Annotated in this window: 37 protein-coding genes and 4 tRNA genes; 10 read left to right on the forward strand and 31 right to left on the reverse strand. The window is 60.4% G+C overall.

Annotation, left to right across the window (positions count from 1 at the left end):
- Positions 1-9,861 (reverse strand): peroxidase family protein (locus tag AC1Q6Y_RS25535; RefSeq protein WP_492625419.1); only part of this gene is annotated, 9,861 nt, incomplete at its 3' end.
- Positions 9,862-10,531: 670 nt separating this feature from the next.
- Between AC1Q6Y_RS25535 and AC1Q6Y_RS25540 the strand changes: the two genes are divergently transcribed.
- The 5 genes from AC1Q6Y_RS25540 (at position 10,532) to AC1Q6Y_RS25560 (ending at position 17,320) form a co-directional block, all read left to right on the forward strand.
- Entirely contained in the window at positions 10,532-12,268 is a 1,737-nt protein-coding gene (locus tag AC1Q6Y_RS25540) for a type I secretion system permease/ATPase (RefSeq protein ID WP_492625420.1), read from the forward strand.
- 6 nt (positions 12,269-12,274) lie between these two features.
- Positions 12,275-13,615 (forward strand): HlyD family type I secretion periplasmic adaptor subunit, encoded by a 1,341-nt coding sequence (locus tag AC1Q6Y_RS25545; RefSeq protein ID WP_407515678.1) that lies wholly within the window; start codon positions 12,275-12,277, stop codon positions 13,613-13,615.
- Between the two features lies 1 nt (position 13,616).
- A complete protein-coding gene (locus AC1Q6Y_RS25550) occupies positions 13,617-14,945 on the forward strand; it encodes a TolC family outer membrane protein (RefSeq protein WP_407515679.1) in 1,329 nt (442 codons plus the stop codon).
- 201 nt (positions 14,946-15,146) lie between these two features.
- On the forward strand, positions 15,147-16,277 hold the full coding sequence (locus tag AC1Q6Y_RS25555) for a carbon-nitrogen hydrolase family protein (RefSeq protein WP_223532303.1): 1,131 nt from the start codon (positions 15,147-15,149) through the stop codon (positions 16,275-16,277).
- Between the two features lie 2 nt (positions 16,278-16,279).
- Positions 16,280-17,320 (forward strand): AraC family transcriptional regulator, encoded by a 1,041-nt coding sequence (locus tag AC1Q6Y_RS25560; protein WP_489338898.1) that lies wholly within the window; start codon positions 16,280-16,282, stop codon positions 17,318-17,320.
- A 344-nt stretch (positions 17,321-17,664) separates the two neighbouring features.
- Here the strand turns inward: AC1Q6Y_RS25560 and AC1Q6Y_RS25565 are convergent, their stop codons facing one another.
- The 11 genes from AC1Q6Y_RS25565 to AC1Q6Y_RS25615 all read right to left on the reverse strand — a co-directional run bounded on the left by AC1Q6Y_RS25565 (position 17,665) and on the right by AC1Q6Y_RS25615 (position 28,201).
- Positions 17,665-18,522, reverse strand: coding sequence for a DUF2242 domain-containing protein (locus tag AC1Q6Y_RS25565; protein ID WP_492625421.1), 858 nt, complete (start codon positions 18,520-18,522; stop codon positions 17,665-17,667).
- 203 nt (positions 18,523-18,725) lie between these two features.
- The gene (locus tag AC1Q6Y_RS25570; RefSeq protein WP_492625422.1) at positions 18,726-20,597 is read right to left on the reverse strand and encodes a SurA N-terminal domain-containing protein; all 1,872 of its coding nucleotides are present in this window, start codon (positions 20,595-20,597) and stop codon (positions 18,726-18,728) included.
- Positions 20,598-20,832: 235 nt separating this feature from the next.
- Entirely contained in the window at positions 20,833-21,105 is a 273-nt protein-coding gene (locus AC1Q6Y_RS25575) for an HU family DNA-binding protein (RefSeq protein ID WP_002552737.1), read from the reverse strand.
- A 149-nt stretch (positions 21,106-21,254) separates the two neighbouring features.
- Positions 21,255-23,651, reverse strand: coding sequence for an endopeptidase La (gene lon / locus AC1Q6Y_RS25580; RefSeq protein WP_056722330.1), 2,397 nt, complete (start codon positions 23,649-23,651; stop codon positions 21,255-21,257).
- Positions 23,652-23,901: 250 nt separating this feature from the next.
- Positions 23,902-25,185: an ATP-dependent Clp protease ATP-binding subunit ClpX gene (gene clpX, locus AC1Q6Y_RS25585; RefSeq protein WP_008048848.1), complete on the reverse strand. Its 1,284-nt coding sequence runs from the start codon at positions 25,183-25,185 to the stop codon at positions 23,902-23,904.
- A 112-nt stretch (positions 25,186-25,297) separates the two neighbouring features.
- Positions 25,298-25,933 (reverse strand): ATP-dependent Clp endopeptidase proteolytic subunit ClpP, encoded by a 636-nt coding sequence (gene clpP, locus AC1Q6Y_RS25590; protein ID WP_057714093.1) that lies wholly within the window; start codon positions 25,931-25,933, stop codon positions 25,298-25,300.
- A 93-nt stretch (positions 25,934-26,026) separates the two neighbouring features.
- A complete protein-coding gene (tig, locus tag AC1Q6Y_RS25595; RefSeq protein WP_057714092.1) occupies positions 26,027-27,337 on the reverse strand; it encodes a trigger factor in 1,311 nt (436 codons plus the stop codon).
- A gap of 385 nt (positions 27,338-27,722) precedes the next feature.
- A tRNA-His gene (locus tag AC1Q6Y_RS25600) sits at positions 27,723-27,798 on the reverse strand.
- Between the two features lie 77 nt (positions 27,799-27,875).
- A tRNA-Leu gene (locus AC1Q6Y_RS25605) sits at positions 27,876-27,960 on the reverse strand.
- A 56-nt stretch (positions 27,961-28,016) separates the two neighbouring features.
- Positions 28,017-28,092: transfer RNA gene (locus tag AC1Q6Y_RS25610), tRNA-His, on the reverse strand.
- 32 nt (positions 28,093-28,124) lie between these two features.
- Positions 28,125-28,201: transfer RNA gene (locus AC1Q6Y_RS25615), tRNA-Arg, on the reverse strand.
- A 274-nt stretch (positions 28,202-28,475) separates the two neighbouring features.
- Here AC1Q6Y_RS25615 and folD point away from each other — a divergent pair.
- Both folD and pbpG read left to right on the forward strand, forming a co-directional pair.
- Positions 28,476-29,330: a bifunctional methylenetetrahydrofolate dehydrogenase/methenyltetrahydrofolate cyclohydrolase FolD gene (gene folD, locus AC1Q6Y_RS25620; RefSeq protein ID WP_046043051.1), complete on the forward strand. Its 855-nt coding sequence runs from the start codon at positions 28,476-28,478 to the stop codon at positions 29,328-29,330.
- Positions 29,331-29,565: 235 nt separating this feature from the next.
- Positions 29,566-30,504 carry a D-alanyl-D-alanine endopeptidase gene (gene pbpG / locus AC1Q6Y_RS25625; RefSeq protein WP_057714091.1) on the forward strand — a complete coding sequence of 313 codons (939 nt, stop codon included), beginning with the start codon at positions 29,566-29,568 and terminating at the stop codon, positions 30,502-30,504.
- 58 nt (positions 30,505-30,562) lie between these two features.
- Here the strand turns inward: pbpG and AC1Q6Y_RS25630 are convergent, their stop codons facing one another.
- The 3 genes from AC1Q6Y_RS25630 to AC1Q6Y_RS25640 form a co-directional block, all read right to left on the reverse strand.
- The gene (locus AC1Q6Y_RS25630) at positions 30,563-30,778 is read right to left on the reverse strand and encodes a hypothetical protein (protein ID WP_057714090.1); all 216 of its coding nucleotides are present in this window, start codon (positions 30,776-30,778) and stop codon (positions 30,563-30,565) included.
- 17 nt (positions 30,779-30,795) lie between these two features.
- Complete coding sequence (locus AC1Q6Y_RS25635) at positions 30,796-31,002, reverse strand: DUF6021 family protein (protein WP_015094297.1); 207 nt, start codon at positions 31,000-31,002, stop codon at positions 30,796-30,798.
- Between the two features lie 93 nt (positions 31,003-31,095).
- A complete protein-coding gene (locus AC1Q6Y_RS25640; RefSeq protein ID WP_090456705.1) occupies positions 31,096-31,824 on the reverse strand; it encodes a C39 family peptidase in 729 nt (242 codons plus the stop codon).
- Positions 31,825-32,003: 179 nt separating this feature from the next.
- Between AC1Q6Y_RS25640 and AC1Q6Y_RS25645 the strand changes: the two genes are divergently transcribed.
- Positions 32,004-32,171, forward strand: coding sequence for a hypothetical protein (locus tag AC1Q6Y_RS25645; RefSeq protein WP_218496146.1), 168 nt, complete (start codon positions 32,004-32,006; stop codon positions 32,169-32,171).
- A gap of 78 nt (positions 32,172-32,249) precedes the next feature.
- Here the strand turns inward: AC1Q6Y_RS25645 and AC1Q6Y_RS25650 are convergent, their stop codons facing one another.
- On the reverse strand, positions 32,250-32,999 hold the full coding sequence (locus tag AC1Q6Y_RS25650) for a TerC family protein (protein WP_090456707.1): 750 nt from the start codon (positions 32,997-32,999) through the stop codon (positions 32,250-32,252).
- Positions 33,000-33,028: 29 nt separating this feature from the next.
- On the reverse strand, positions 33,029-33,271 hold the full coding sequence (locus AC1Q6Y_RS25655) for a hypothetical protein (protein ID WP_057714086.1): 243 nt from the start codon (positions 33,269-33,271) through the stop codon (positions 33,029-33,031).
- A 135-nt stretch (positions 33,272-33,406) separates the two neighbouring features.
- Between AC1Q6Y_RS25655 and nhaR the strand changes: the two genes are divergently transcribed.
- The gene (gene nhaR, locus AC1Q6Y_RS25660; protein WP_057714085.1) at positions 33,407-34,306 is read left to right on the forward strand and encodes a transcriptional activator NhaR; all 900 of its coding nucleotides are present in this window, start codon (positions 33,407-33,409) and stop codon (positions 34,304-34,306) included.
- Positions 34,307-34,311: 5 nt separating this feature from the next.
- Here the strand turns inward: nhaR and AC1Q6Y_RS25665 are convergent, their stop codons facing one another.
- Positions 34,312-35,466 (reverse strand): MFS transporter, encoded by a 1,155-nt coding sequence (locus AC1Q6Y_RS25665; protein WP_090456711.1) that lies wholly within the window; start codon positions 35,464-35,466, stop codon positions 34,312-34,314.
- A gap of 452 nt (positions 35,467-35,918) precedes the next feature.
- On the opposite strand from AC1Q6Y_RS25665, the gene sstT reads away from it, so the two are divergent.
- The gene (gene sstT, locus AC1Q6Y_RS25670) at positions 35,919-37,151 is read left to right on the forward strand and encodes a serine/threonine transporter SstT (RefSeq protein ID WP_492625423.1); all 1,233 of its coding nucleotides are present in this window, start codon (positions 35,919-35,921) and stop codon (positions 37,149-37,151) included.
- A gap of 164 nt (positions 37,152-37,315) precedes the next feature.
- Here sstT and AC1Q6Y_RS25675 read toward each other — a convergent pair whose 3' ends face one another.
- From AC1Q6Y_RS25675 to AC1Q6Y_RS25735, 13 genes are all read right to left on the reverse strand, one after another.
- The gene (locus AC1Q6Y_RS25675) at positions 37,316-37,825 is read right to left on the reverse strand and encodes a DUF1993 domain-containing protein (RefSeq protein WP_154861387.1); all 510 of its coding nucleotides are present in this window, start codon (positions 37,823-37,825) and stop codon (positions 37,316-37,318) included.
- Positions 37,826-38,029: 204 nt separating this feature from the next.
- Positions 38,030-38,905, reverse strand: a complete 876-nt coding sequence (locus tag AC1Q6Y_RS25680; protein WP_489338903.1) for an SDR family oxidoreductase — start codon at positions 38,903-38,905, stop codon at positions 38,030-38,032.
- A 162-nt stretch (positions 38,906-39,067) separates the two neighbouring features.
- A complete protein-coding gene (locus AC1Q6Y_RS25685) occupies positions 39,068-40,216 on the reverse strand; it encodes an acetyl-CoA C-acetyltransferase (protein WP_492625424.1) in 1,149 nt (382 codons plus the stop codon).
- 167 nt (positions 40,217-40,383) lie between these two features.
- Complete coding sequence (locus AC1Q6Y_RS25690; RefSeq protein WP_492625425.1) at positions 40,384-41,439, reverse strand: acyl-CoA dehydrogenase family protein; 1,056 nt, start codon at positions 41,437-41,439, stop codon at positions 40,384-40,386.
- A 10-nt stretch (positions 41,440-41,449) separates the two neighbouring features.
- A complete protein-coding gene (locus AC1Q6Y_RS25695; RefSeq protein WP_492625432.1) occupies positions 41,450-42,616 on the reverse strand; it encodes an acyl-CoA dehydrogenase family protein in 1,167 nt (388 codons plus the stop codon).
- A gap of 10 nt (positions 42,617-42,626) precedes the next feature.
- The gene (locus tag AC1Q6Y_RS25700; RefSeq protein WP_090456721.1) at positions 42,627-43,382 is read right to left on the reverse strand and encodes an enoyl-CoA hydratase family protein; all 756 of its coding nucleotides are present in this window, start codon (positions 43,380-43,382) and stop codon (positions 42,627-42,629) included.
- A gap of 9 nt (positions 43,383-43,391) precedes the next feature.
- Positions 43,392-44,459: an NAD(P)H-dependent flavin oxidoreductase gene (locus AC1Q6Y_RS25705; protein WP_492625426.1), complete on the reverse strand. Its 1,068-nt coding sequence runs from the start codon at positions 44,457-44,459 to the stop codon at positions 43,392-43,394.
- A gap of 2 nt (positions 44,460-44,461) precedes the next feature.
- Positions 44,462-45,334 carry an enoyl-CoA hydratase gene (locus tag AC1Q6Y_RS25710; protein ID WP_492625427.1) on the reverse strand — a complete coding sequence of 291 codons (873 nt, stop codon included), beginning with the start codon at positions 45,332-45,334 and terminating at the stop codon, positions 44,462-44,464.
- Between the two features lie 23 nt (positions 45,335-45,357).
- Positions 45,358-46,146 (reverse strand): CoA-transferase subunit beta, encoded by a 789-nt coding sequence (locus AC1Q6Y_RS25715; RefSeq protein WP_492625428.1) that lies wholly within the window; start codon positions 46,144-46,146, stop codon positions 45,358-45,360.
- A gap of 12 nt (positions 46,147-46,158) precedes the next feature.
- Positions 46,159-47,040 (reverse strand): CoA transferase subunit A, encoded by an 882-nt coding sequence (locus AC1Q6Y_RS25720; protein ID WP_492625429.1) that lies wholly within the window; start codon positions 47,038-47,040, stop codon positions 46,159-46,161.
- A gap of 11 nt (positions 47,041-47,051) precedes the next feature.
- A complete protein-coding gene (locus AC1Q6Y_RS25725) occupies positions 47,052-47,948 on the reverse strand; it encodes a VOC family protein (RefSeq protein ID WP_492625430.1) in 897 nt (298 codons plus the stop codon).
- Positions 47,949-48,426: 478 nt separating this feature from the next.
- Positions 48,427-49,548, reverse strand: coding sequence for an LLM class flavin-dependent oxidoreductase (locus AC1Q6Y_RS25730; protein ID WP_090456732.1), 1,122 nt, complete (start codon positions 49,546-49,548; stop codon positions 48,427-48,429).
- Between the two features lie 138 nt (positions 49,549-49,686).
- Complete coding sequence (locus AC1Q6Y_RS25735) at positions 49,687-50,871, reverse strand: acyl-CoA dehydrogenase family protein (protein ID WP_492625431.1); 1,185 nt, start codon at positions 50,869-50,871, stop codon at positions 49,687-49,689.
- Positions 50,872-51,368 lie beyond the last annotated feature (497 nt).

The raw sequence follows: 51,368 nt of genomic DNA on the forward strand, positions 1-51,368 counted from the left end.
GAGGACGTCGTTACCCGCACCGCCCGCGATCGTGTTATTGAGCTCGTTGCCGCTGCCCGCAAAGTTGCCACTACCGCCGAAATACAGATTCTCGACGTTGGCACCCAGGGTGTAGCTCGCGAGCGAGGTCCAGACCGAGTCGCTGCCGGCACCAGCGAGCTCGCTCACCACGTCCCCAAGGTCGGTGACTTCGTAGATATCGATACCGACACCGCCGGTCATCGTGTCGGCACCTGCGCCACCAATGAGGACGTCGTTACCCGCACCGCCCACGAGCGTGTTGCCGAGCGCGTTGCCTGTGCCCGCAAAGTTGCCGCTGCCGCCGAAAAACAGATTTTCGACGTCGGCACCCAGGGTATAGCTCGCGAGCGAGGTCCAGACCGAGTCGCTTCCAGCACCGGCGAGCTCAGTCACCACATCCCCAAGGTCGGTGACTTCGAAGATATCGTCACCAACACCGCCGGCCATCGTGTCGGCACCACCACCGCCGATGAGAACGTCATTGCCCGCGTCACCATTGAGGATGTCGTTGCCGCCCAGCCCGTTCAGGATGTCGTTGCCATCACCTCCGCTGGCCACGTCGTCGCCTTGCGTGCCGATAAAAATGTCGACACCGGGGGTACCGACAAACACTACACCGACGGTCACCGGGGCCGTGGCGTCGGACGCAATGCTTTCGGCCACACCGAAGTCATCCACGTAACTGACCACCACACGCACTTGATCGCCGACCTGATTCTGGCCAAGCGTGAGCGTGCTGCCGGTGGCTCCGACGATGTCGACGAAGGTGACCCCATTGGTCTCCTGCCACTGGAAGGTGAACTGCGGATTGCTGAGGCCATCGACGTCGACGATGGTCGACGGGTCGGCGGTCAACACCTGGTTCAGAAACGCAAACCCGAGGATGCCCGGCCCTGCGGTCGGTGCGTTGTTCGCCGACGAGTCGACGATCTCCAGCGTACTGCTGCCATCCTGATACACCGCCCGAACGCGCAGGTTCAGACCGGCGACATCATCCGCCACCAGGTAGGTGGCGCCGGTTACCCGCGATGCCTCGCCGGCGGCGAGAACGGTGATGTCTTCAAAGATGCCCGAACCGGCAATGGTTTCGGCCTGCCAGTAGTAAGACACGGGACCGGTAACCGCGCCGGTCGGATTGGCCGCACTGACGCTGTTCGCGTCGCGTATCGACTGACTGCTGACACGCAGCAGCTGGCCGGCGACAGGCGAATCGACACGCGCACCGGTGGTAGCATCGAGGATCGCCAGACGCCCCACAGGAGCGCTGTTCGAGACGGTGCCAACACCGGAGGCCTGCGCCTGGTCAGCGAACTGCAGGCGCTCGATGCCCGTCAGGCGATCGACGCCATCACGCCCTGCAACCAGGTCGGTCACAATGACAGTGTTGCCGTCGACAGCGACCGTGTACTCCGACGCATTACCTGAGTACAGCGCGGTGTCGAAGTTGTCAGTGCCGGTCAGAATCTCCCGCACGATGACCAGTTGGCCCGGGTTGTAAGTACCGTTCAACATCGCCTGGACCATCGGTTCCATGCTGTCGAACGTGGCGATTTCCGCGCCAGTGCCATCAGCGTTTGCCCGTACGCTGATGCGCACGTTCAGCCACTTGTCACCGTCGATGATGTCGTCACCACCGCGACCTTCAATGAGGTCGCTGCCGCTACCACCGAGGATGATGTTGCCGCCGTCGAAGAATGTCGCTCCAGCTGGCAGCAGACCCGCCAGACCGTTGATCAGGCTGATGTTGGTCAGCACACTGCCAGTTGCACCCGCGGTGGGTAGCGATGTCGCATCTTCGTTATCACCGCGCAGGAAGTCACCATGGGACGAACCCGACAGACCTTCCATGATGTCGAAGCGCACCAGCGCCGAAGCTCCTGAACCCGGCATCGGTGGCACATCGAAGAAGCGGTCGGTGTAATCAACGCTCACACCTTGGGCCAGCCCCTTGAAGGTCGCCCAGTCATAGCCCGAGCCGCCGATATAGCGGTCACCGAAGCCGAGACTGCCGACCATGATGTCGTCACCGCCTTCGCCGTTGAACTTATCGTTCTCGCTACCGCCGATGTAGACATCGTGACCGATTACCGGGTCGTTGCCGAGCGGGTCGAAGTTGTCGCCAGGTGCACCGTCCGAAGTGCCCTTCTCGATCCAGTCGTCGCCTTCGTTACCCATGTCCTGTTCGTTGGCTTTGCTGCCCAGGATAAAGTCGTTGCCCTGGCCACCAATGGCCTCGGAGGCGTCCTCACCGGTAATGATGAAGTCGTTGCCGAACCCACCAATGAGCAGGTTGACGCCGTTGCCACCGTGCAGTACGTCGTTGCCGTCGCCACCCTGGACGTTATCGTCGCCGCCGGTGTCGGTGATGATGTCGTCGCCGGCGCCACCGCGCAACTGGTCGTTGCCGTCACCGCCTTCGATGCGATCGTTGCCGCCATCACCCCAGACCGTGTCATCGCCCTCGCTGGCGATGAGGATGTCTGCGTTTTCGGTGCCACCCAGCACGATGTGCTCGTCACCTGTGTACTTGATGTAGTTGGTGTCCGCCCCCACGGTCAGCGGGTTGTCGCGGAACACCACCTGCGCGCCATTCGGGCCGAGCGGATCGACGGCGAGCAGACCTTCGTTGAACTGCCTGCCCTGGTCCACTTCCAGATAGAACCCCGGATCCGTGAACACCACGCCCGGCAAGTGCGTGGCCGAGGTGTTGGCCATGATCAGCTTGGCGAACGAGTTGCTTTCAAGTTCCGCATTCATCGTCAGGCCAGCGGTACGCTCCAGGTAGTAGAAGCGGTCGCCGTCCTGCAGTTTTTCCATCTGGTTCTCGAACACGAAGTTGAAGGTCGAGCCGAGCATGCCGCCGAACGGAGTTTTCTGTTCGGCAAGGCCGCCAATCCACATATCGATGGCATCGACACCAGTGATCGTCACGTTCCTCAGGTCGTCGGCAGTACCCAGTACCCCATCGCTACCGGCCAGCGTTACGTTGGCAAAGGCACCGGTGCTGTTGAGGAAGTCCAGGCGGTCAGCCGGCGCCCCCACACCACCGAATACCAGCGCCATAGCTGCAGCGCGTTTGCCTTCCAGCGTGGTCGCCGCCGTGATGGTGTCATGCGTGCCATAGGCCGCGATGAAGTTGATCAACGACTCCGGATGTTTGAGGTGCTGCACCAGGTCGACCCAGCTGTTGTAAGGCTTGAGTTGGGTGTCACCGGTTTGGCTGTAGATGTCGCGGCGGAACGCGTTGAGTGAAGGAATCCCCACGTCGCGGCCACGGGCGATGTTGATCGCCGGCAGGTCGAGCGGCAGGCCGAGCAGGTTATTGCGCAGCGCCTCGGTGACGAACTCGTCGATTTCGTTACCGGCTTGCCGGGTCACCCCACGGATGATCGCACTGGTCGCATCCTCTGGCGACACGCCACTGGCGGCGTACGCCAACGGGTTGAGGAACGCCGCGATCAAGCCCAGTTGCTGATCGGGGTTGGCGCTGCTCGGATCGCCTATCACGTTGAAGTCGATATCGAAGCGATCGACAGTCTCGGTCAGCATCGAGTGGCCAAACCGGTACACGGTGTGGGCGAACTCGGCGACGATCGAAGGATCGAGGTCGACGTCATAGACCTGGGTCGGTGCGAAGAACAGGTCGATGTTGGGCTGGATGGTCCGTGCAAACTCCTCGAACACCAGGTGCTGATACTGCATCTCGGTGCCGAACTTGGCAGCCTGGAACAAGCGCTCGCCATTCCACTGCAGCGCATCGAACTCAGCCTGGGTAGTTGGCAACGCGGCCACCGGAGTCAACAGCCACTCGTTGAGGAAGGCCACGTCACCCGAATCGAGTACGGTGTCCTTAGTCTGCGCAACCAGCCGGTTGTGCTCGGAGTGGAAGATCGCATGCACCGCAGTCAGGCCGATGTTTTCGTTGACCCGGCCGTCGCCGGCGATGTAGTGAGCGTCGAGCAGTTCGTTGTCATAGGTCAGGTTGTTGCCGCCAGGGCCAACGGGCTGCGCATTGCCGACAAGGGTGTCGGCATCCGCCTGCAGAACCCCGCCGGTAACGACCGGCACGGCGTTGTGGGCGATGTCGTTGAGGAAGGCATGGCTGGTGCGCACTGCGTTCACGAGGCTTACCGGGCTGGCCGGATTGCCTTCGACAAGCGTAGTGACATCATCGGCGGTGCCGGCAATGCCATCCGCCCCGTTGTTGACCCGAATGACAACCTGCGGGAAGCCGTTCGGCCCCTTGATGAAGTTGCCATAGGCGTCAGTCGCCAGCAGCGGGCCGCTGTCGATATCGGCGTCGGTCAGATTGATACCCAGCACGTCGCGTGCCTGGGCCTTGACCACCTTCCAGGTTGCCATACCACCGATTTCAACGTCGTCAGCGGTGCCAAACGTGCCATCCGCCCCCAGGTCACGGTTAGTGATCAACCGGCCTGTCGCTACGGGGCCGCTGGCGGTAAGTTCATAACCGCGCAGGAACACCTGATGCGACGGGTGCGAGCTATAGGTCTGGTTCTGGTCCACGAACGGCGAGGTGGTGTTGGTGTGCTCATGGATGTCGTCGGCCGTGCCAAGAACGCCATCCGCCCCTGGCTGGTTGGTCGCGCGGGTCAGAACCATGAAGTTCGTCAGGCTACCTGGGACAAAGAGTGGATCATCCGGCTGAAGCGGAATGAAGACGGTGCCCGAACCACCTTTGGTCACCAGGTCCAGACCATGATCGAAGAACTGCCCGAAGAAGGTCATCCAGGCGTTGAACGGCGCGGACAATCCCGCATCCGACGTGGTGTTCTCGAACAGGTACACATCGCGGTCGTCGCCAGTACCGAACTGTCCATCCAGCCCGGGGCTGGCAACAATCTGTACACCTTCCTTGAGCACATCGTCGTTACCCACCGCGCCGAAGTTGAGCACACCGTCCAGGCCCGGGTCGAATGCCGTGGCATAGGCCGCCGGGTTGTTCGCTGTCTGATCGACGATCAGGTTACTGATGGTGCGCGGCTGCGAGTCGATCACAATGCCGTTGTTCTGCGCATACGACGTTCCCCCTTCCGCCGGATTGAAGACCGGATCGCCCACGCGCGGGAAGAGGTTATCGGCGGCGCCAAACTCGGTGTTGTCAATGCCGTTGAGGTTCATCAGGTTGTTGCTTGACCCGTCGACCGTACGCAGGCCCAGCGGCGCGCGGATGTTCGGGAGCAGCGAGAGGATGTCCTGACCGGCCGCATCAGCCTCGGCAATCTTGATCTGGTCAAGAATGAAGTTGAGGTCGGAGCGGACCATGTGCAGGCCCGCGCCACCCGCAGTGGCATCGACTACAGGTACCTGCGCCGTTGGCGTAACCGGTGCACCGGCAACAACGGCAGCCGTCGGCGTGGAGAACAGGATCTCCGTGGTGCCGTGACCGTCCTGATAGATAGCCTTGACCCGCAACGACAACCCGGCGAGATCAGGAGAGACCTTGAATGCGGTACCATTGGCGCTTTGGAACGCCAGGTCGCCAGCCGGCAACAGAATGATGTCCTCAAATATGCCACTGCCTGGATCGGCCTCGAACTGCCAGATGTAGGACACAGAGGAGTTGGTGATCAACCCCTGGGGATTACCCGCCGCGACGTTGTCGTCATCGCTCACCCCGGCCACGCTGACAGTCAGTAAATCGCCCACGGTGATCGCGCCGCCGTTGCCATCCGAGACAGTCGGACTGCCATCCGGTTGGGCATTCTCCCCCGCCACCAGCACTTGCTGGTTATCGGCGAACTGCAGGCGTTCGATATTCAGCAAGGTATCGGTGCCGTCGCGACCCGCTACGCTATCGGCCACTGTCCAGACATCGTCCGACACATCGTCCGTGCCACGGTCGTCGACAGTCACCGCATACTCGGCTTCAAGCCCGGAGAAAATGGCGGTATCGAAGGCCGCCCCGCCCGTCGAGGTGCCGGGCATGATTTCCCGCACGGCCTTGAGCTGACCAGGGTTGATGGTGCCATCCAGCATCAACGGGATCATATCGACCATGCTGTCGAAGCTGGCGATCTCAGGGCCGGTATGGTTGACGTCAGCCGGATCATAAACGGCAATCCTGACGTTGATCCATTTGTCGCCGTCGATCAAGTCATCGCCACCGCGGCCCTCGATCAGGTCGCTGCCATCACCGCCGAGGATGATGTTGCCAGTGGCAAAGCCGGTGGTCGGCAGTCCGGCATCGGCCAGGAACTGGTCCAGTCCGCGGATCAATGCGACATTGGTCAGCGCACTGCCCGTGGTACCGCCGTGGTTGATGATAGTGTCCGCATCGACATCATCACCTCTGAGTACATCGCCAAAACTCGAACCGGACAAGCCTTCGACCTCGGCAAAACGGTCGAGAATCGAGGCTGGCGAGGCACCGACCGGATTGAATATGCCGGCATTCTGGCTTGGTGTATTGCCATGGGGCTGAGCCAGCGCGGCCATGCTCAGGTCAGCGGTCACGCCGACCCTGTCGTTCTTGTAGGTCACCCAGTCGAAGCCGGACATGCCGTCCATCTTGTCCTGGGCATCGCTGCCAACGAAGATGTCATCGCCACCCTCGCCGATCATTTCGTCGAAACCGCCACCACCAGTAAAGATGTCGTTGCCGATCACATCGTCATTGAGCAACGGCGAGGCGTTATCGCCAGGTGCACCGTCCTGGGTGCCCTTCTCGATCCAGTCATCACCTTCGCCACCGGTAGCCGGCAGGTTGGTCTTGGCACCGAGAATGAAGTCGTCACCCTGGCCGCCGAAGGAAATGGAGATGTCTTCAGTGGTGATGATGAAGTCCTGGCCGTCGCCACCCAGGATCAGGTTGCCTCCGGCAAGCATGCTGCCAGCGATGATCACATCGTTACCGTCATTGCCTTCCAGACGGTTGTCGCCGAACGAATCGCTGATGATGTCATCACCCGCGCCGCCCAGTACCGCATCGTTCCCGGCACCGCCTTCAAGGCGGTCGTTGCCGCCGTCGCCGTAAAGGGTGTCATCGCCCTCACCGGAAATGATGATGTCATTGCCGGCAGTGCCGCCCATGACGATATGGTCTTCACCGGTGTACTGCAGATAATTGGTGTCCGGACCCACGGTGTCGGGGTTGTCGCGAATCACCAGCGACACGACTTCCACGCCATTGATCATGATACCGCCGGTCGGATCGGCGCGGCCATCCACGCCAAGGCCGGTGAACTGGGCGGTCTGATCCACCTCAAGGGTGAACGTTGGCGTCAGGAACACGGTGTTCGACAGGTGGGTGACATCGGTGTTGAGCATGATCAGCTTGGCAAAGGAGTTGTTTTCCAACTCGGAGCCGAAGTTCAGGCCCGCGGTACGCGCCAGGTAGTAGAAGCGGTCGCCGTTCTGCAACGCCTCCATCTGGGTTTCAAACACAAAGTTGAACGTCGAGCCGAGCATGCCGCCGAACGGCATTTTCTGTTCGGCGAGGCCACCGACCCAGAAGTCGATGTCGTCGACGCCCGTGACCGTCACACCGGTCAGGTCATCGGCAGTACCCAGTACCCCATCCGCGCCGGCCTGGGTTACGTTGGCGTAGGCACCGGTGCTGTTGAGGAAGTCCAGGCGGTCAGCCGGCGAACCCGCACCGTTGAATACCAGCGCAAAGGCTGCAGCGCGTTTGTCTGCCAGCGTGGTCGCCGCCGTGATCGTGCTATGCGTGCCATAGGCCGCGATGAAGTTGACCAGCGACTCGGGGTGCTTGAGGCTGTCTGCCAGGTCAGCCCAACTGATGTACGGCTTGAGTTGGCTGTCGCCGGTGGATGCGTAAAACTCGCGACGCGCCTCATTCAAGGTGGGGATGCCCGTGTCGCGACCACGTGCCAGGTTCAGGCTCGGCAAATCGAGCGGCAGACCGAGCAGGTTGTTGCGCAACGCTTCGGTGACGAACTCATCGATCTCGTTGCCGACCTGGCGGGTCACACCGCGAATGATCGCCCCTGCCGCCTGGTCCGCAGTCACCCCGCTGCTGGCGAACGCCAGCGGGTTGAGGAAGGCCGCGATCAGACCCAGTTGCGAGTCCGGGTTGGTGGGGTCAGTGAGCAGCGGATTGAACGCGGGGTCGAAGCGATCGACGGTCTCGGTCAACATCGAGTGACCGAAGCGATACACCACGTGGGCGAACTCGGCGAGGATTGCCGGGTTGATCGAGGTGTCATACCCGCTGGGTGCAAGGAATTCGTCGATCTGCGGCTGAATGGTCCGCCCGAACTCTTCGAACACCAGGTGTTGGTACTGCATTTCGGTGCCGAACTTGGCGGCCTGGAACAGGCGTTCGCCGTCCCACACCAACGCCGCAATCTCGGCAGGTGTAGTCGGTATTGCAGCCACGTCGTCCGCCAGCCACTCATTGAGGAAGGCCAGGTCGCCTGCGGCAAGGATGGTGTCCTTCGATTGCTGAACCAGACGGTTGTGCTCGGAGTGGAACACATGGTGCACGGTGGTCAGGCCAATGTTCTCGTTGACCCGGCCGTCGCCGGCAATATAGTGGGCGTCGAGCAGTTCGTTGTCATAGGTCAGGTTGTTGCCGCCAGGGCCAACGGGCTGCGCATTGCCGACAGCGATGTCGGCATCCGCCTGCAGAACCCCGCCGACGATGACCGGCGCGGCATTATGGGCGATGTCGTCGAGGAAACCATGCCCGGTGCTCACGGCATTGGCCAGACTGATGGGAGCTGCCAGGTTGCCTTCGACCAGTTGAGTAACGTCATCAGCGGTCCCGGCGATGCCGTCAGCACCGTTACTGATGCGAATCACCACCTGCGGCATGCCGTTCGGCCCGCGGATGAAATTGCCGTACGCATCGGTTGCCAGCAATGGCACGTTGTGCACATCGGCGTCAGTCAGGTTGATGCCCAGAATGTCACGGGCCTGGGCCTTGACCACTGCCCAGGTCGCCATGCCGCCATTTTCGCCGTCGCCATCATCGGCCGTGCCGAACCGGCCATCCGGGCCGAGGTCGCGGTTGGTAATCAAGCGCCCCGTTGCAACAGGATCGCCCGCCGCGTTGATGACGTACTCGCGCAGGAACACCTGATGCGAAGGGTGCGAGGCGTAGGTCTGGCTTTGGTCGACGAACGGCGAGGTGGTGTTGGTCTGGCCATCATCGGCCGTGCCGACTACTCCGTCCGCGCCGGCGGTATGCACTGCGCGCGACAGCACCATGAAGTTGGTCAGGCTGCCCGGGACGAACAACGGATCGTCCGCCTGCAGCGGAATGAACACGACGTCGGTAGTGCTCTTGGTGACCAGGTCGAGACCGTGATCGAAGAACTGGCCGAAGAAGGTCATCCACGAGTTGAAGCTGGCGGTCAGGCCGACGTCCGGCGACACGTTGGGCATGAAGAACACGTCCTTGTCATCGGCCGTTCCGAACACGCCATCCAGTCCGGGGCTGGTGACTATCTGTACGCCATCCTTGAGTACGTCGTCATTACCCACCGTGCCGAAGTTGAGTACACCGTCCAGGCCCGGGTCGAACGCTGAGGCATAGGCCGCCGGGTTGTTGGCGGTCTGGTCGACGACCAGGTTACTGATAATCCGTGGTTGCGGGTCGATCACCGTCCCTGTTCCGGCGTACTGCGCCGATAGAAAGGAAGGATCGAGCAGGCGTGGGAAGTCAGCGTCCGCGGCGCCAAAATCACTCTGGCCGGTGACCAGGTTGTTGAAGCTGCCATCGACGGTACGCAGGCCGAACGGCACCTGGGTATTGGGAAGCAAATCAATGAGGCTGGTGCCGGCGGCATTCGCCTCGGCGATAAAGATTTGCTTGAGGATGAATTCCAGGTCCGACTTGTTGAAATTGGCCATTTTGGATTGCCCTCGATCTGTCTGGTTAAAGGCGCGGGACGAGAAAATCCTCCCGCGCCAAGTCAAGTGATGGCTTGCGCAGTTTGTTGGTTATGTTTTTTTGCGAGAGCTGGCGTTACCCGGGACCCGGGATTCGCGCCTGGAATTCGCGATATGAATTGCTCGCCGGGCGATCAGGCAGAGCGGATTCGAGCCCTGGGCGGGCCATGGAATCTGGAAGTGAAGGCGAACGTCCTGGACAGCCCCTTCCCTCTGCAAAACAACGAAATGATCGACATGGTTCTGCTCCTCCCGGGAAATCACTGCGCCCTGCGTTGCCAAAACGATGACAGGCTTCAGGCGGGCGGGCCCCCCGATAACTAAGACTAAAGTTCCATAGCAAAACTTTGTCAATATTACGTCGTTAAAACAGACGACTGGTGGCAGGCATCACAACTATCTGTTTTTTAAGGACATATAGAACGTTGTGTGCTGGTATAGAGCGAAATGTTATTTCGGAGTGATTCAGCGCCACCTACGCTGCTGCATAAGGGAGCAACGCAGCGATTTCGGAAGACTCGCCATCCATAGAGCGACCAGCCTGCGTGTCCATAAGCTGTTTACAGGACTACATTTACTGTTAGCTGTTGCGCTCCAAGGGCAATCGGCTTTTCGCAGTGGGAGGATCAAAATGCCCAAGCAGTCGAGCATCCGTTCAGAACTGGCCGACGCGCTCTTTCGTCTGCGCCGCAGCTTTTATTTGCTGGCAGGGTTCAGCGGCGTCATAAACGTCATGATGTTGACGCCAGCTATTTATATGCTGCAGGTTTACGATCGAGCCCTGGTCAGTCGCAACGTCACGACGCTGACGATGCTGACTGTCCTGGTAGTAGGTCTGTTCTTGCTGATGTCCACGCTGGAAATGGTCCGCACCCGCGTACTGATCCGGGTCGGTAACTGCCTCGACATGGACCTCAACCGACGCATTTTCACCGCTGCATTCGAGCGCAACCTGAACCGCGCCGGAGGTAATCCGGCCCAGGCCCTGCAAGACCTTGCCCAGGTTCGTCAGTTCGTCACCGGCAACTCCCTGTTCGCTTTCTTCGATGCACCGTGGACGCCGATCTACCTGCTGGTCGCCTATTTGATTCACCCGATACTCGGACTGATCACGCTGATCGGCTCGCTGATTCTGGTGGCCCTGGCCTGGTTCACTGAAAAGGCGACGCAGAAGCCGCTGGCCGAAGCCAATCAGGCCGCCCTCTCCTCCAGCCAGTACGCCAACAACAACCTGCGCAACGCCGAGGTCATCGAGGCCATGGGCATGCTGCCGTCGATCAGCAAGCGCTGGTTCCAAAGCCATTTGCGCATTCTGGAAATGCAGACCCTGGCCTCAGACCGCGCCGCCTTGATCAGCAGCACCGGGCGCTTCGTGCGGATCACGTTGCAGTCACTGATACTCGGCGCCGGCGCGCTGCTGGCGATCGAAGGCAAGATCACCCCGGGGATGATGATTGCCTGCTCGATCCTCACCGGTCGCGCACTGGGTCCGGTGGAACAGGTCATCGCGTCGTGGAAGCAACTGCTCGGCTGCCGCTCGGCCTGGGGCCGGCTCAACGAGATGCTGCAAGACTTTCCGCGCCGGCCACCGAGCATGTCGCTGCAACGACCAATGGGCATGCTGGCGGTGGAGAATGTGTATGCAGGTGCTCCGGGTACTCCCAACACGATTCTGCGCGGAGTGAGTTTCAGCCTTGTCCCCGGTGAAAGCCTCGGCGTTATCGGCCCATCCGCCTCGGGCAAATCCACCCTCGCCCGCCTGCTGGTTGGCGTCTGGCCGACGCAGGCCGGCAAGGTGCGCCTGGACGGTGCGGACATATTCACCTGGAACAAGGGCGAGCTTGGCCCCTGGCTCGGCTACCTGCCACAGGACGTGGAACTGTTCGAGGGCAATATCGCCGACAACATTGCGCGCTTTGGCGAAGTGGACAGCGAAGCGGTCATCCGCGCCGCCAAGATCACTGGTGTGCACGAGATGATCCTGCGTTTTCCGCAGGGTTATGACACCCGCCTGGGCACCGATGGCAGCCCGCTATCCGGTGGCCAGAAGCAGCGAATCGCCTTGGCCCGCGCGCTATATGGCGAGCCCAATCTGATCGTGCTGGACGAACCGAACGCCAACCTCGACGACGTCGGCGAAAAGGCCTTGGTCGATGCCCTGGCCGAACTCAAGGGCCGTGGCGCCACCGTCATTCTGATTTCTCACCGTCCCAACGTACTCTGTGCCGTCGATAAGGTGCTGATGCTGCGCGACGGCGGCGTGCAGATGCTAGGTACGCGCGATGAAGTATTCGCAGCGCTGCGCAAGGCCAGTGTGATCCCTGCAGGCGCATCAACTCCGCTGGCCTCCGTCAAAGCACGGGAGTGACCGATCATGCAAATGAGCCAACATACCGAGATGATTACAGCCGATCCCAGGAGCGTGGTAGACCTGGACGTCGGCAAACCCGCGCGGTGGGGCGTGTGGCTGGTGCTTGCCGGCTTCGGCGGCTTCCTCCTGTGGTCCTGGCTGGCGCCACTGGATGCCGGCGTGGTAGCGACAGGCACGGTCAAGGTCACCAGCAATCGCAAAGCCGTGCAGCATCTGAGCGGCGGTACCGTGGAGGCCATTCTCGTTCGCGAAGGCGATCTGGTGACAAAAGGCCAGGAGGTGGTCCGCCTCGACTCATTGCGTGCCGCTGCCGAACAGGGTGCGGTCAGCGCCCAGTACATCGTCAGCAAGACGGTGGAAAACCGTCTGGAAGCGGAACGTGACGGCCGCGACGTGGTGAACTTCGATCCCGAACTGCTCAAGCGCTTCAAGGGTGACCATCGCCTGGAAGCCGCCATGGACCTGCAACAGCGCCTGCTCGATACCCGGCGCGCCGGTCTCGCTGGCGAAATCAGCATCCTGCAGGAAAACCTGGCGGCGTCGGCAGTACAACTCAAGGGCCTGCAGCAGGTCTATGGCGCCCGCGCCTCGCAGATCAGCTTCCTCAACCAGGAACTGCAAGGCACCCGTGTACTGGCGGCCGAAGGCTATGTGCCACGCAACCGCCTGCTTGAGTTGGAACGCAGCAATGCCGACCTCTCCGCCGGCCAGGCCGAGAACCTCAACAACATCGCCCGCGTGCGTAGCCAGACCACCGAAATCAAGCTGCGCATCCTGCAGCGCCAGCACGATTACCTGAAGGAAGTCGAGTCGCAGCTGACGGAAACCGCCAAGGAAAACACCACCCTGGCCGACCGCTTGCGCGCCCTCGACTACGAAGTTACCCACACGGTGATTCGTTCGCCGATCGACGGCATGGTCCAGGCCCTGAGCATCGCCACCGTCGGCGGGATCATTCAGCCCGGCTTCAAGATCATGGAAATCGTTCCGGTCAACGAACCGTTGCAGGTCGACGCGATGATTCCCGTGCAGGCCATCGACAAGATGTTCCCCGGCCTGCCCGTGGACATTTCCTTCCCGGCTTTCAACCATGCCCAGACGCCAAACATCCCCGGCCGCGTGATGACCATCTCCGCCGACCGTCTGATGGACGAGGAAAGCAAGCAGCCGTTCTATCTGGCCCAAGTGGAAGTCACCCCCGATGGCATGAGCCTGCTTGGCACCAATCACATTCGCCCTGGCATGCCCGCCAGCGTCACCATCAAGACCGGCGAACGCAATATGTTGAGCTATCTTCTTAAACCAATGCTCGAACGTGTGGACAGCTCATTCAAGGAACAATGAAATGGACCGTCATTGCCTGCTCTTCTGCCTGCTGGGGTTGGCCTTGCCGGTCGACGCCATGGACCTCAAGCAAGCCTGGGATCTGTTGCAGTTCCAGGGCCCTATCTATCAGGCCGCCGTGCATGAAAAAAAGGCCGGCGGGGAAAACCGCGCTATCGGCAAGGCCGGCCTGCTACCGCAGATCAATGCCTCGGCCTACGACAACAAGGTCAATGGCACACAACGCCAGAGCGGTATCGAAAGGGATCTCGACTACGACTCCAAGGGCGCAAACCTGCGCCTGCGCCAACCACTGTTCAACAAACAGAAAATGGCCGAATACCGCCAGGGTCAGCAGCGTGCCGACTATAGCAACGCGGTATTCGATGCCAAGAGCCAGGACGCCGCGGTGCGCCTGGCCGAAAGCTATTTCGATGTGCTCCTGGCCAGCGAAACCATCACCCTGGCCAAGTCCAAGCTGAACGCCTTCGACGAACAACTCGCCTCGGCGAAACGGCGCATGGAACTGGGGGCCGGCACCGTCACCGACATCGACGAGTCGGCCGCCCGTCGCGACCTCGCCGAAGCGGAACTGATCGAAGCGCAAGACAACCTGGTCAACGCGCGCCGCAAGCTCGAGGAATACATCGGTGAAACCCCCGAATCGCTGACCACCTTGCGTCCGAGCTTCGATACACCACCGCTGCAGCCGAGCAACCTGCAGGATTGGCTGGTCAAAGCCCAGACCGATAGCCCGCTGCTCCATGCGCGCCGCTATAGCCGCGAACTCGCCGAAGAGGAAGTGAAGCGCGCCAGGGCCGGCCACTGGCCAACCCTGGATTTCGTTGCCGGCTACACCGCGGGTGAGAGCCAATCACTCTCCGAGCTGAATCAACGCAACCGCTACAGTTCGGTCGGACTGGAAGTCAATTTCCCGCTGTTCAGCGGTGGCGGCGTCAGCGCGCTGACACGCCAGGCCAGTGCCAATAGCGACAAGGCCTCGGATGAACTGGACGCCGCACGACAGGAAGTCATCACTGGAACCACCCGTGAGTATCAAGGCATCCTGAGCGGCGCCAAACGCATTCGCGCGCTGGAGAAGGCCGTAGCGTCCAACGAACGCTCACTGGCATCGTCACGCAAGGGTTTCAAGGAGGGCGGCACCAGCACCAACTCGGACGTTCTCAATGCCGAAGAACTGCTCTTCGTCGCACGCCACGATCTGTTCGATGCCAAGTTGCGTTATTTGATGTCGCGCCTGCGCCTGGCCTCTTCGGTGGGCAGCTTGGGCGACGACGATATCGACCAGATCAACAACTACCTCGGCCCGGAACTGCTGGTCACCAACTGACGCTCACCTGCCGGCCGGTCAAGCCGAATGATGGCTGACCGGCGCCCCTCCTCCCATGATCCCCATCCAGCCATTCATGGCCGCGGCGCGGCGCAGAAAGGCAGCCGCCAGCGAAAAAAACAGCCAACGCTTGAAATTTGCCCACTAAGGCCTTGATTCCCTTTATGCTCGAACCGGTTCCAGGCTGTAAACTGTTTCCCCATGCGCAAACTTTTGTACCTGACATTTTCCATGGCGTTGCTCGCCACCCTCACGACCTACGCGATGTGGGCCGCAGACCGGCCGGTGGGACATTACCTTTCGGATCTGCGGATCAACCTGGCTGTCGACCAGGGCACGCCTGCGGACCGCGGCAATCTGTTGGGCATTCAGCCCGAACTGTTTCCCACCGATTATCAAAGCCCCGAGCGTTTGCACCGCAAGCTCGCGGCCTATCTGCAAGCAGCCCGGGACCAGGGTCTGTTGAACGGCAAGACCGTCGTCGTGTTGCCGGAACACGTCGGTACCTGGCTGATGGTCAGCGGCGAGAAGGATGAGTTGTATCAGGCCAGCACCCTCAAGGAGGCCATGAACTGGCTGGCGGTGAGCAACCCCCTGAAGTTCGCCAAGGCGTTGATCAGCGCCGAAGGCGGCAACCGTCTGGACGATGCCCACCTGCGCATGAAAGCCAAGGCGATGGCCAGAGACTACCAGGCATTGTTCGGAGGGCTGGCCAGGGAATTCCACGTGACGCTGGTGGCGGGTTCCATCGTACTGCCCGAACCGAGCATCATCGACGGCACCTTGAGAATCGGCCGCGGCGCGCTGTACAACAGCAGCGTGGTGTTCAACAGCGAGGGCCTGCCGATCGGCCAGCCCCAGCGCCAGATACACCCGTTCTTCGCAGAACAGAACGGGATCAAGGCGAACGGCGAGCACTCGCTCAATGTCGTTGATACCCCCGCGGGAAGGCTGGGCGTATTGATCGGTCACGACAGCTGGTACCCGGAAAACTACCTCAAGCTCAACGACCAAAGCGTGCAACTGGTCGCGGTACCGGCCTTTGTTGCCGGCCGTGGCACCTGGGATCAACCGTGGCGTGGCTACAGGGGCTCGTCAGCGCCGACATCGGTCATCTTGAAGCCTGGAGAAGTCAGTGAAGGCCAGGCCTGGCAGCGCCTGAATCTCACGACCCGGACACCTGCCAGTCAAGCCGTCGCTGGCATGAGTGTGTTCCTGCGGGGTCAGTTCTGGGATCAGGGCAGCGCCGGACACAGTTTCCTCAGCAGCAACGGCCAGCATTTTGCCGACGGCAATGCCCATGGTGCGCGTTTGCTGAACCTCTGGTTGTAGCCATGAAGCCGCAGCCGATGCGCCTGGGCGATCTGTCGGTGGGCTTTGTTCATAGCCTGGCCGATGCCGTGCGCAGTCATGGCGTCGATCCTCAGCCACTGCTCGATCAATACGGCCTCGACCCCGGGCGCCTGAGCGAAGCCGGTGCCCGACTGTCGATACCGCGCTACATGCGCCTGGGCCACAGCGCCATTCAACTGACCGGCAACCCGGCCCTTGGCTTGCGCATGGGCCAGCTCAGTCGCCTGAGTCAGGCTGGCCTTGCTGGCGTCACTGCGGCCCAGGCGCCGACGGTACGAGAAGCCGCACGCTGCCTGATTCGATTCGAAGCCTTGTATGGCTCCAATTATCGGGGTCAATCAAGCTTTCACGAAGACGCCCAGGGCGCCTGGCTGCGCTTCTATTCGATCAGCCCCTATAACGCCTACAACCGCTTTGTGGTGGATTCGATCATCGCCGGCTGGTTGCAGCAATTGTCCAGTGTCAGCCCTGCCCCGCTGCGCGCCGAACGCATCGAGATCGAATTCGAGGAGCCCGGCTACCGCTCGGCCTATGACGTATTGGGTGACTGTCCGATTCAGTTTGGCGGCGAGCGCAATCAACTGCGCTTGAGCCTGGAAAGTCTCGCCCAGCGCAACCCCGAGCATTGCCCGAGTACCTGGCGGCATTTGCTGCAACTGTGTGAGCGAGAACTGGAACAACTGACACGCACCCGCAGCCTGCGCGAACGCATCATCGCGCTGCTGGGCCCCTTGCTCAATGGTGGCCGGGAACCCGACCTGCAAGAGGTGGCGGCACGCCTGAAGCTGCCCACCTGGACCCTGCGCCGCAAGCTCGCCGAAGAAGGCACGCAGTTTCGTGCAATTCTCAACGACACCCGTCGCGACCTGGCCATGACCTACATACGCGACACCGAACTGGCGTTCGGAGAGATCGCCTACCTGCTGGGTTTTGCCTCAGCCGAAGCGTTTCAACGCGCATACAAACGCTGGAACGGACAGACCCCCGGCGAATTTCGCCGCAGTCATCGCCAATCCGCCTGATGCCTACAACTCGGTAGCGTCTTCCGCCGGCTCCAGTGGGTCCAGTTCGAAAGCCTGGTACTCGAGCAGCTCTTCTTGATAATCGTCCATTTTTGAATCCCCCAACCCATGCTGAAAAACGTCTGAATAAATGACCAATTCCCTGAGCATAAAGTGCCCGCGTGAAAGAAAAATGACGCGGAAACGACACTCTGTCGCTACTGAATAAAACGTAGCAGCTGGTCAGGAATTTATCATCGGATTTTTTCGCGGGAGGCCACAGAACAGTGGTCTTGGTTGACGAGGGTCAATCTTTTGGCTGGCCACGGGATCAGGTCATCCGACCCGATCCCGTGACGTCTCCATCACTGGCCTGAGGCAGGCATCGCCGGGATGGGTTCGCTCGGCGCAGGCAAGTCACTCGGGTTCGACGGTGGCGTGACGATTTCCTGGAACGATGCAGGCTCTACACGCTCTGTCGGCGTGATCGGCGCCGCTTCAGGAGGCGGGGCAACCGGCTCGGAGGCCGCTGGAGCCGTTTCAATGGATGCAGGTGCAGGTGCAGGCGCTGGTGCAGCAGGCTCTACAGCGGGAGCCGCTGCCGGGGCAGGTGCCAGTGGTGCCGGCGCTGCCTGGGCTTCAGGCATGCCCAGGTCCGTTTTCGGCTTTTCGGGGATGTGCGCAGCCTTTTTCGCTTCCGGCGGCAGGAACAGTTCGACCAGTGCGAAGAAACGCTCGTAGAACTTGGCAGACGATACGGTTTCGCTGGCGACCTTGACCATCGAGTCATCGGAGGAGCCGATCGGCATCGACACCGAGCCCAACACACCCACACCGAGACTGGCGGAGTTGTTGGTCTTCTTCAGCGCATAACGATCCTGCAGGGCGTTGGCGAATACGGTCGCGTGGTGCCCTTCGCTGCCGTCATCGGTACAGACCACGCTGAAGCTGATCTCCATGTGGTTCTCGCCGGTCTGCTGGAAGCTCTTGTGACCGCTGACCAGCTTCGAATCGTTGCTGGTGATGATGTAACCCTGGCTGAGCAAGGCACGACGAGCGGCTTCACAGCTCTGGGTATCGGTGACCGGATAGTTTCGGGAAAAGGTACCGGAGTCGTCGAAATTCTCATGCTCATAGATGGCGGTCTTGTTCGATGAACAACCGGCCGCAGTGGCAAGCACGGCTGCCAGCCCGACAACCCGCATGGGAAGTGATTTAAACATTGAACATCCTGAGGAAAACGGTTCGGGGCATATTGTGCAACAGATCGATGCTTAGCGGAGCATCGATCGTGTCTTAAAACGGTTACAGGCTGATTGACCCCGGTTTTGCGCAAAAGTCACCGCGGCAAGTGACGTACGGCCAAACAAAAAGACCCCAGCCTTCCGGCCGGGGTCTTTTGTGCAGCGCTAAACCTGATCAGGCATCAGTAACGCTTGATTTCCGCCTGGCTTTCCAGCTGCTTGCGGTAAGCCGCGAAGTCTTGCTGGCCGATGCGGGAAGCGAGGTAGCGACGATACTGTGCTTTCTCTTCTTCGGTCGGCGCCGCTGCTTCGTTCACGCCATTGAGGCGCACGATCATCAGGCTGCCATCCGACAGCGTCACGCTGGTGAAGGTCGGCTTGTCCTTGGACGCAGGCTTCGCCATGCGGAACAGCGCTTGCAGCACCGCAGGGTCGACCCCTTCCTGAGCACGAGTCGCCGCTTCCGTGACTTTCCAGGCCTGGCCGTCGACCGCCTGATCCAGCGGGGTCTTGCCATCGCGCAGGCTCGCAATCAAGGCGTCAGCCTTGGTCTTGGCATCGGCGCTGGCGTGTTCCTTGGCCAATTGCACACGGATCGCAGCAGAGACGCTTTCCAGCGGCAATTGCGAAGGCTTCAGGTGCTCCTTGGCACGCAACACGACCACGGTTTCCGGATCGAGCTCGATGGCAGTGCTGTTCGCACCCTCATCCAGGACCTCCGGGCTGAACGCGGCAGTGATCACGGCACGGTTGGCTGCAATACCCTCACCGCCTTCACGGCCGAACGGCTTGGACGTGTGGACGTTCAGTTTCAGGTCCTGTGCCGGTTGCGCCAGGTCCGACGCTTCGAATGAAGCGTCTTCCAGTTGCTTGGTCGCCTCGACAAAACGCTGTTCGACCTGCTGGGCCTTCAATTCGCGGGTCAGCTTGTCTTTCAGGCTGGCGAATGTCGGAACTTCAGGCGCTTCCACGCCCAACAGCTTGATCAGGTGGAACCCGAAATCGGTGCGAACCGGCACCGAAACCTGGTCCTTGGCCAACGAATACAGGGCTTTCTCGAACGCCGGGTCGTAGACGCCAGGACCGGCATAACCCAGGTCACCGCCGTTGTTCGCCGAACCCGGATCCTGGGAGAATTCCTTGGCCAGCGCCTCGAATTTCTCGCCCTTGGCCAGACGAGCCTGGATCTCTTCGATCTTCGCCTTGGCTTGCGCCTCGGTGGTCTTGTCATTCACTTCAATCAGAATGTGCGCCGCCTGGCGTTGCTCGGACAGGTTCGCGATTTCTTTCTGATAGGCCGCCTGCAGGTCTTCGTCATTGACGCTGACCTGATCGAAGAAGGAAGCCTTCTTCAGCTCGAGGTAATCGATGACCACCTGATCCGGCGTCATGAATTCCTTGGCGTGCTCGTCGTAGTAGGCCTTGACCTCATCGTCGGTCAGCTTCACCGCTGCCGGGTCGGCCTTGATGTTCAGCGAGGCGAAATCGCGGGTCTGTTTTTCCAGACGGGCAAACGCCAGTACCTGTGCATCGGTCACGAAACCGCTACCGGCGAGACCGGCACGCAGCTGACCAATCAGCATTTCCTGAGCCAGCATCTGGCGGAATTGCATGCGGGTATAGCCGAGTTGGCGAATCACCTGATCGAAACGCTCGGAGCTGAACTTGCCATCCACCTGAAACTCAGGCGTTTGCAGGATGACCTGATCCAGAGCCGCTTCGGAAAAGGCGAATTTCGAGTCTTCTGCGCCTTGCAGCAGCAGTTTGCGATCGATCAGGCCCTTGAGAGCCGACTCGCGCAGCATTTTTTCATCGAGCAAGGAAGCATCGAAATCCTTGCCCAGCTGTTGCATGAGCTGACGGCGTTGCATATCGACCGCCTGGCTCAGTTCGTTCTGGCTGATTTCTTCGCCATTGACCTTCGCCGCTTCATTCGTGTTCGTCGTGGCCTGAAAAATGGCGTCGAAACCGGTCAGAGCCATCAGTGCAACGATGACCCCGATAATAGTCTTGGCAATCCAGCCTTGTGAATTGTCCCTGATATTCTGCAGCATGCGTCCCCCAGAAACGGTCGAACTTCAAAAATTAGGCAACCGTGGAGCGTGGGTAGAATCCGGATAGAAGAAAGGCGCATCCGAGGATGCGCCTTCTCGTAACTGGCGGAGCGGATCGAGGGGCTCGAACTGGCGACCCTCGGTGTCTTGAACCGGCGACCTGCAGTCAGGACTGCCGCTCCGCTGCCAAGTCAGGCATGACCCCGACCCGGATGGGTAAAAACCTGAATCGAACTTAGTTGACAGCTTCTTTCAGTGCTTTACCGGCTTTGAAACCTGGTTTTTTGGCTGCTGCGATTTCCAGCGTCTTACCGGTCTGTGGGTTACGACCAATGCGAGCCGGACGATCAGTTACGGAGAAGGTACCGAAACCAACCAGAACAACAGAGTCGCCAGCCTTGAGAGCGCCAGTGACGGATTCGATTACAGCGTCCAGCGCACGGCCAGCAGCAGCTTTCGGGATATCAGCGGATGCAGCGATAGCATCAATCAGTTCCGACTTGTTCACTCTAAGTCCCCTTATATCTATTTGAGTATGATTCTAAGTTTTTTTGGTGAAAGCAAAAACGAGTGCTGAATGGCCTACAGACACTTAAGAGCCGCTTTATAACAAGGGCTCTAAAAAGCTGTCAAGAAAGCCCCCCAGGCAAATACGTACTAATGCGTGCTAATTCTTTCCTTAGAATCTGCGTCGCGTTTCTCATCCTTCGCGACTATCTCCGGAGCCACGTCCGGCAAGGGCTCCGGCGCGTATTGCAACGCAATTTGCAGGACCTCGTCAATCCATTTAACCGGTTTAATCTGTAGATCCTGCTTGATATTGTCCGGAATCTCTTTGAGATCGCGCACATTCTCTTCAGGAATGATCACGGTCTTGATTCCGCCACGGTGGGCAGCCAACAGTTTTTCTTTCAAGCCGCCAATGGCCAAGACCTGGCCACGCAACGTGATCTCGCCGGTCATGGCGACATCCGCACGTACCGGAATGCCGGTCAATGCCGATACCAGGGCCGTGCACATGCCTACACCGGCGCTAGGGCCATCCTTTGGCGTCGCCCCTTCCGGCATATGGATGTGCGTGTCGCGCTTCTCATGGAAGTCCAGAGGGATCCCCAGGCTCTTCGCCCTGCTGCGGACAACGGTCAAGGCCGCGGTGATCGATTCGACCATCACGTCACCCAAGGAACCGGTCTTGATCAACTGGCCCTTGCCCGGTACGACGGCCGCTTCGATGGTCAGCAGCTCGCCGCCCACCTGAGTCCACGCCAACCCGGTCACCTGGCCAATCTGATCCTGCTGCTCGGCCAGGCCGTAGCGGAATTTACGCACGCCCAGGAAGTGCTCCAGCATGTCTGCGGTGACCTTCACCGAGAAGCGTTTCTCCAGCGCATGTTCCTTGACGGCCTTGCGGCAAACCTTGGCAATCTGGCGCTCCAGCCCACGCACACCGGCTTCACGGGTGTAGTAGCGGATGATGTCGCGGATCGCTTCTGCGTCAAACTCCAGCTCGCCTTTCTTCAGGCCGTTGGCCGTAATCTGCTTAGGCGAAAGGTATTTGACGGCGATGTTGATCTTCTCGTCTTCGGTGTAGCCCGGCAGACGGATCACTTCCATCCGGTCCAGCAACGCCGGCGGGATGTTCATCGAGTTCGAAGTGCACAGGAACATCACATCGGACAGGTCGTAATCGACTTCCAGATAGTGATCGTTGAAGTTGTGGTTCTGCTCGGGATCGAGCACCTCCAGCAACGCCGATGCCGGATCGCCACGCATGTCACTGCCCATCTTGTCGATTTCATCGAGCAGGAACAGCGGGTTGCGGACACCCACTTTTGTCATCTTTTGAATCAATCTTCCTGGCATCGAACCGATATAAGTACGGCGATGGCCACGAATTTCCGCCTCGTCACGCACGCCACCGAGGGCCATGCGCACGAATTTGCGGTTGGTGGCGTGAGCAATCGACTCCGCCAGGGACGTTTTACCCACCCCGGGAGGACCGACCAGGCACAGCACCGGACCACGAATTTTCTTCACGCGCTTTTGCACGGCGAGGTATTCGAGGATGCGTTCCTTGACCTCTTCGAGGCCATAGTGGTCGGCATCCAGAATGTCTTCTGCACGCGCCAGGTCCAGGCGCACCTTGCTCTGGGCCTTCCACGGCACTTGAACCAGCCAGTCGATGTACGAACGCACCACGGTCGCTTCCGCGGACATCGGCGACATCTGCTTGAGCTTGTTCAGCTCGGCCGTCGCCTTGGCCAGCGCGTCTTTCGGCAGGCCGGCGGCATCGATACGCTTTTTCAGCTCTTCGACTTCGTTGTGGCCTTCGTCACTGTCGCCGAGCTCTTTCTGAATGGCCTTCATCTGCTCATTCAGGTAGTACTCGCGCTGACTGCGCTCCATTTGTTTCTTGACGCGGCCGCGAATGCGTTTTTCGACTTGCAACAGATCGATCTCGGCATCCAGCAACGCCAGAACGTGCTCGACCCGGGCCGACAAATCGATGATTTCGAGGATTTCCTGCTTCTGTTCGATCTTCAGCGCCATGTGCGCGGCCATGGTGTCCACCAGGCGGCCTGGCTCATCGATGCTGTTGAGCGACGACAGGACTTCTGCCGGGACTTTCTTGCCCAACTGCACGTATTGCTCGAACTGGGACAGCAAGCTGCGAACGAACACTTCCGATTCGCGCTCTGGCGCTTCAACTTCGTCGATCAGGGAGACTTCGGCACGGCAGTGGCCGTCCACTTCGCTGAAGCGCTCGACAGCGCCCCGCTGCTCGCCTTCGACCAGAACCTTGACCGTTCCGTCAGGCAGCTTGAGCAGCTGCAGAACGGTGGCAATCGTACCAACGCGATACAGGGCATCTTCACCGGGATCGTCGTCAGCCGGGTTTCTCTGGGCCAGCAGAAGGATCTGCTTGTCACCCGTCATCGCAGCCTCGAGGGCTTCGATGGATTTCTCGCGCCCCACGAACAGCGGGATAACCATGTGCGGATAAACCACGACATCACGCAATGGCAGGAGAGGCAATTCGATGGTTGTCTTCATGATTTCGCCTCTACGGCGGCCATAAGGCCGTAAACAGATGGAAGTAAGCTTGAAACCAAGATGGGGGCTGCCCAGGAAAAAAACAAGCGGATAAAAGAACCACTTGAAAGATTGCAGCATACGGATGCTGCTGTGACGGGCCGGATACGCCTTCAAAGACCGCCTTCGCTGGCAAGCCGGCTCCTGCAGGCCAGATCCCGAAATAGCAAAGGGGCCCGAAGGCCCCTTCTTTATTCAAGCTGCGTGACGCTTATGCGTCTGGCGCAGCCTTGGCGGTCGGCTCACTGTTTTCATAGATATACAGTGGCTTGGACTTGCCTTCTATCACGCTTTCATCGATCACTACTTTGCTCACCTCCGATTGCGAGGGGATTTCATACATAGTGTCGAGCAATACACCTTCGAGAATCGAACGCAGGCCACGGGCACCGGTTTTACGCTCCAGGGCACGCTTGGCGACCGATTTCAGAGCGTCGGTCCGGAATTCCAGATCCACGCCTTCCATCTCGAACAGCTTGGCATACTGCTTGGTCAGAGCATTTTTCGGCTCGGTGAGGATCTGCATCAATGCAGCCTCGTCGAGCTCGTCCAGCGTGGCAAGTACCGGCAGACGACCGACGAATTCCGGGATCAGACCGAACTTGACCAGATCGTCAGGCTCGACTTCACGCAGGGACTCACCGACTTTCTTGCCTTCTTCCTTGCTGCGCACTTCTGCGTTGAAACCGATGCCACCCTTGGTGGAACGGTTTTGAATGACCTTCTCAAGACCAGAGAACGCGCCACCGCAGATGAACAGGATGTTACGGGTGTCGACCTGCAGGAATTCCTGCTGCGGATGCTTGCGACCACCTTGAGGCGGAACGGAAGCGACCGTGCCTTCGATCAACTTGAGCAGGGCCTGCTGCACGCCTTCACCGGAAACGTCCCGGGTGATCGACGGGTTGTCAGACTTGCGCGAAATCTTGTCGATTTCATCGATGTAGACAATGCCCATCTGGGCCTTTTCCACGTCGTAATCGCATTTCTGCAGCAGCTTCTGAATGATGTTCTCGACATCTTCACCCACGTAACCCGCCTCGGTGAGGGTGGTTGCGTCAGCGATGGTGAACGGCACGTTCAGCAAGCGGGCCAGTGTTTCGGCAAGCAGGGTCTTACCCGAGCCTGTCGGGCCGATCAGCAGGATGTTGCTCTTGCCGAGTTCGACGTCGTCATTCTTTTTGTCACGCTGATTCAGGCGCTTGTAGTGGTTGTACACCGCTACGGCCAAAACCTTTTTCGCACGCTCCTGACCAATCACATACTGATCAAGGATGCCGCTGATTTCTTTAGGCGAAGGCAATTTATGCGCGCTGCTTTCGGCCTGTGCTTCCTGCACCTCCTCGCGGATGATGTCGTTGCACAGGTCGACGCACTCGTCGCAGATAAAGACCGAGGGGCCGGCAATCAATTTGCGTACTTCATGCTGGCTTTTGCCACAGAAGGAGCAATAGAGCAGCTTGCCGTTGTCCTCGCCGTTGCGGGTGTCAGTCATTCGTTCGATCCAAATCCGATAGGCTTGCAACACAAGATGAAGGCTATTGCGGGCTTTTTCAAGCCCGCCGGTGATCGGACCCGCCGACCAACCTTATTTTGAGCTGCTTATTTTAAGCGGGGCGCTGGCTGATCACTTCATCGATCAACCCGTACTCACGCGCGGCTTCTGCACTCATGAAATTGTCGCGGTTGGTATCGCGCTCGATTTCTTCAAGAGTACGCCCGCTATGCAGGGCCATCAGCGTGTTGAGACGCTCGCGAATGAAGAGGATTTCCTTGGCATGGATTTCGATATCCGACGCCTGGCCCTGGAAACCGCCCAGTGGCTGGTGAATCATCACTCGCGAGTTCGGCAGGCAATAACGCTTGCCAGGTGCACCGGCCGTCAGCAGGAACGCGCCCATGCTGCACGCCTGACCGATACAAGTGGTCGACACGTTGGGTTTGATGAACTGCATGGTGTCGTAGATCGACATGCCCGCCGTCACCGAACCGCCCGGGGAGTTGATATAGAGATGGATGTCCTTGTCCGGGTTTTCCGCTTCAAGGAACAGCAGTTGCGCACAGATCAGGTTGGCCATGTAGTCCTCTACGGGGCCCACCAGAAAGATCACCCGCTCCTTGAGGAGACGCGAGTAGATGTCGTAGGCGCGCTCGCCACGAGCGGACTGCTCGACAACCATCGGGACCAGGCCGCCGGCGGCCTGGATATCAGAGTTCTGCTGAATATACGAATTACGGAACATGCTCTGCAGTCACTCCCAAATAGTTATGTCTTGAATACGCATAAGCCAGCTCGAAGGCTGGCTTATGGTGTTTGCTTCTTACCGCAAAAGTGATCAGTCGGCTTGTGGTGCTTCTACCGGCTTGACTGCTTCTTCGTAAGAGACCGATTTGTCGGTCACGCTAGCTTTCTGCAGAACAGTATCCACAACTTGCTCTTCCAGCACAACCGAGCGAACTTCGTTCAGTTGCTGGTCGTTCTTGTAGTACCAGGACACAACTTGCTCAGGTTCCTGGTAGGCCGAAGCCATTTCCTGAATCATCTCGCGAACGCGGGTTTCGTCAGGCTTGAGGTCGAATTGCTTGACCACTTCAGCCACGATCAGACCCAGTACTACGCGGCGCTTGGCTTGCTCTTCGAACAGCTCGGCCGGCAGTTGGTCAGGCTTGATGTTGCCGCCGAACTGCTGAACAGCCTGCACGCGCAGACGGTCAACTTCGTTGGACAGCAGAGCCTTTGGCACTTCGATCGGGTTGGTGGCCAGCAGACCGTCCATTACCTGATTCTTGACCTTGGATTTGATCGCCTGACGCAGTTCACGCTCCATGTTCTTGCGAACTTCGGCGCGGAAGCCTTCCAGACCGGTTTCCTTGATGCCGAATTGAGCGAAGAATTCTTCGGTCAGTTCTGGCAGCTTTGGCTCGGAAACGGTGTTGACGGTCACGGTGAACTCGGCGGTTTTGCCAGCCAGGTCCAGGTTCTGATAGTCCTCTGGGAAAGTCAGGTTCAGAACGCGTTCTTCACCGGCTTTGGCGCCAACCAGGCCATCTTCGAAACCAGGGATCATGCGGCCGGAACCCAGAACCAGCTGGGTACCCTTGGCGGAACCGCCAGCGAACACTTCACCGTCGACCTTGCCGACGAAATCGATGTTCAGCTGGTCTTCGTTTTGAGCAGCGCGATCGGCCACTTCGAAACGGGTGTTCTGCTTGCGCAGGATGTCCAGCATCTTGTCCAGATCGGCATCAGACACGTCAGCGCTCAGGCGCTCTACGGTGATACCTTCGAAACCGGCAACGGTGAACTCAGGGAACACTTCGAATACGGCTACGTATTCCAGGTCCTTGCCCGCTTCCAGGGATTTTGGCTCGATCGAAGGCTGACCAGCCGGGTTCAGCTTCTGCTCAACCACAGCTTCGTAGAAGGAAGACTGGATCACGTCGCCTACAGCTTCCTGGCGAGCGTCAGCACCGAAACGGCGCTTGATTTCGCTCATTGGCACTTTGCCTGGACGGAAGCCAGCAATCTTGGCCTTTTGGGCGGTCTGCTGCAGACGCTTGTTGACCTGGCTCTCGATGCGCTCAGCCGGCACGGTGACGCTCATGCGGCGCTCAAGAGCAGTAGTATTTTCAACAGAAACTTGCATGGATATTCCTCGTTGCACAGACGTTAGCCGGCCGTTTCCGACCCCAGAATCAAGGGCATGCATTCTAGTGGGTCAAACTCAAGAAGTCACCCTACTGAAAACGGGTAAAAACGCAGCAGGCAATTTATAGGTGCGAATGCACGAATGCACCTCGCCCCGATGGCAAATACAACCAATCACGCCAGGGCTCTGCGCCAACCTTTCCCTATATAGAGAAGGTCGCCAATCATCTCCCTGACAGCCGATCTCGCAAGCAAGGCCGGCGGGCAGGACAGCATCATCGAGAAACATAAATACGACGAAACGCCCGCCCCTGCGACCCGGAACCTGCGGCCGCCGAAACAAAAAAGGCGCCAGACTTTTCAATCTGGCGCCTTTCGAAATATGGGGTGGACGATGGGGATCGAACCCACGACAACGGGAGTCACAATCCCGTGCTCTACCAACTGAGCTACGCCCACCATATTGCCTGTTAAAGAAGCCAAACAACTTCTTTATCAAGCTCCAGCCAGGCCAAGTGCCTGAATGAAGCTTTATTTGGTGCGGATGAAGAGACTCGAACTCTTACGCCTCGCGGCGCTGGAACCTAAATCCAGTGTGTCTACCAATTCCACCACATCCGCGGATGAAGCCTTTAAAGCAAAGGCGCCAGACTGTTAATCTGGCGCCTTTCGAAATATGGGGTGGACGATGGGGATCGAACCCACGACAACGGGAGTCACAATCCCGTGCTCTACCAACTGAGCTACGCCCACCATATCGCGCTACTTGTGCCAAAGCTGCCTAATGGCGCACCCGGCAGGACTCGAACCTGCGACCATCCGCTTAGAAGGCGGATGCTCTATCCAGCTGAGCTACGGGCGCCTTGCTAGCTGTAACCTTGGAGGACTACAAACTAAGTGCTTTCCAGTCTTGCAGAATCGTAATCCTGCTCAACCTTCCTAACCAGTGCTAGGCTGTGCCCGACAAGTGCGACGAATAGTATAGAGCCCCCCGAAGGTCGTCAAATCCTTTTTAAAAAAAATTCATTTAATTAAAGGAGTTAGGGGAATTTGCAGACCAAGCGCCTTTGCCCTCACCGCATGACATGCGAGAATGCGTTCTCTTTTTTTCCCCTCTCGATGGTTAATCACGCGCAATGACTGCACAACTTATCGACGGCAAATCGATCGCCGCCAGCCTGCGCCAGCAGATCGCCCAACGTGTCACCGAGCGTCGCCAGCAAGGCCTGCGCACGCCCGGCCTTGCGGTGATCCTGGTCGGCAGCGATCCTGCCTCTCAGGTTTATGTCTCGCACAAGCGTAAAGACTGTGAAGAGGTCGGCTTTCTATCCCAAGCCTATGACCTGCCTTCCGAAACCACTCAAGAAGCGCTGACCGAGCTGATCGATCGCCTGAACGACGACCCTGCAATCGACGGCGTTCTGCTTCAACTTCCGCTTCCCGAACACCTGGACGCCTCCAGGCTGCTGGAGCGCATTCGTCCGGATAAAGACGTCGACGGTTTCCATCCTTATAACGTCGGTCGCCTGGCCCAGCGCATTCCACTGCTGCGCCCATGCACCCCCAAAGGCATTATGACCCTGCTGGAAAGCACCGGTGTCGACCTTTACGGGATGGATGCCGTGGTCGTCGGCGCGTCCAATATCGTTGGCCGCCCGATGGCGATGGAATTGCTGCTGGCCGGCTGCACCGTGACGGTCACCCACCGCTTTACCAAGGACCTGGCCGGCCATGTCGGCCGTGCGGATCTGGTCGTCGTCGCCGCCGGCAAGCCGGGCCTGGTCAAGGGCGAATGGATCAAGGAAGGCGCGATCGTGATCGATGTCGGCATCAACCGCCAGGACGACGGCAAGCTGGTCGGTGACGTGATCTACGAAACCGCCCTGCCCCGCGCTGGCTGGATCACCCCGGTACCGGGCGGCGTAGGCCCGATGACCCGTGCCTGCCTGCTGGAAAACACCCTGTACGCCGCCGAAACCCTGCACAGCTGAGTTTCAACGCGCACGCTGTCAGCGTGACAAGGAACCCCGCCCTGGCGGGGTTTTTTTTGCCTGCGAGAAACACCGACCGCCCGCCGGAAAATGACTTTTTTTTCATGTTTCTCAGGACTTTCACCTGTTACTTGAACAACCATCGACAGTTATTCAGCCATACTCCAGAATGACGCGCTTTTCAGGAAACAGTCCGTTACAGAACGGCTTATCAACACTTTATGAGTCTGCCAGCGTGAATATCCGTCTTTCCATCCTGAGCCTATTTTTTGCAGTTGCAGGGACTCTCATCACGCCCTTCGCCAGCGCTGGCGAAACCACCGCAGCACCGCGAGACACGAAGACACTCAAGCTCGCTTCCGGCAGCTCCTTGCTGCTGGACATGCAGACCAACAAAGTCATCTACGCCAGCAATCCTGACGTGGTGGTGCCGATCGCTTCCGTCAGCAAGTTGATGACAGGCCTGGTCGTGGTCGAGTCTCGGCAGAACATGGACGAATACATCAACATCAACATCAGCGACACACCGGAAATGAAAGGTGTGTACTCCCGGGTCAAGCTCAAGAGCGAACTGCCGCGCCGGGAAATGCTGCTGATTGCCCTGATGTCATCTGAAAACCGAGCCGCCGCAAGCCTGGCCCACCACTATCCGGGTGGCTATGCCGCGTTCATTGCTGCAATGAACGCCAAGGCCCGGGCTTTGGGCATGACCAATACCCATTTCGTCGAGCCGACCGGTCTCTCGCCGCGCAACGTTTCGACCGCTCGCGATTTAAGCAAACTGTTGATCGCCGCGCACAAGTACCCGCTGCTGACCGAGCTGAGTACAACCAAGGAAAAGACCGTTTCGTTTCGCAAACCGAACTACAGCCTGGGTTTCCGCAACACCGACCATTTGGTCCGCAAGCCGGATTGGGACATCCAGCTGACAAAAACCGGCTTCACCAACGAGGCCGGCCACTGCCTGGTGCTGGTGACCCGGATGGCTAACCGCCCGGTGGCCTTGGTGATCCTTGACGCCTATGGCAAGTACACCCACTTTGCCGATGCCACGCGCATGCGTAATTGGGTAGAGAGCGGAAAGAGCGCGGACGTGCCTTCCGTAGCCTTGCAGTACAAGGCAGACAAGAACCTCAAGCAGCGGCAGAGCGGCGTGGTAGAAGCGTCGAAGTAACCTTGCTGCAAACGCATGAAAAAGCCCCGGACATCCGGGGCTTTTTTTCGTCGCAAAGTTAGTCGTTAGGCAGCGGCATCTGGTCGTCATCCGGGATACCGTCGCCGGTACTTGGATCTCTCCAACCCTTCGGCTTTTCAGTGGGCGCCACCGTTGGCCGTGCCAGGGGATCCCTCAACGGGCTGTCGGGATCCATCACCGGATCGGTGCTTTGCTCGGGGGTTGTGGGGACAGTTTCCGGACGTTTGTCGTCGAAACTGGAATCGGTAGACATACACACCTCCATTGGACCTAAGGCTTCAGATCACCCAGTGGATCGTAGGGCTTGGCCGGAGCCTTGGGGTTGTCACCCGGTTTCACGTCCCTCGGTGCCTTGGCGGGCCCGATCGGGTCGACCTGAGGATCGGCAAGGTCCGGGGAATCGGGATCAAAACCCAGCTCATCGCCAGACGAATGCTCGGATGAGTGTGGACCGACGGGCGTAGTTGAATGAGCCATGGGCGCCTCCTGTATCAAGGCCCGGAAAGATCCGGGCCTTTGCAGATTAGAGGCTGGCATCGGGCGCTGGTGCCCGGAGGGTGACGAACGGACTTACTGTGCGGCCAGGGCTTTTTTAGCTTTTGCAGCCGCCGGCTCCTGGCCCGCCTGCGCCAGATCATTGGCTGCCTTGAGCCAGCGTTGCTGATCGACCTGGGCGGGAATCTGCGTCGGATTCTGGATCAACACTGCCCAACCGCCGGCATCCTTGAACGCCGATTCAAAAGAACCGAAGCTCATCAACGTCCGCTGACTCATGCCTGCGCGCAGCAGCACGGTCTGCTTCTGACGGTTGTACCCGGTGAGAATCGCATAACGCGGTTCGGCCCACATCGCCGAGCCTTCGGTGAAGCGCACCATCACCGGATAACCGGCCGCGACCTGGGTCAACAAGGCCGGCAAGGTCGCGTCAAGGGGATAGACCACCATCCCGTACTCACGCGCGAGGTTCACCATGTTCTGTTGCAGCTGGGCTTCGGCGCCCGGCAAATGCAGCGGTTTGTCGAGCAAACCCGGCGTAATCACGATGTTCTGCTGGGACAGCATGCTGGCCAGCACCTGCGGTCCGCTTTGATTGGCCACGCCCTTGTAGAAGCGGCCACTGAGTTCGACCCGCTCCGGCAGACGCTTGATCTCAGGTGCAACACTCCCGGCGCAACCCGCCAGCGCCACCACACATCCCGCCATCAGCGCCGCCGACAGCATTCGAGAAAATACCCGCACCATCATCACTCTCTTGTTCAGGCGCCAGGCAACAATATTCCCGGCAAGGCCGTTGATCATAGGACGCCGCGCGACAGCGGTATAGCCTTAACCGGCAGTTGTTTGCATTCGATAGAGCGAACTGGTTGGTGACTGCCGACTTTCGGTCAATAGCCTGAAATACAGCAACGGCTAGACTGTTCCTTGAAGAGACGACAGCGAAGCGTGAGTGCCCATTGAAGGGCAAAGAGGAGGCACCGATGAGCCTGACCATGATCATTGTAATGTTGGTTTGCGGCTGGCTGGCGGTAGCCGCCGCCATGCTGTGGGGCGTGCTGCGCATTACTCGCCGCCACCATCACCCTGTCCAGCCGGCGCCTGCGCAAGATGCGGACAAGGCACCGAGCCAGCACGCCAACGCTCACTGACACCACCTTTATCCGAGACCAACAAAAACGGCCGCCTGCACTCCTTCGAGTTCAGGCGGCCGTTTCTTTTAGCGGCGGTCAGACTTCAGTGGCAACCCGCTTCTGCCTGGACCGACGGGACATCATGTTCAACACCTCGATCGCAGCCGAGAATGCCATGGCCGCATAGACGTAGCCTTTCGGTACATGGGCGCCAAAGCCTTCGGCAATCAGCGTCATGCCGATCATGATCAGGAAGCCCAGGGCCAGCATCACCACTGTCGGGTTGTCGTTGATGAACTTGGCCAGCGGATCAGCCGCCAGCAACATCACCAGTACCGACACCACCACCGCGATGACCATGATCGGCAAATGCTCGGTCATGCCGACAGCGGTAATGATGCTGTCGATGGAGAACACCATATCCAGCATCAGGATCTGACCGATCGCGGCCGCGAAGCCCAGGGTCACGGTCGAGGTCGCCGACTTCGGATCTTCCGGTGCCGGGTCCATGCTGTGATGGATCTCGGTGGTCGCCTTCCACAACAGGAACAGGCCACCGGCAATCAGGATCATGTCTTTCCAGGAAAACGCGTGGCCGAGGATCTCGATCACCGGATTGGTCAACTGGACGATGAACGCGATGGTGCTCAGCAAGCCCAGACGCAGGATCAACGCCATGCCGATACCGATGCGCCGTGCCCGCTGTCGATTGTGCAAGGGCAGCTTGTTGGTCAGGATCGAGATGAAGATCAGGTTGTCGATGCCGAGCACGATCTCCATCACGATCAGGGTGGCAAGGGCGACCCAGGCGGTGGGGCTGGCGGCAAGTTGTAAAAGGTAGTCCATGGGTCAGTCCTGACTCGTTGTAATACGGTTTAGATTTCCTGGGAGGAAGATTCGGTTTTGTCCGAGTCTTTTTCCGATGATTCTTTTTTGCTGATCAACCCGCCGGTGGCGTCACTGAGTGCTTGCTCGGCGGCCTTATGGGTATCGTCAATCGCCTGTTTGGCGCTTTCGGCAGCCTTGCCCATCAATTGTTGCGCGCTTTTCTCGGCCTGGTCGCAACCGGCCAGTACCAGTAAAGACGTGATCAGCAATGCCGTGGCTTTAAGCTTCATGATGCTTTCCTCGATAGAACGAACGGGACCTAAACGATGGCCCGTTGATAGCGATGCATTCTAGGGAAGTGAATACTTCAGGAAAATTCGTATTTTCAGCGGCTATACTTCGGTTTTTACGAACTGTAGATCGCCATGCTCAACTATCGGCAATTGCATTACTTCTGGGTGGTGGCCAAGACCGGCAGCATCGTGCGCGCCTGTGAGCAGCTCAATCTCACGCCGCAAACCATCAGTGGGCAGATTTCATTACTGGAACAGACCTTTGGCATCGAGTTGTTTCGGCGTGTCGGACGGCAACTCGAACTCACCGAGGCCGGCCGGCAGGCACTGCCCTACGCCGAACAAATGTTTCAGCTGGGTGGCGAACTGGAACTGATGCTGCGGGCACAACCCAATGAGCAGCAGATCCTGTTTCGCGTCGGCGTGGCTGACGTGGTGCCCAAATCCATCGTCTATCGCCTGATTGCACCGACCATGGAGCTGAGCGAACCGCTGCGCATCACTTGTCGCGAAGACAAGCTTGAACGTTTGTTGGCCGACCTGGCGATCCAGCGCCTGGACCTGGTGATATCCGACAGCCCCATGCCATCGCACCTGGACATCAAGGGCTACAGCCAGAAACTCGGTGAGTGCGGGATCAGCTTCTTCGCCACCCCAGAGCTGGCGGCCCGTTACGGTCACGACTTTCCGCGCAACCTGCACGGTGCGCCGCTACTGATTCCCGGGCCGGAAACCGTGGTGCGCAGCCGTTTGCAACGGTGGTTTGCCGAGCAGCAGATCCAGCCGCAAATTGTCGGCGAGTTCGACGATAGCGCCCTGATGCAGGCCTTCGGCCAATCCGGCAGCGGGATCTTCATCGGCCCGAGCGTGATTGCCGATGAGGTGCGACGCCAATATGGCGTGCAGGTGATCGGCCAGACCGACGCGGTGAGCGAGTCGTTCTATGCCATCTCAGTGGAACGCAAGGTCAAGCACCCCGGCATTGTCGCCATTACCGAAGGTGCCCGACGCGAGCTGTTTACCGAGTTTTAGGACACTCAGGCGCAGACTTCCCGGGGCTTGAAGGTCATCAGCGCGATGGCCAGCAGGATCGAGGCGAGGATGAACGCCGCAGCAGCAAAGCCAAGGCCTTGCAGGCCGACGCTGTCGATTACCCGGCCACCGATCATCGCGCCCAGACCGATACCGAGGTTGGCCCCGGCGATGTTCAGCGAAGCGGCGAACGCTGGCGCTTCGGGCGCAGCTTTCATCAGACGCACATGGCTGACCAGGAACAACGCTGCCTGGGTCACGCCCCAGATGCCCATCGCTGCTGCCAGACCCAGCGGCGAGTGGATGTTCGGCACCAGCGCCACCAGGCCGGCAATCATGAACGCACAGAACATCATCGACGCCATCAGCGGATGACGATCCACCGCACGGCCACCCAGGGAGTTGCCGATCAGCCCGACCGCACCAAAGCCCATCAGGCACCAGCCGACCACGGTGCCGTTGAAACCGGCCAGTCGCTCAAGGATGTCCGCCAGATAGGTGTACGCGGTGAACATGCCGCTGAACACAATCACTGACAGCAGCACGTGACCGAGCATCAGCGGGCTGCGCAGGATCTTGAACTGCGAGCGAAAGCTCACCTGATGCTGGTGCAGGTTGGTCCTGGGCAGATAGATAAACAGCAGCAACGCCTTGGCAAAGGCGATGACCGCCAGAATCGCGAAAGCACTGCGCCAGCCGAACGCATCGGAAATCAGCGTGCCCACGGGAATGCCGAACACCGTGGCGCAAACGATGCCGAAGCCGATCTTGGCGATGGCGCGACCGGCGTAATCCGGCCCGACGATGTCCACCGCCGTTTCGCTGGCCAAGGCCCAGAACACTGGCAACCCCAGCGCCGGGATCAAGCGGGCAAACGCCATCACCCAGATGTTCGGCGCCAGCGCCGCGACCGTGTTGGCCAGGCCAAACATGATCAGCACCGAGATGAACAACTTGCGACGCTCGAAGCGGGCGAAATACGCCGTCAGGAACGGCCCGAACGCGGCCACGGTGAAGGCGAACAGGGTCACCAGCAAACCGGCCTGCGGGATGCTGACCTCCAGGTCCCTGGCGATAGCCGGCAACAGGCCAACAATGATGAATTCCGTGGTCAGCACCGTGAAGCCGGCGGCGGACAACAGAAGAATGGGCAGCAGCATGCAAAACTCCAGAAAACGAAAACACCAGCGATAGCCCGAAGGCCCACTGGCAGACATGAAAATGAGGATGGCGAATCTTAAAAGAGTGTTTTCGGATGCGGTTGCACGAACCTGCAATTCGCGTTGAAGACCAGGGTGGCAGTTCGTCACAGGTCTGAAAGATCGTTCCTGCGCTGTGATAAAGTCCGCGCCCTGAAAAACGTACACCCTGTGATCAATGCCGATCATTTAAGGGGCAAAACCTGTGGGAGCGAGCTTGCTCGCGATGGCGGACCGTCAGACAACGCAAGTGTCGACTGTGCCAGCGTCATCGCGAGCAAGCTCGCTCCCACAAGGAATGCGGTGTTCTACACCCTGTATTCCCCTCCCGGTTTCCGGTCTGCGGCCTGCCCTGCTTGTTGCTGCAACTGCGACGAAACCATGCACTTATAAAAATTCAGAGATGCCGTTTTATGACAGCTTCATCCCCTTCTCTATTGCAACGCCTTAAACGCCTGAGCCTGGTCACACAGATCGTGATCGGCCTGATCGCCGGTATTGCCCTGGCGCTGTTTGCCCCCGACATGGCGAAGTCCACGGCGTTCATCGGCAAAGTGTTTGTCTCGGCGCTCAAAGCCGTCGCGCCGATCCTGGTGTTCGTGCTGGTCATGGCGTCGATTGCCAACCACAAGCACGGCCAGGAAACCCACATCCGGCCGATTCTGTTCCTGTATCTGCTGGGCACTTTCGCCGCGGCCGTCGTGGCGGTGGTTGCCAGCATGACGTTCCCGTCGAGCCTGGTGCTGTCGACCCAGGACGTCGCGGTCACTGCACCAGGCGGGATTGGCGAAGTGTTGCAAAGCCTGTTGCTGAGCGTGGTCGATAATCCGGTCAGCGCCCTGATGAATGCCAATTTCATCGGCATCCTGGCGTGGGCCATCGGTATGGGTATTGCCATCCGCCACGCCGGCGACACCACCCGTGAAGTGCTGGGCGACCTGTCCAACGGCGTGACGGTGATCGTGCGCCTGGTGATCAGCTTCGCCCCGCTGGGCATCTTCGGCCTGGTGGCCTCGACCCTCGCCACTTCCGGCTTCGGTGCGCTGATCGGCTACGCGCAGCTGCTGGCCGTGCTGCTGGGCTGCATGCTGTTCGTGGCGCTGGTGATGAACCCGCTCATCGTGTTCTGGAAACTGCGCCGCAACCCGTACCCGCTGGTGCTGACCTGCCTGCGCGAGAGCGGCATCACGGCGTTCTTCACCCGCAGCTCGGCGGCGAACATTCCGGTCAACCTGGAGTTGAGCAAGCGTCTGGGCCTGCACGAAGACACCTACTCGGTATCGATCCCGCTGGGCGCGACCATCAACATGGCGGGTGCTGCGATCACCATCACCGTACTGACCCTGGCGGCCGTGCACACCCTCGGCATCACCGTGGACGTTCCGACGGCGATCCTGCTGAGCGTCGTCGCGGCGATCTGCGCCTGCGGTGCTTCCGGTGTAGCCGGTGGTTCGCTGTTGCTGATTCCACTGGCGTGCAGCCTGTTCGGCATTCCGAGCGAAATCGCCATGCAGGTGGTGGCGGTCGGTTTCATCATCGGCGTGTTGCAGGACTCGGCGGAAACCGCGCTCAACTCGTCCACCGATGTGCTGTTCACCGCGGCGGCTTGCCTGGGTGAAGAGCAAAAAGCCGAACGCCTGGCCTGACCCCCTCCCCCTGTAGGAGCGAGCTTGCTCGCGATGGACGTCAACGATAACGCGTACTTTCTGGATAAACGCGTTGTACTCGGGTTCATCGCAAGCAAGCTCGCTCCTACAAAAAAAGCCCGCCAAGGCGCAAACCTTGGCGGGCTTTTTTGTACCCGGACGGTTTAGAACGCGCCCATGTAGTCGCGCTTGCCCACTTCCACGCCGTTATGGCGCAGCAGTGCGTAAGTGGTGGTGACGTGGAAGAAGAACTGCGGCAAGCCGTAGGTCAGCAGGTAGGACTGGCCACTGAAGCGCTTCTCTTTAGGCGTGCCCGGACGGGTGACGATCTCGATGCCTTCCTTGCCGTTGATCTGCTCCGGCTTGATCGAGCCGATGAAGGCCAGTGCCTTGGCAATCAACGCTTGCAGTTCGGCGAAGGTGGTTTCGCTGTCGTCGTACTTCGGCAGCTCGACTTCAGCCAGACGACCGGTAACACCCTTGCTGAAATCAACGGCGATCTGCACCTGACGCACCAGAGGGAACATGTCCGGGAACAGGCGCGCTTGCAGGAACGCGTTAGGGTCGATGTTTTTTTCGGTGGCGTGAGCCTCGGCCTTTTTCAGTACATCGCTCAGGGCGTTGAGCATTTGCTGGAAAACAGGCACGGAAGCGTCGTACAGGGAAATGGTCATGGCAGGTCTCGTATGGTGACTGGAGGGATCGCAGGTAACCTGTAGGAGCGAGCTTGCTCGCGATGGACGTGAACGATAACGCGTTCTGTCTGAATAAACGCGTAGCGCTGGAGTCCATCGCGAGCGAGCTCGCTCCTACAGGTGATCAGCGTTGGAACGTGGGCCGATTATAGCCATGCACACGCCTCCCGAGACCGGTCTTTTTCAGCTGCCGTAAACTTTGGCCGCAGGAACCGCCTGCGTCATCAGTTGAGCGACGGCATCGCCCATCTCGCCGACCGCCCAGCGGCCCTGGCGATCCAGTTGCGGACCACGGCGCCAGCCGTCGGCGATCGACAACTTGCCGCCCTCGACTTCGAACATCTGCCCGGTCACCTCGGCGGAAGCCTCGGAGCCGAGCCACACCACCAGCGGCGCAACGTTTTCCGGGGCGAAGTAGTCAAAGCCCTCTTCAGGCTTTTTCATGGTGTCGGCGAACACTTGCTCGGTCATCCCGGTGCGCGCGGCTGGCGCCAGGGCGTTGGCGGTGATCCCGTAGCGGCGCAGTTCAGCCGCCTGCACCAGCGTCAGCGAAGCAATACCGCCCTTGGCTGCCGCGTAGTTGGACTGACCGATGGAGCCCTGCAAACCGGCGCCGGAGCTGGTGTTGATGATCCGCGCATCGACCTTTGCGCCGCCCTTGACCTGCTCACGCCAGTACTTCACGGCGTGGCTGGAAATGCAGAAGTGACCCTTCAGGTGCACCGCTACCACGGCGTCCCAGTCGGCTTCGCTGAGGCTGGCGAACATGCGATCGCGGCAGATGCCGGCGTTGTTGACCACCACGTTCAGGTCGCCGAACGTTTCGATGGCCTGGCGCACGATCAAGCCCGCCGAGTCATAGCGGGTGATGTCGTCGCTGTTGGCCACGGCACTGCCGCCCTGGCCGAGGATTTCGCCGACCACGGCCAACGCCGCTTCACGGTTGATGTCGTTAACCACTACTTTTGCGCCTTCGGCGGCGAAGGCCAACGCGTAGGCACGGCCCAGACCACCGCCGGCACCGGTGATGATCACGACGCGGTTTTCACAGATTTTCATGTTCTACATCCTTCAAATTCATCACGGGTCGCCACAATCCCCTGTAGGAGCGAGCCCGCTCGCGATGGTCGTTAACGAATACGCGAGGTATCTGAATAACCGCATCGTTCTTGAGTCCATCGCGAGCAGGCTCGCTCCTACAGGATCGGTGTGCATCCTGGTTTACAGGCGTTCGATAATCGTCACGTTGGCCTGACCGCCGCCTTCGCACATGGTCTGCATGCCGAAGCGTCCGCCGCTGCGCTCCAGTTCATGCAGCAAGGTGCACATCAAGCGGGTGCCGGTGGCGCCCAATGGATGTCCGAGGGCAATCGCGCCGCCATTGACGTTGGTCTGTTCGTGGGGGTAGCCAGTCTCTTTCAACCAGGCCATGGCCACCGAGGCGAAGGCTTCGTTGATCTCCACCCGGTCAATGTCTTCGAGCTTCATGCCGGCGCGCTTGAGTGCGTAAGCGGTGGCCGGGATCGGCGCGGTGAGCATCCAGATCGGGTCTTCGGCGCGCACGCTCAGGTGATGGATGCGTGCCCGTGGCATCAGGCCGTAACGCTTGAGCGCCGCCTCCGAGACGATCAGCATCGCGCTGGCCGCGTCGCAGGTCTGGCTCGACACCGCGGCGGTGACCCGGTCACAGCCAAACAGGAATTCCAGCTCGGCCATTTTTTCCAGGCTGGTCTGGCGCGGGGTTTCGTCATGCAGCACACCGGCCAGCGGCACGATCTCGCGGTTGAAGCGGCCTTGCTCAATGGCCTGCAAGGCACGTCGATGGGACTCAAGCGAATAGGCTTCAAGTTGCGCCCGGGACAGGTCCCACTTTTCGGCGATCATCTGCGCCGAACGGAACTGCGTTGGGGGTTGCGCGCCATAGCGCCGCACCCAGCCTTCGGAACCGCTGAACGGATCGGTGAAGCCCAATGGTTCGGCGGCGATCATCGCCGAGGAAATCGGGATCTGGGTCATGGTCTGCACGCCACCGGCGATGACCACGTCCTGAGTGCCGCTCATCACCGCCTGGGCGGCGAAGTGCACCGCTTGCTGGGACGAACCGCACTGGCGATCGATGGTGGTGCCCGGCACCGATTGCGACAAGCCGGCCGCCAGCCAACTGGTGCGGGCGATGTCACCGGCCAACGGGCCGATGGTGTCGACACAGCCGAAGATCACGTCGTCGTAATCCTCGTCGGGAATGGCATTGCGCTCGACCAGCGCGCGCAATACGTGGGCGCCCAGGTCGGCGGCGTGGATCTGGCTCAGACCACCTTTGCGCCGCCCGGTGGGCGTACGCAGGGCGTCGACTATGTAGGCTTCAGGCATGGTCTACCTCTGTGAAAAATTGAAATCTGGTATTGAGTGCGCCGAAAAACCTGTGGGAGCGAGCTTGCTCGCGATTGCGTCAGTTCAGTCGACAAAAATGTTGAATGTGCTGCCGCCATCGCGAGCAAGCTCGCTCCCACAGGGATGTAGTCACCCTTACTGACGGGTTAGAACGTACTGCCCGCACCTAGCGCGGGTTGCACGTCGAACAGCACAGCGCGAATCCGCCCTTTGTGATGGCCGCGATCGCCCCAGACCTTGTCCAGCGCCCAGGCGCGCTTCATGAACAGATGCAAGTCGACTTCCCAGGTGTACCCCATGGCGCCGTGGGCCTGGATGGTGTTCTTCGCCGCAAGCATGGCCGCTTCCGCCGTTGCCAGCTTGGCGTGGGAGACGAATACGTCCTGATCTGCCTGCTGCTCTGCGAGCGCATAGGCGGCGCGATACAGCGGGCCTTTAGCGAACTCGATCTGCACCGCGACGTTAGCCATCAGATGCTTGACCGCCTGGAACGACCCCACCGGTTTGCCGAACTGCTTGCGCTCGAAGGTGTAGTCCACCGCCAGGTCGACCATGCGCTTGGCCAGCCCGAGCAATTGCGCGGCACTGGCGAGGGCGCCACGGTTGAAGGCTGCGGCCCACAAACGTCGGCCCTGTTCACCGCTGGCAACACAGGTGTCCGGTGTTGGCGTCCACTCGACCTGGTACAACTGACGGCTCGGGTCGACCGACTCATTGCGGGTCAGACGCACGGCATCACGCTCCAGCGCATGCACTTCATCGCCATGGGCCAGCAACAGCAGATCGGCGACATGGGCATCGCTGACCAGCGGATTACCTGGCTCGGAAACCGCGAGACGTGCACGGCCCTCGGCCACTCGCGACAGCCATTTTTGTTTGAGCGGGGCGTGTTGCTCATCCAGGGCGGCGAGCAACGGCACGCCGACCAGCATGGTGTCCACCAGCGGCTCAGGCAGACCGGCGTAACCGCATTCCTGGGCAATCAGCACGAAGTCCAGCTCATTCATGCCCATGCCGTCCTGTGCCTCGGGCACGGTCAGGGCGGTCAGGCCCAGTTCCACCAATTGCGCCCAGAGTTGCTCACTGCGCCCGCTGTCGCTCTGCCACAGTTCGCGAATGCGTTCCGGGGTAACTTCGTTGATCAGAAAGCTGCGGACGTTGTCCTGAAACAGCAGTTGGTCGCGGCTGAAACTAAAGTCCATGGTCTACTCCTCAGGCACGCGGCATGCCGAGCATGCGTTCGGCAATGATGTTGCGCTGGATCTCGTTGGTGCCGGCGTAGATCGGCCCGGCCTGGGCAAACAGGAAACCTTCCAGCCAATGGCCGACGTCACCGGCGGCAGGGGCATGCGGCAGCAGTTCGCCACGCAAACCGAGAATGCTCATGGCGGTGTCGTGCATGCGCTGGTCGAGTTCGGACCAGAAGATCTTGTTGGTCGACGATTCCGGCCCGATCTTGCCGCCCTGCACCAGCTGCGAGGCGGTCATGTAGGTGCCCAGGGTGTAGGCCTCGGCATCGAGCCAGGCGCGCATCACTGCTTCGCCAATGGCCGGGTCGCGGTCGGCCTGCTCGCGGTTGGCCTGGTACAACTGCACCAGACGCCTGGCGGTTTCCTGGAAGCGCGCAGGCGAGCGCAGCAGCAAACCGCGCTCGAAACCGGCGGTGGACATCGCCACGTGCCAGCCCATGCCTTCACCACCGAGGGCGTTCTCCACCGGCACCTTGACGTCGTCGAAGAAAATCTCGGCGAAACCCGGCAAGCCATTGAGCTGCGGAATCGGCCGCACGGTGATCCCCGGTGTGTTCAGCGGCAGCAGGATGAACGTCAGGCCGTGATGGCGCTGAGACTGCGGGTCGGTGCGGAAAATACCGAACGCCCAGTCAGCCCACACCGCGCGGGTCGACCAGGTTTTCTGGCCGTTGATCACGTAGTGGTCGCCCACCCGCTCAGCCTTGGAGCGGATCGCCGCCATGTCGGAACCGGCGCCCGGCTCGGACCAGGCCTGGGCCCAGATGTCTTCGCCGGTGGCCATGCGCGGCAGGAATCGCGCTTTCTGCTCTTCGCTGCCGTACTCCATCAGGGTCGGGCCGAGCAGGAAGATGCCGTTCTGGTTGACCCGTGCCGGCGCCCCGGAACGGTAATATTCCTCTTCGAAAATCAGCCACTCGATCAGGTCGCAGCCACGGCCACCGAGTTCGGTCGGCCAGGTGACCATGCCCCAACGGCCTTCATTGAGCTTGGCTTCCCAAGCGCGGTGCTCGGCAAAACCTTGCTCGGTGTCGAACGATTGCAGCGGTTCACTCGGTACATTGGCCGCCAGCCAGGTCCGCGCATCAAAGCGAAAGGCCTGCTGGGCCGGGGTATAGGTCAGGTCCATGGATATGCCTTCAGCCGTTGAATCGGGCATCGCGTTTCTCGACGAACGAGTCGCGTGCTTCCTGAGAGTCCAGTGAGCGGTAGGCTTCGAGGGTGAAGCCCTGCTCCCAGCGGTATTTGTCTTCCAGATTGCCGTCTTCGATGCCGCTCAGCGCTTCCTTGGCCAGGCTGATCATGCCCGGGCTCTTGGCGGCGATGGTGCGGGCGATCTGCAACGCGGCTTCGCGCAAGTCTTCGCGCTTGACCACCCGCTCCACCGCGCCCAGGCGGTAAGCTTCGGCGGCGTCGATGGCCTCGCCGGTGAAGTACATGTGGCGGACTTTCTGCACCGGGAACAGCCGCTGCAAATGCGCACCGCCACCCATGGCCCCGCGATCCACTTCCGGAACGCCGAAGGTGGCGCACTCGGACGCGACGATGATGTCGGCGGCGCCGCAGATACCGATGCCGCCACCGAGCACGAAACCGTGCACGGCGACGATCACCGGTTTCGGATTGCGGTGGATCGCCTTGAAGCTGTCGTAGTTGCCCTTGTTCACCGCGACGATCAGGTTGCCGTCGGCGGCCAGTTCCTTGATATCGACCCCGGCGCAGAAGCCGCGACCTTCGGCCCTGATCAGGATCACCCGCACCTCGGCATTGCGCCCCAGGCTTTCGATTTCGCTGGCGATGTCGGCCCAGCCCTGGCAGTTGAAGGCGTTGACCGGTGGCCGGTCGAACACCAGTTCCGCGATGCCGTTATCGATACTCACGCTAAATGGTTTCATGCTTTCCCCTTACGACACACGGCGGCACAGCTCGCCCAGGCGCACTTCGGCGTCGCGGACGATCTGTTCAATCAATTGGGCGCAGCTGGGCAAGCTGTCGATGGAGGCGGCGATCTGCCCGGCGGGCAAGACGCCCGCGGCCGGTTGCCCATCGACCATGGCTTTCTGGATCACCATCGGCGCGTTGGCGGCCATGATGCTTTGCGCGGCGGTCAGCTCCCCGGCGCCGCGCATCTTCAAGGCACTGCCGAGCAACTGGGTCAGGCTCATGCCGGTGTGGCGGCGGTAGGCCAGGCCACTGCGCAATGCCAGCAACAGGCGCTTGAGGCCGCCGCTGTTTTCCAGTTGGTTAAGCAATTCGTTGCGGATCATCCGTTGCGGCATGCCGTCGATGGCGCGACTGATGATGATCGCCGCCGGGTCCTTGACCGCCAGGTAACGCGCAAGCGTCGCCTGGGGCACCGGGCTGTCGGCGCACATCAGGAAGCGCGTACCCATGGCGATGCCTTCGGCGCCGTAGGCCAGGGCCGAAACCAGGCCCCTGCCGTCCTTGAAACCGCCGGCCGCCACCACGGGCACCGACACCGCATTGACCACTTGATCCAGCAGCATCGAGGTCGGCACGGAGCCGGTATGCCCACCGCCCTCGCCGCCCTGTACGGTCACCGCATCGGCGCCCATTTCCACGGCTTTCTGCGCGTGCTTGAGCGCGCCCACCGTGGGAATGCACACCACGCCGGCGTCCTTCAGGCGACTGATCATTTGCTTGCCCGGCGAACGGCTGTAGCTGACCGCCCGGACTTTGTGACGCAACACCAACTCGACGATCTCGCCGGCGTTGGCCTGGTACATGTGGAAATTCACCCCGAACGGCTGATCGGTCAGGCGCCGGGCTTCGATAATCGCCGCTTCCATCTGCTGCGGTTCGATGGTCGCCCCGGCCAGGAAACCGAAACCACCGGCATTGCCCGTGGCCGCCACCAGTTTCGGGTCGGCGACCCAGCCCATGGCGGTCTGGATGATCGGATAACGGCACCCGAGCAGTTGTGTCAAACGGGTATTCAACGAGATCGCCATGCTCACGCCTCGCCCGTTTTACGCTGGGAACTGGCCATGGCCTTGGCGTCGTAGCCGCCGAGGCGGTCGCCGGACACCAGTTCGTTGTGGGCATGAGCGAAGTGATGCAGACCGAACACCATGTCCATGGTCGCGCGCTTGCCCATCAGGTCTTCGGCGTTGTTCACCGCCTGCTTGCTCAGTTGCAGGCCCAGGCGCGGCATCTGTGCGATGCGCCCGGCGATGTCGAGGGTCTGTTGTTCCAGCTCGTCGCGAGCAACCACCCGATTGAGCATGCCCATCTGATAGGCACGCGGTGCCGGCATGCGCTCGCCGAGGAACAAAAATTCCTTGGCGATGCGTGGATTCAACTCGTGCACGTGGGCGAAATACTCGACCCCGGGAATGCCCATGCGCACCACCGGATCGGCGAAGTAAGCATCCTCGCTGGCCACGATCAGGTCGCAGACCCAGGCCAGCATCAACCCACCGGCAATGCACGCGCCCTGGACCATGGCGATGGTCGGCTTGGGCATCTCGCGCCAACGGCGGCACATGCCCAGATAGACTTCCTGCTCACGGGCATACAAAAACTCGCCGCCCGGTTTGTTCACATGGTCGTACCACAGGCTGGCGCGGTCGAACGTCTTGTCGACATCGCGGCCCGGGGTGCCGATGTCATGCCCGGCGGAGAAATGCTTGCCGGTGCCACGCAACACAATGACCTTCACTTCATCGTCATCGCAGGCCCGGCGAAACGCCGCGTCCAGCGCATAGGTCATCTGCGAGTTCTGCGCGTTGTGGAACTCGGGGCGGTTCATGGTGACCAGGGCCACCGCGCCACGCACCTCGTACAGCACCACCTCGGCCTGATTGTTATCGTTATGTTCAGCCATCACTTTTCTCCGCAACGCGTTGCTCAGCGTTGGCCTGGCGGGTTGTCTTTGAGTTGCAGGGCGCGCAGGTTGTGCGGGTCCAGACGCTGGATCAGCTGCAACTGCTCGGCCGTCGGCGCGGCAGTGGTCGGGCAATCGTCCGGCACGTGCAGCTCGAAGCCGGTGTTGTCCTGGACTTGCGCCGCCGTCACGCCGGGGTGCAGCGAACGGGTGCGCATCTGCCGTTGCGGACCCTGGAAATCCAGCACGCAGAGGTCGGTGATGATCAGGCGGATGTCGATGTCGTTCAGCGACCAGCCCCGTGCCAGTCGGGCCGGGTTGTAGCCGACCGAGGCGACCATATCGACCTCGCCTTCGACGAATACCCGGCGGTTGTGGCTCGGCACGCAAAACGAGTTGGCGTGGCTGATCGAGTTACCGGGAAAACCGCGTACACCGAGCATCTGCGCCTTGGGTTTGGCGTAGTCGCCGATGCAGGAAATGTTGGCCTGACCAAAGCGGTCGATCTGGGTCGGGCCCACCAGGGCATGGCGCTTTCCGCCCCAGACGTTGTCGAAAATCCGCGAAAAACCCATCCAGCTGTCGCGCTTGGGTTCATAGCCTTTGCGCGCGCCCAACGGCACGGGCTCGGCAACCATGTAGGCTTCGGAGTCGGTCATCAGCAGTTGCGGGTTGCTGGTCAGCATGGCCAGCGAAGCGGCCAGACGCGGAATCACGCCGATGCCGGAAGCCAATACTTCGCCGTCTTCGCGCCAGGCTTCGGAGGCCGCGCAGATCATCAGTTCGGCGAGGCTGTAATCAGTAGTGCTCATCGGAAGGTTCCCTTAGAAAATCGGCAACGGCAGTTCACGGATCGCAGCCAGGCCGCCGACCTTTTCCAGATACTGTTCGTGGGTGCAGTCGACGTAGTCGCGGACATAGCCCTGCCAGCCATCGGCCGCCTGGACCGTGGCGTTGTAGGCCTTGAAGTGCGCGACGTCGAAACCGTACAGCGGCGCGCACGAAGACGGATGCGCCCCGCCCGGCACATGGGCCACGGCGGTGGTCAGGTTGCGTTCCCAGAACACCTGATGCGCGTGGGCGCTGTCCTGATGGAAATACTCGCTGTCGACCAGCTCATCGCAGGTCACGTAGCTGTGGGTCGCGGCCCGCACGAACAGGTCGTCCATGTAGTGATCCGGACCGCTGATCTGGCACACGCCGCGTGCATCGGCACGGTCGACGTGCACCAGCGCCGCGTCGAGCTTGAGCGCCGGCATCGCCACCCAGTCCTTGCCATCGGTATAGGGCGAGGCGATCAACTTGATCTGGCGGTTGTGGCGCAACACATCGGTGCCCAGGCCCACCGCCGTCGGAATGAACGGCACATTCATCGCCGCCGCGCGCAGACCGAGCAGCAGCATGCCTTCATCGATCTCCATCACTTCCAGCGCCGCTTCCTGGCGCGCCTTGCGGAAGTACGGTTCCAGCGGAATAAAGTCCAGGGAAACGAAGGCGAACACCAGTTTCTTGATCTTGCCGGCCGCGCAGAGCATGCCGACATCGGCACCGCCGTAGGCAACCACGGTCAGGTCCTTGAGGTCCGAGCGCAGGATCTCGCGCACCAGCGCCATCGGCTTGCGCCGCGGGCCCCAGCCACCGATACCGATGGTCATGCCGTCACGCAGTTGGCCGACGATCTCGAAGGGGGTCATTTGCTTGTCCATCGTCATGTTCCTCATTGGCGACCGACACTGAAGTCGTGGCCCCAGTGGCTGACCACGGTGCTTTCGAACGGCGTGTGGCGGTCCCAGTCGACCACCAGGCCATCGCAGCCGTATTCCAGGTCAAACCCGGACGGGGTCTTGATATAGAAAGAAATCATCTGGTCGTTGGTGTGCTGACCGAGGGTGGCCGACAGCTTCACGCCATTGGCGTGGACGCGGTCCAGGGCGCGGCCGACTTCGTCCAGCGCGTTGACCTCGACCATCATGTGCACGCAGCCGTGGGGCATCGGGCACTCGAAAATCGCCAGCGAGTGGTGGCGGCCGTTGTTGCAGTGCAGGAAGTGAATACGCTTTTGCGGCTCGGCCGGGTCCGGGGTGAAGCGCACTTTCATCAGGTCCGACAGGCCAAAACCCATCACCTGCTCGTAGAAGTCGCGGCAGCGCTCGAAGGCAGGTGCCGGCAGCACTACGTGGCCCATGCCCAGTTCGTTGGTAACGAACCCTTTGACGCCCACCGGCGAGACGAAACGGGCGAAGTCCTGCAACGGGCCCCAGAAGATTTCGTGACGGTTGCCATCCGGGTCGCTGAAGTGCACCAGCTCCTGAACCTTGCGCAGCTCGGCCTCGGCCGCGGTGCCACGGGTCACTTGCACGTCGGCCTGTTGCAACTCGCTGACCGCCTGCTCCAGCGCCGCCTTGCCGGCCACTTCCCAGCCGCAGGCACCGAAGCCGTTCTCGACGTTCTTCTGCACCAGGATGCGGTAGTGGCGCTCGTCCATCTTCAGGTACAGGTGCGCGTCGTCATCAGAGCCGATGACCATCATGCCCAGCACCTGGCTTGCGTAGTGGCGCCATTGCGCCAGGTCGCTGGATAACAGGGTGACGTAACCCAGACCACGGATATCCATGGATGCACTCCTCGTTTTTCTCAGGCGGTGCCGCCCTTCGGCGACTGCCGGGGGAGACTTTATGTAGGGCCTATTCAAACGGGTTCGGGGAGGGGCAACATCGTCCAATGGGACTAGCGGAAATGATGGCGCGGAACCTGAAAAACCTGTGGGAGCGAGCTTGCTCGCGATGGGGCCATACCACTCAACATCGATGTTGAATGCAAGACCGCCATCGCGAGCAAGCTCGCTCCAACAAAGGGGCATGTGATGGTCAAGTTAGTGCAGGCATAAAAAAACGGGCCTTGGGGACCCGTTGGAAAGTTGGCCTGACGTCCGTGCCAGGCCTGAAATGCGTTCAACTGTAGGAGCGAGCCTGCTCGCGATGGTCGCCAACGATAACGCTGCAAGCCTGGCACCCCGCGGCGTTCTCAGGTTTATCGCGAGCAGGCTCGCTCCTACAAGGGGTATGCGGTGTTCATGCCTTATGTGGCAGGACTCAGCCCTTGCGGAAATGCGGAATCACCTTCTCGCCAATGTTCTTCAAGGTCTCCAGCTGCGCCCACTGCGGCACGGTGCCCATCTGACAGATGAACAGGATTTCGTCGGCGCCGGCATCGATCAGGCGCTGCACGTACCCGATGCAATCCTCGACGGTGCCGTAGGCGTGGTTCGGGTTCATCATGGCCATGGTCGGGTCGGAGAAGTCGACACTGACTTCTTCAGAAGCGAAGCGCGACTTGATCACGCTCTGGCCATTGCCATCGACGAAGGTGTCGTCCTTCCACTTCTCCGGATCCGGACGCTCGCCACCGCCGTACCAGTAGCCCAGCGACTCCATGAAGTAACGCTGGCCACGGATACCGATGCGGCGCGCTTCTGCGTTGTCGTCCAGCACGATGGCCGGGCACAGCGCGGCAATGTGACGGTTAGGGCGGAAGCCCACTTGCTTCTTTTCATCGCGGTTGTCGTAGGCCGTGTGATACACCTCAACCTTCTTGGCGATCTCTTCCGGGCCACCGAAACCCAGCACCAGCGCGCCCATGCCACGACCGCCGGCATTTTTCAGCGACTCGGTGTTGGTGCACGCCAGGTACATCGGCGGGTGCGGGTCCTGATACGGCTTTGGATGGATCGGACGCTTGGGGATCTGCACGAAGTCGCCGTTGTGCTCGATCTCGTCCTGCACGAACATTTTCGGAATCAGGTACATCATCTCGTCGATCTGCGGCTGCAAGGTCGCCAGGTCGTAGCCGAAGGTGCCGGCTTCCTGCTGGGTACCGCCCTTGCCCACGCCAAAGTGCACACGACCCTTGGACAGCAGGTCGAGGGTGGCGATACGCTCGGCGACCTTGACCGGGTGGTTCATCGCCGGAGGCAGGCAGACCACGCCGTGGCCGATACCGATGCGCTCGGTTTTACCGGCCACGAAAGCCAGCATGGTTTCCGGCGCGGACATGTGCGAGTAGTTGCTCAGCGCCGTGTGTTCCACGCACCAGAAAGTGTCAAAACCCAGCTTGTCGGCCAGCACGGCCTGCTCGACGGTGTCTTCGAAAATCTTGCGGTCGCCTTCGCGGCTGGAGTCCACCGTCTGGGCTTCGTAAATCAGGGAAAATTTCATGGTTGATCCTTGTGCTTATTTGGATGCGCAGTCGGCGCCGTAGACCTTCGCCTTGCCGCCAATGCTCGGGCATCGGCGGGGCGCTCGAATCACGCAAACGGACTAGCCCGATTCATAGAAAAGAGCTGTACGCCAGCGTCAGAGGAAAAAGTCGCTGCTGTCCTGCCCCATGCTGACCCCGCCGAGGTTCCAGGCGTACTTGGCCGGGCTGTTGGCGACGTGGGCGCGACCAGTGTGAATATCGCGGAACGCACGGTTGATGGGATGGCTGCGGAAGATCGTCGAGGCGCCGCTGTTGAACATCAGGTCACCAGCGGCCTTGGCGCACTTGTCGGCCACCAGCGCCGAGTCGTAACGCATCTTCACCCGCTCGGGCATGCTCAACGGCTCACCCTTCTGCGCGCGCTCCAGCATCAGGGCGAAGTTGCGATGCAGCACGGTCTTGCACTCATCGACGCAGACCATGGCGTTTGCCAGCGCCGATTGCGCGGCCGGGTCCTGGACCATCTTGCGGCCGTCATTGACCCCAACCCGGGCGCGGTTGTGCTCGACAAACTGATCCACCGCGCCTTGCAGGGCACCGATGGCCGAGGACGAAACCGCACGCACGAAAATCTGCCCGAATGGCAGGCGGAACAACGGCGCGGTGTTGACCGCATTGCCCGGACTGTTCTGCATGAAACCGTCGAGGGCGCGATGGGTGCGGTACTCGGGAACGAAGGCGTTCTCCACCAGAATGTCGTGGGAGCCGGTGGCTTCCAGGCCCATGACGTTCCAGTTGTCGAGAATCTGGTAGTCGCTGCGCGGCACCAGGAACGTCCGGTAATCCGGCGCCCCGCCTGCATCTGCCGGCGGCACCAGCGCACCGAGGAACGCCCACTCGCAATGCTTGCTGCCGGAGGAAAAGCCCCAGCGACCGCTCAACTTGAAACCACCCTCGACCCGCTCGACCTTGCCCACCGGCATATAGGAAGAGGAGATCAGCACGCTGGAATCACTGCCCCAGACATCCTGCGCGGCGCGGTCGTCAAACAGCGCCAGTTGCCAGTTGTGGATCGCTACCACCCCCAGTACCCAGGCCGAGGACATGCAGCCTTCGGCAAGGGTCATCTGTACGTCGAAGAAATCCTTGGGCTCCAGCTCATAGCCTTCCCAACGGGACGGTTGCAGGATGCGAAAGAACCCGGCGTCCTGGAAATCCTTCAGGGTTTCTTCGGGCAACTGGCCTGCTTGCGCGGCATTCAGGGCACGTTCACGCAGGATCGGCACCAACTCGCGGGCACGTTGGCTCAGACGCTGGCGAATCAGGTCTTGGTTGAGCATTTTTATTGTTCTCCTTTGTTCACCCCATCCGCCGGGGCGCGCGTGCAACGGGGCGGGTGTAGCGCCCCTACACTGGCATTCAAACAATGCGCAACGCAGGGGACATCCCTCAAACGGACCATGTGGGATTGGGGAACTGGTCTTTGGCGGTGTATCTGGACGGGATGTGTTGCTTGGCAGGCTGCCATCGCGAGCAGGCTCGCTCTCCGGTCTCCGGTTTTACTCGGGACTTGTGGCCACTGAAGATCCCTGTGGGAGCGAGCTTGCTCGCGATGGCTTTGTGTCAGGCGATAAGTGTTTTGTGGGTGTACATATCCGTTGCTGCGGTAACGGCCACTCAGGGTTCCGCCCTTACGGCGGGTCACTTGGAAAAGCCCCAAGTAACCAAGGGCTCCTGCCCCTTTCGTTCGGTGCCTCGCTTAGGCTCGGCATGCCCTCGCTCCGGTCCTGCTCCGTGGGCCCGCCGCCATCGGCCATCCATGGCCGGGGGCGGCTAA

This window comes from Pseudomonas sp. GW823-FHT06E10 (assembly GCF_058794995.1).

Bases quoted from the DNA above. Each gene is read 5' to 3' on its own strand.
- AC1Q6Y_RS25540 (WP_492625420.1), top strand. From the start codon at position 10,532: ATGCCCAAGCAGTCGAGCATCCGTTCAGAACTGGCCGACGCGCTCTTT.
- AC1Q6Y_RS25545 (WP_407515678.1), top strand. From the start codon at position 12,275: ATGCAAATGAGCCAACATACCGAGATGATTACAGCCGATCCCAGGAGC.
- AC1Q6Y_RS25550 (WP_407515679.1), top strand. From the start codon at position 13,617: ATGGACCGTCATTGCCTGCTCTTCTGCCTGCTGGGGTTGGCCTTGCCG.
- AC1Q6Y_RS25555 (WP_223532303.1), top strand. From the start codon at position 15,147: ATGCGCAAACTTTTGTACCTGACATTTTCCATGGCGTTGCTCGCCACC.
- AC1Q6Y_RS25560 (WP_489338898.1), top strand. From the start codon at position 16,280: ATGAAGCCGCAGCCGATGCGCCTGGGCGATCTGTCGGTGGGCTTTGTT.
- AC1Q6Y_RS25565 (WP_492625421.1), bottom strand. From the start codon at position 18,522: ATGTTTAAATCACTTCCCATGCGGGTTGTCGGGCTGGCAGCCGTGCTT.
- AC1Q6Y_RS25570 (WP_492625422.1), bottom strand. From the start codon at position 20,597: ATGCTGCAGAATATCAGGGACAATTCACAAGGCTGGATTGCCAAGACT.
- lon (WP_056722330.1), bottom strand. From the start codon at position 23,651: ATGAAGACAACCATCGAATTGCCTCTCCTGCCATTGCGTGATGTCGTG.
- clpX (WP_008048848.1), bottom strand. From the start codon at position 25,185: ATGACTGACACCCGCAACGGCGAGGACAACGGCAAGCTGCTCTATTGC.
- clpP (WP_057714093.1), bottom strand. From the start codon at position 25,933: ATGTTCCGTAATTCGTATATTCAGCAGAACTCTGATATCCAGGCCGCC.
- tig (WP_057714092.1), bottom strand. From the start codon at position 27,337: ATGCAAGTTTCTGTTGAAAATACTACTGCTCTTGAGCGCCGCATGAGC.
- folD (WP_046043051.1), top strand. From the start codon at position 28,476: ATGACTGCACAACTTATCGACGGCAAATCGATCGCCGCCAGCCTGCGC.
- AC1Q6Y_RS25630 (WP_057714090.1), bottom strand. From the start codon at position 30,778: ATGTCTACCGATTCCAGTTTCGACGACAAACGTCCGGAAACTGTCCCC.
- AC1Q6Y_RS25635 (WP_015094297.1), bottom strand. From the start codon at position 31,002: ATGGCTCATTCAACTACGCCCGTCGGTCCACACTCATCCGAGCATTCG.
- AC1Q6Y_RS25640 (WP_090456705.1), bottom strand. From the start codon at position 31,824: ATGATCAACGGCCTTGCCGGGAATATTGTTGCCTGGCGCCTGAACAAG.
- AC1Q6Y_RS25645 (WP_218496146.1), top strand. From the start codon at position 32,004: ATGAGCCTGACCATGATCATTGTAATGTTGGTTTGCGGCTGGCTGGCG.
- AC1Q6Y_RS25650 (WP_090456707.1), bottom strand. From the start codon at position 32,999: ATGGACTACCTTTTACAACTTGCCGCCAGCCCCACCGCCTGGGTCGCC.
- AC1Q6Y_RS25655 (WP_057714086.1), bottom strand. From the start codon at position 33,271: ATGAAGCTTAAAGCCACGGCATTGCTGATCACGTCTTTACTGGTACTG.
- nhaR (WP_057714085.1), top strand. From the start codon at position 33,407: ATGCTCAACTATCGGCAATTGCATTACTTCTGGGTGGTGGCCAAGACC.
- AC1Q6Y_RS25665 (WP_090456711.1), bottom strand. From the start codon at position 35,466: ATGCTGCTGCCCATTCTTCTGTTGTCCGCCGCCGGCTTCACGGTGCTG.
- sstT (WP_492625423.1), top strand. From the start codon at position 35,919: ATGACAGCTTCATCCCCTTCTCTATTGCAACGCCTTAAACGCCTGAGC.
- AC1Q6Y_RS25675 (WP_154861387.1), bottom strand. From the start codon at position 37,825: ATGACCATTTCCCTGTACGACGCTTCCGTGCCTGTTTTCCAGCAAATG.
- AC1Q6Y_RS25680 (WP_489338903.1), bottom strand. From the start codon at position 38,905: ATGAAAATCTGTGAAAACCGCGTCGTGATCATCACCGGTGCCGGCGGT.
- AC1Q6Y_RS25685 (WP_492625424.1), bottom strand. From the start codon at position 40,216: ATGCCTGAAGCCTACATAGTCGACGCCCTGCGTACGCCCACCGGGCGG.
- AC1Q6Y_RS25690 (WP_492625425.1), bottom strand. From the start codon at position 41,439: ATGGACTTTAGTTTCAGCCGCGACCAACTGCTGTTTCAGGACAACGTC.
- AC1Q6Y_RS25695 (WP_492625432.1), bottom strand. From the start codon at position 42,616: ATGGACCTGACCTATACCCCGGCCCAGCAGGCCTTTCGCTTTGATGCG.
- AC1Q6Y_RS25700 (WP_090456721.1), bottom strand. From the start codon at position 43,382: ATGAAACCATTTAGCGTGAGTATCGATAACGGCATCGCGGAACTGGTG.
- AC1Q6Y_RS25705 (WP_492625426.1), bottom strand. From the start codon at position 44,459: ATGGCGATCTCGTTGAATACCCGTTTGACACAACTGCTCGGGTGCCGT.
- AC1Q6Y_RS25710 (WP_492625427.1), bottom strand. From the start codon at position 45,334: ATGGCTGAACATAACGATAACAATCAGGCCGAGGTGGTGCTGTACGAG.
- AC1Q6Y_RS25715 (WP_492625428.1), bottom strand. From the start codon at position 46,146: ATGAGCACTACTGATTACAGCCTCGCCGAACTGATGATCTGCGCGGCC.
- AC1Q6Y_RS25720 (WP_492625429.1), bottom strand. From the start codon at position 47,040: ATGGACAAGCAAATGACCCCCTTCGAGATCGTCGGCCAACTGCGTGAC.
- AC1Q6Y_RS25725 (WP_492625430.1), bottom strand. From the start codon at position 47,948: ATGGATATCCGTGGTCTGGGTTACGTCACCCTGTTATCCAGCGACCTG.
- AC1Q6Y_RS25730 (WP_090456732.1), bottom strand. From the start codon at position 49,548: ATGAAATTTTCCCTGATTTACGAAGCCCAGACGGTGGACTCCAGCCGC.
- AC1Q6Y_RS25735 (WP_492625431.1), bottom strand. From the start codon at position 50,871: ATGCTCAACCAAGACCTGATTCGCCAGCGTCTGAGCCAACGTGCCCGC.